We start from the raw sequence: 47,957 nt of genomic DNA, 5'->3' as shown, positions 1-47,957 counted from the left end.
CACAGTCCTCCGATGTTAGTCATTTCATCAGTTTAATCTGTGTCTACTATTAAGTCTAGCATCAACATTCCAACGGATTGTATTGTTGAATCCAGCCGGTTGAATATCGAAAAGCTCCTCCGGGATCGACTGCACCTGATGCAGAACCACTTGGCGTGCGGTTTTTGCCGTGTTGATAATCATTTCAGACATGGTCCATTCCTCCTTTGTCATGAGAAGCGCTTGAACTATTTCTAATATAGGTCCCATGGAACTTTCCATCAATGCAGCGGGCATTACCGAAACGTTAAGTATAAATTAACGAGAATGCATTGACAGAAAATGGAGAGGGCATCACAATAAACATTGAACATCCATTCAGCGAGGCAATTGAAAGCAGGTGTGCGTTTTGGAGTTAAAACAACTACAGTATTTTATGGCCATATGCGAAGAGCTTCACTTCACAAGAGCAGCTGAAAAAATGGGAGTCAGTGCACCCAACATCAGTCAGCAGATAAGGAGATTGGAAGAAGAACTAGGGGTTCTGTTGTTTGATCGTGTGGGGAAGACCATTGTTCTTACGGAGGCTGGAGCAATTCTTCGTGAACATGGCGCTGCCGTGTTCGGACATCTGCAACAAGCGAGCGATGCCATTGCCGATCTGAAAAGGATGCAAGGAGGATCGCTGTCGATCGGCGTCTTACCTGGCGACGCGGATCTGATGTTTAATGCCTTGCTGCTGGAATTCCATCGAACCTATCCCACCATCTCGCTGTCCCTTCTGGAAACCACGAAAGTAACGGAACAAGTTTTGGACCGGAGCATCGATGTCGGCGTAACCATTGGACCTGTTATCGATGAACGTCTCACGTCAATTCCCCTGTTTCACGAGGAGTTCTCATTGGCGGTAAGCAGGAATGATCCTCTTGCGGCAGAGAGTTTCATTTCCTTGAACAAACTACATTCCTTGAAGATGGTCATGTTTCCACCCGACCATCAATGCCGCAAGCTGATCGACCGCTTTTGCATGAACAACGGGTTTACGCTGCAGCCGCATATGGTGACGACAACATTATCTTCCCTCCTCCAGATGGTACAAAGCGGAGTTGGCGCTTGTGTTCTGCCGCGGCTTCTTCTGGATAATCTGAACAATGCAAACATCAAAGTCGTTCAACTGAGGAATCCTACGCCTACTCAGGACATTTGTCTGATCTACCGCAGCGACAGATATGTCGGTTACGCTATGCGAACCTTCATCAAGATGTTAAGATCCTACATCGAAGCGGCTATCAGTCATTCGAAGTCTTCGTAGACCGGGGAAAGTGCTTGTAGGGTAAAGGCAATAAGGAAAAGTACTTTAAATCGTTCAACACAGCGATGTCGAGCCCAAGAAGGCGTGCCCGGTCGGCAATCATGCATACGCGTACGCCACGGCTAAATTCGTGCTGCGGTAAAGAAGTACTCGACGAAATAGGATCAAACCACCTTTGCAGACTTTGAGAGTCGGTAAAAGTGGTTTTTTATTCCATTCCCGAAACTATGACTGCATAACGTTTTCGCCGATACACCGTTAAGCTGAACCGTACCACAAATAAAGGCAAGGCTTTTCGGGAATCGTCCACATAATCATCCATCCGTAGCTTGCGAGCATAGCTCCTGAAGGTGGCGGGTGACGATCTGCTCAACGGTCTCCGGTGTGTAGAGCTCCGGGCGGAGTAAAGTGAGGATCGTCAAGCCTTCAACAAGCGCGGCCAATCTCAATGTTTCGAGTTGAATGTCCACCGAAGAGGGGAGAAGCTTCGCTTTAGCTAGAATTTCGAGGACGGCTTTAGCCAGGTAGTGGAGTCCGTCCGTAAGCTCGTCTTTTTTGGCTTGTAATGCCAAACTCGTAAGGGATCGGATGGCGAAGTTCCACCAGACGCCGACGGCCGTTCGTTTTTCGTCATCCATAGGGAGCAGTTGTAACAGAATTTCCCTCGCAGCCTTCATCGGAGTAGAACTTATTTCCAGGCGCTCTTCTGCTTTCGCAACTCCTCTTGTCAAATAATAATCCACGATAAATAGCAAAAGCTCGTCCTGTGTTGAAAAATAATGCCGCAATGCGCCGGGCGACAACCCTGCCGCAGCTGCAACGGCGCGGATTGACGCATGTTCGATCCCTTTTTCTTCAATAATATTCCAAGCTGATTCGGCGATCAGTTTCCTTTTTTGTTCGTGGTCCACGACTTTCGGCAACGGTAAACGCCCCCTTGTCTTATTTAGCACGATGTATTAAGATAAATAACACAGTGTGTTATTTAGAATAATTCAGTTATATCGCGTCGCAGTTATCGCGTCAATAGTACTGGACTTTGCCGTGATGGATGGGAGGGGATGCAATGCAAGAGCAAATCGATGGATTTTTTCGTTTTCGCTGCACCTGTTATAGTTGCAGAAGAGAGTTTTATGTCATTGAGGGAACTCAAGCTTACGAGCGTATAAAACGAAATTTCAAAGGAATGCATTGCTGCGAAGATTGCAAAAACAGGATCGAGCTTGAAGCGCGACTGCAGTTAGGAAGACTGTTGACCGGCAGAGATTAGGTTTCAAGATAGAAGGGGCCATCCTGAAAAGGATGGCCCTCATACCTTACGACATGGTTTCATTCTCTATAAAACCCTCAGGAACGCTACAAAGGCGCCCTGAGGGTTTTTGCGTAAATTTAAGGTTGCTGTAAGGTTCGGATTAATCCCGTGTAAGATTCGGTCTTTAAAATTGGATTTACATTCATGAAATTCAACGTTATAGGTCAGCGTCGAAAAGAAAGGCGATATGGCCCGGATCGTCGTGGAGGATCACGGCAAAGGTATCAAGAAAGAAGAGCTGGAACGAATTTTCGATCGTTATTATCGCGGAACTAACACAGGCGAGCGGCATAAAGGCTCAGGACTCGGTATGGCCATCGCACACGATATTGTGAAGGCTCATGGAGGGGAAATCCATGTGGAAAGCGAGCTCCATAGCGGAACTAGAATCGAAATGTTGCTCCAAGCGAATAGTGGTTCAATGTAGACGAATATGAATTTCTATACAAGCACATGGTCCCGGGAAAGCACGCGTTGAGCTAACGAACAGTTTAATGGAGTAAATAAGAGGGATTTTCTCGGTAGAAATCGAAAGGAGAAGTGTGAAATATTATTTTGAAACAAAGGAGACTATGCATGCCATCAAAGCTAATGAGAGTAGGTACTATATTTACCGGTAACAAATCCCAAAGGTTCTGCTGAATGGTTTTGTACTCATTTAGGGGCTGAATTGACTTATATGGATGAAGGAAATAACCATGTAATTGTTAATCTGGCTCAACAAAGTTTTATTTTGATACAAAGTGAGAAAGGTACTCTTGCAAATTTTAATACAATAAACTGGGAACGTTAGCTCAATACAGACAGCAGCAGCCAGCCATGAGACCGGCTGCTTTTCATTACGAGAGGGACGTTAGTTCGATCGGAGTTGCCGGCGCGACCCGGCAGCCTTTGTTGCATATGGGTAATGGGTAACGATATATTCTTGTCAAACAACGATACAATTTCTTGTCATCTTGTCAGAGAACAAGAACATATATCCTTAGCCGATTATGAGAGGACATCATGCTTTTTAAATAACCGAATAAATCGTCAGCATTAAGGCTTGACTGAAAAATAAAGTGTTTGACTGCCGGTACTTTGTTAAGCTAACGGGCAGTAGAGCGTAACTAGCCGAGCTATTGTAACGTATAACAAACAGGTAGATTTGTTGTTAAGCGAAAATTAGATCAAACAAGCCGGAAATTCCGTACGCTAAGGAATCCGGCTTATGTGCATTGTAAGATGTGAAATCAACTTTTAGGGTACCGGCGAAGTCGATAATACTATCGGTTTGACAGTCAACCGAATTGACAATCTTGACATTAATACGAATTCGTACTAAACTGAACACAACCATTTACTATGATTTCGTACTAAAAGGAGAATTGGCATGCAGCAACTGTACGAACTCTTTCTCAAGAGCGGTTTGCGTCCTTTCGCTTTTATGTCCGATACGCTGCAGCTCGAACAAAAACTGACGCGCTCGGATTTATCAACTCTGCTTATTTTGCTCTTCAAGGGAGATATGACGATGTCGGAACTGGCATCCGTGATGGGGGCCCCTCTAAGTACGATGACCAGCATCGCAAAACGGCTTGAACAAAAAGGTTACATCGCCAGGGCTGCATCTGCGCAAGATCAGCGTGTTAAACTCGTGACACTGACGCAGGTAGGTCGGAACCTTGCGAAAGAATCGGAACAAATCATGTTAGCGACGTTCGGCAGGCTGGAGGCGGCTTTTACTCCGGAAGAAATGGAGCAATTCATGACTCTCCTGTTCAAAGCAGCCAAAGTTTTTCACGACAAGGGTCCGATAATGCCCCAAGAAAAAAAGAACGTTCCGAAGAAAATTATAATTGAAGAATGACCGGTTCGAACCGGATTCATTTTTACATATTTACTACGGATTCGTACTAAAAGGAGCGAGCAAGCATGAGGATTATTATTTTCACAGGCAAAGGCGGCGTAGGCAAAACAAGTGTGGCGGCTGCGACGGCAGTGAAACTGGCAAAACAAGGAAAGCGGACGCTTGTTCTCAGCACCGATGCGGCGCATAGTTTGGCGGATTCTCTGGCCGTACCGATTGGACCGGATCCGGTCCGGATCGGCGAAAATTTGTGGGGACAAGAAGTGAACAGTCTCTGGGAAACGGAGCGCAATTGGGGAACAGTTCAAGGTTGGCTGACGAAACTGCTTGACAAAGCGCATCTGAAAGACTTAACAACCGATGAGATGCTGGTGTTTCCCGGCATGGAGGAGCTTTTCAGTTTATTGCAGATCAAGGAACACGCTCAAAACGGACATTTCGATGTGTTAGTGGTGGATTGCGCTCCGACGGGAGAAACGCTGCGGCTGCTCAGCTTTTGAATTGGTGGTTGGAAAAAATATTTCCGGCATGAAAGCGGAGCATTTGATTTAATTATAGAACATATGTACAAAATACGAGTTTTGTGAAAAAGCATAAGAGCATTTTTGGAAATCTTTGGCCAACTCCTATCTCCAGCAATGCTGCATTAAATAACAATGAACGAACGTTCCTCCGGAAACGTCCGTTCGAGCATTACGGTTAATCAATCATCTCGATCGATCAGCGCCATGAGCTTATTGACCGTTTTCCAATTTCGAACCGTCGCCGACACGCCCAGCTTTGTCAGCTGGTTCGGAAGCTTCGAATTCCGGAAGCCGCCGTTGCGGAACAGCATATACAGATTGCGGCCGACAATGCGATAATCTTCGGTATCGCTCCTAAACGACTCAAGCAACGCGATCCGATCGGCTTCGGGTACGTCCTGCAGTAATGCGACATGCAGACACTCGATATCGGAGGTTGCGGCTGCATCCGCAATTTCCCGCTCCGTATATGGACAATCGACGAGGAGCCCTCTCCATTCCGCGTCAGTCCGAATGATCATGCTGGAGAAGAAACCAAACGTTTTCTCAAACGACTCCTCCAGCATTTGGCGGAGCGAGAGTTCGGATTCGCCCGATTCAAACAGAACATTGCCGCTTTGAATATACGTTTGCACTTGCGTGCAGCCTAAACGTTCAAACATGCTCTTTAATTCCGCCATCTTGACGATATGCTTGCCGCCTACATTGATCCCGCGCTGCAGGGCTATATAATTCTTCAACTTTATCACTTCTCCCGATAAAGATGTTTGCTGGGACTTCTATGCTTCTCAACAATTGGACTGGTTCCAGAATCCATTATTTAGCGAATATGAGCTGACCGTTGCATTATCCGTTCTAAAACAAGGAAATATTCCAATCCTGACGGTCGGAACTGTTGAAGGTCCGAACAAGGGTGAATCCGATCTGGTATGTTTGCCGGATTATAAGATTCAAAAAGTAGATTTGGCGGCAATTGGCTCCCTTTTGCCCATGAACCTTACAAAGGTATACCTTTCTGATACTCTTCTATCCATGCTCTTAGCTTATCGGCATAATAGGGCCGCTCTTCCGGATCGGATGGACTTCCTGCCGTCAAATAAAGACGGTCGTTCTCATACCTCGGGTATACATGCAAATGATAATGCCACACATCCTGATTACCGGCAGGTTCGTTATGTTGCCGGGTAGATATTCCATCGCAGCCATAATTCCCTTTCATCGCCAATGCAACCAGCTGAGCAGCCCGGTGAATTTCGGCCGCGTATTCGGCCGGAAGATCGAATAGGTTCTCATAATGATTGTTTGGAACGACAAGCACGTGGCCTTTATTGTTGGGCCACCACTTGCTTGCGATAAAAGCCGTGACAAGCTCGTTCCGGTAAACGACGTCGCGTTGCTTCGTTCCGTTATTCGGCCTTTCATCCCCTGCGATCACTCGGCAGAACGGGCACTCGTACCCTTCCGGCATATGGGAATAAGAAGGTTTGATAGACATAGCGTCCCTCCGCTTTCGGATCTGCTTATGCTAGTAACTCAGTAACTCCGAGGTAACTCCGAGCCCCGCTCGAAAACATCCGATCACTTGCGCGCAATATTGGGCTGGATCAGCCCTTTGCGAATCGCATTGGCGGATACCGGCGCAAGGCCGATTTCCCTCGCCCATACGGACAGCTGTCCGATATGGTGAATCTCATGGGCGATGACATGACGCATGATCGTTCCCCATGCCTCGATCTCGACGCTGCCGTCCGGCCTCGTAAGATAGAGTGGGCGGGTTTCCATGCTTTCCTCCCATGCGTTGACGAACGACTCCACCTCCGCCCGGAAAGCGGCGTCGAGCTTTCGGACCTTGTCCAGGCTGGCATAGCTTTCGAACGGCTCCTCGAAGTCCGGCTGCCCTTTCAAAATTCGAATCCAGCTCCATTCCACGTCCGCGATATGAAAGAGCGTCTTCAATACGCTTCCCACACCTCCCGTTCGCGCCCGGAGCAATTCCTCTTCCGGAACCTGCTCGCACCAGCGGTACCACTCTTCGCGAATTTGCCAATTGTAACGAAACATGATTTTCATCCAATTCCTCCGTAAATTCAGATTTATTCTAAAACAGCTTACGGTTTCTAACACAAAGTTCTATGTAACAAACCGATATAACGAAACAATATGAGATTCCGGGAAACGAAGCGAAGCCGACTTGCCTCTCCTATCCTAGCATCTCTCCAAAATTATACAGTCGTTCTCTATCCTCCGTAAACAAAGTATAAGCTTTGAAAATAATACTTCTTATATTTCAAAAAAAAGCCGTCGCTCCCGCAGGAACGACGGCATCGCTGACAATTTTTAATTTTCCATCGGGTATCGAAGACCCCACTGCTGCCGGACGGCATCCATCAGCTTCATGATCGCAAGCGACTCGTCAAGAGGAATACCTCCGCTTTCCGTCCGCCCGTTATTCAAGCAGCGCGCAACCTCGTCCGCTTCGAAGTTGTAGCCCAGGCTTTTGCGTTCATCCTTGTATTGATCGACGACCTGGCCGTGACGCAGCAAAGTCACCGTCTTGGCGTTAAAGAAGGACGGCAAATGAATATAACCTTCCGTGCCGAATATGTACGCTTCATTCGCCAGCTCGACCCGGATTGCGCTGCTGAGCGCGGCCGTCTTGCCGGAGCCGTATTCGAGGATAATGGAATTCTGTTCGTCTACGCCCGTCTCCCCGATATGCGCCGTAGAGATCACCTTCTCCGGCTCCGCGCCGAATATCATTGACGCAAACGACACGACGTAAATTCCTACATCGAGCAGCGCGCCGCCGCCTAACGCCGGGTTCAGCATTCTTCCCTCCGGGTTGCCCGTCGTACGGAAACCGAAATCGGCTTTCACGTGCAGCACTTCGCCGATCCGACCGTCGCGGATCCATTCCTTCGCGCGAATGACGGCCGGCAGGAAGCGGGTCCACATGCCCTCCATCAGAAACAGCCCGTTTTCTTTGGCGTACGAAGTCAGCTCTTCCAGATCGCCGCTGTTGATCGTAAACGGTTTTTCGCATAAAACCGCTTTGCCGGCTTTGAGGCAGGTCAACACATTTTCCTTGTGAAAAGGATGGGGCGTCGCGATATAGATCGCATCGATATCCGGATCGTTCGCCAGCTCCTCATAGCTCCCGTGCGCTTGCGGAATGCCGAACTTGTCGGCAAAGCGCTTCGCGCTCTCCAGCGTCCTTGAGCCAACGGCCGCAGCCTCCCCGTAGGTGGCGTAAGCCAAATCCGACGTAAACTTTTCGGCAATGCCGCCGGTTCCGAGAATTCCCCATTTAATGGACTTTGTCATGCCTGATCATCCTCTCCCCATATTAGATTACGCTTTGGAATGCGACGGTTGCACCCGTTCGCCGGACTGCGCAACCCGCTCCCAGCGGTAGGCAACGGCCATGATCGCCAACAACCCCGCGCTAAAAACGGCAAGCATCCAGATCGATAGATTGACGGTCATGTGGTCCAAGCTCCAGCCGGTGACAAGCGGCAGTACGGCTCCGCCTACGCCGCCCGAAGCGATCATAAGGCTGGGCGTCGTTTCCTCCGAGCCCGGTATGAGCTTGCTTACAAAAACAAGCGCAATCGAAAAAATGCCCGACATCGCAAGTCCCAGCAGGAGCACGACGGCGAAGGACGACCACACTTGACCGGCTAACGGAAGCACCGCGAACAAAATAACCGTCGCGAAGCAGCTATAAAGCAAATACACCTTGTACCGGAACTTCTCGGCGATATACCCGGCGAACAGACGGGCGAACGACATCGCAATCCAGAAGCAGGTTACGCTTAGGGCCGCAGAAGCTTCGTTCATTCCAAGCTTCGAGATAAACATGGCCGGCATAAAGTTCGCCAGGCTCATCTCCGTGCCGACGTAAATGAAGAAGAAGACGATAAACAAGACAAGGGCGACCCGGTCTTTGCCTCTGTAAACAAACGAACGGACTTGCGCCTCGCCCGCAGTGGTCTTCGCTTCCTTCTCGTCCAGCACTCTGCTGAGCTCCCCGAACGATCCGCGCTGCCATAAGACGAAAGCAACCGCCGCAAACACCGCAATGACCGCAAAGGAAAAGCGCCAATAGCCGGCAGAAATAAGCAAGCTGGCGACAAGCGGCATCAGCATTGCGCCGACGCCGAACAGAACCTCCAGCCGGCTCATCGCGATGGCCGATTTCTCTTTGATCGCCGAGATGATAATCGTCCCGATTACCGCTTCGATGACGCCGAATCCAAAGCCGGCCGCCGGCGCGATCGCGTACAGGAAGCCCCAAGGCGGAAGCGCGGCGTACAGAAGCTCGGCTGCAAGCAGCACGGCGATGGAAAGCAGCAGCGTGTTCCGTTTTCCCATACGGCGGTTTATGGCGGGCGACAAGAGCACCCCGACCAGAAAACCGGCGAATTGGGCGAAAATGAGCGTTCCTCCTTCGCTGTATTCCTTCCCGTAATGCTGCAGCAGCACAGGCAGGACCGATCCCAGCACGACATGCGCGAGACCGATCAGAAAGTAAGACAAACAACCAATCCAAATGATTTTTTTCATATCTCGTTCCTCTCATGTTGCAACGCTTCCTACTCGATTATAAGCGACCGGAGCAAGAATAACTAGCGGCAAAGGACAACTCGACAAGATTACGGATATTGATGTCAATATCGCGTAATACCGCTTACACCTGCGAGGAACGCCCGGGCGTAACAAACGCAGAGCCGTCATAGCTCCGCGTCGGAGTTGTATAATTATTGTTTTCGCGGTTTCGTCTCCCGAACGGACTACAATACCGGTCTTGCCGTTCAGAGGGGGCACAGTTCGGCTACCGCCGACATCTTGTCAGGTCCATAAAAAGGGGGCTGCCCCTCTGTCATTTAGGATGACTTTTGGGATAGCCCCTCTCTCTCATAATCCAAAACCGCGATGCTGCATTCAAGCTTCTCCTAGAGCGCCTTCAATTGATCGATGATTTCCTGAGGCTCCATCCGGCTCATGAAGTCCGGATTGACGTTCGCTCGGCGAATTATCCCTTCTTTATCTAGAATAAACGTCGCCGTAAGCGGCAAAATCCAGCGATCGGTTAATGTGCCGGAAAACCTGCGATTGCACCTCTTCAGGCGCTTTGGCGATAAATCCTTCCTTCGCTTGATCCAATAATTTTTTAAACGCCATTGCACAACACTCCTTTTCCGATTTTGCACATATAACAACTTCAGGCTCTGATGTGTGATATCGGAAACGGACAAACAATCTTGCAAGAACCAGCCCGTTTATCGAGAAATTCTGGTTCGGGACACGCTGCAAACTGCCCTATACCGCAGTCCCGTTTATATTATTCCGAAGGAGTCGGAAGTTCAGATTCTAAAGGACGAAGAACATAACCTTAATCGCGGTCGACCGTTCTCGTAAGACTTCGATAGATGCTTTTATCCGTTCCTTGCCGGGGCTTATGCTCCGGCTCCAAAGCGCTTGCGGTAACCGCATTTGCGGCACAGCTCCTCCACCGCCTCGCGGCGCGAAAATCCGTCGTATAACCGGGATGCCCGCTCCCCCTCCAGAATCTCGGAGAACGGTCGATCGTTAATGTTGCCCAGGTTGATGACGCCTTCGCCGTCCAGGCAGCATGGCACGACCGTGCCGTCTACCAGAATGCCCGCTTGATTGCGCAGCGCATAACAGAAGCCTTTGCCGTCGTCCTCCTCGGCGGCCAGATCCGGCCATTCGAATTCATAATCCTGATTCAAATAGACCCGGTCAGCCAGCTTAACCCCTTTGCCCGGCGACACCCGCTCCTCGATGCGGTAATCCAGTCCGAACTCCTTCTCGATGAGGGCAAGAAGCTCGCGGTTGCGCTGCTTCTCCGCGTTCGTCGCGTTGTCCTGGTCCAAATTCCACAGTCTGAGCGAAATGATCATGTCCGTGCGGCTGACGGCTTCCCGGACGAACGAAAGGACGCTCCCGATGTAACCCTCTTTGTCCGTCGACCCCGCATGCCCGTCGAAGCTATGGAGCGAGAAATTCATTTGCCGGACCGCCGGCTTCTCCAGCAACAGCTCCCGCACTTTATAGAGCAGCGTACCGTTGGTCGTAATATTGACCTTGAAGCCTTTCTCGTGGCTAATATCGAGCAGCTCTCCGATTTTGGGATGCATGAGCGGTTCGCCTTTTAAATGAAAATAGATCGAGTCGGTGTAACCTTTGATCTGATCCAGCCGTTTCTTGAAATCTTCGATTTGAAGAAAACCTTTCGCCCGCTTCGTTTGCGGACAGAAGCTGCATGCCAAGTTGCAGATGCTCGTAATTTCGATATAAAACTTTTTTAACCTTCTGGTCATGACGGCAAACTCCAATCTATTCTCTGCTGATTGCTATACGCTATTATAGCACGGATAAATTTGCCCCGTTTGATTTATGATTGCGCAAGGCAGAAAAAAAGAGCTCCCGAAGGAACTCCTCTTCTCCGTTTTCGCCCGATAATTAATCCGATTTAACATTAACCCGTTTAATAAAGAACGCAAGCACGAAACCGATAACCGCGACGATCATGCCGAATACGAACGCGTCCTGTACGCCTGCCGTAAGAGCATCGACCGGATTCGGATTGGCGGCCGTCTTCAAGTAAGACGAGGTGCCGGACGACATGATGCTTACGGCAAGCGCCGTGCCGATCGCTCCGGCCACTTGCTGGAGCGTGTTCATAATCGCCGTGCCGTCCGGATAAAATTCGCGGGGCAGCTGGTTCAAGCCGTTCGTTTGAGCCGGCATCATAATCATGGAAATGCCGATCATCAGGCAGCTGTGCAGCACGATAATCAAGGCGGATGCCGAAGCCGCCGTTATGCCGGAGAAGAACCAGAGCGTCGCGCCGGCAACCAGGAAGCCCGGAATAACGAGCCATTTGGGACCGTATTTATCGAACAGGCGACCCATGACCGGCGACAGCAGGCCGTTAATGATACCGCCCGGAAGCATCAGAAGACCAGCCGAAAAGGCCGACAATCCCATCCCTTGCTGCAAATAAATCGGAAGCACGAGCATGGAGGACAATATAATCATCATACAGATGAGAACGGTAATCAGGCCGATCACGAACATCGGATATTTGAAGGCGCGCAGGTTGAGCATCGGCTTCTTCATCGAAAGCTGACGCAGCGAGAACAGAATAAGCGCGACAACGCCTACGGCGATCGCCGCGATCACCTTCGTGCTCGCGAAGCCGTGCTCTCCCTCACCGGCGCTGCTGAAGCCAAAGACGATGCCGCCGAAGCCCAGCGTCGACAGAACCATCGACAAGATGTCGATTTTCGGCTTCGTAATCGTCGATACGTTCTGCATAAACAGAATGCCGCAAATCAGCGATACGATCAGAAACGGAAGCGACAGCCAGAATATCCAGTGCCAGCTCAAGTTTTGGATGAGCAGGCCTGCAATGGTCGGGCCGACGGCCGGAGCAACCATGATGACCAGACCGATAATGCCCATCGCCGCTCCGCGCTTCTCAGCCGGGAAGACGACAAGAATCGTATTGAACATGAGCGGCAGCATAATGCCGGTGCCGATCGCTTGAATGACGCGGGCCACGAGAAGAACTTCGAAATTCGGCGCAAGCGCCGCCGTTAAAGTGCCCAGAATGGAAAAGACAAGTGCGACGACAAATAGCTGCCTTGTCGTAAACCATTGCAGCAAGAGGCCGGATACCGGCACTAGAATTCCCAGCGTTAACAGATAAGCCGTTGTCAGCCACTGCGCGGTTGCCGGCGTTATGCTGAGCAGCTCCATCAAGTCGCTTAACGCGACGTTAAGCGCCGTTTCGCTGAACATGCCGATAAAGCCGCTTATAAGCAGCGCGAGCATGATCGGAACGGCTTTGAACGTTTTGCCCTGTGTCTCTATAGCGGGCTGTTGTACGGTTGCTTCCACTTTATCCTACCTCCGTCGGTTCAATCAAAGTTATTAATGTTGTTAAATAAAAGCCGGACGTACTTCGCCGCATTCCGTATCGGCTGCGAGTCCCGGTTAGTTTGAGCCAGCAGCAGCGCCCCTTCCGTCAACGAAATAACGACCATGGCGATTTCGTCGGCTTTGGACCGGGCTACGCCGGAAGCCTGAAGATGGCCGGATACGATCCGCTGCCACGAGTCCAATACTTGCTGGCATGCCTGACGCAGCTTCCCGCTGACGGACGACGCCTCCGGCGCCATCCAGAAGCTGAACGGAATAAAACAATCGAATCCCGAAGCTTCCGCTTCTTTCGCCATCCCTTCGATAAACGACTCGATGGCGTCGGCAGGCTGTTCCGCTTTCGCGAACAGCTCCTCCCATTTGTCCGCGACTTCCCGGCGAATTCGGTGCATGCATTCGACGGCAAGCTCTTCCTTGCCTTCCGGGAAATAATAGTACAGCGACCCCTTCGGGCAACGGCTCTCCTTGATGATCTGGTTTAGTCCGGTGCCGTGGTACCCTTGCTTGGCGAACAGCTCGGCTGCCGTTTCCACGATCGTATCGCGAGAATTCGTTTTTTCCCGCAAATTTGCGCACCCCCTTGCCTTTATGATGAAATTATAACGATCGGTCTACATAATTATAGCCGATAGAGAGCCCATAAAGTCAATGATGGATTTGTAAACTTTTTTCCGAGCGCTTCCAAACCGTAGCGGCAATAGGCTTCAGGGGCAGATGAGTAATGGTTTCATGATTGGGGGACTGGATAAATGAGAAAGGCGGCGCTGGGAAAGTCCCTGCGCCGCCGCGGCGGTTCATAATCTGCATCCAATGAAGCCATCCGCCCCTCTGACTGTCAGGACCAGGACGCATCGCGCGAAGCCTGCTCCTCGTCCTGAAGCTCGACGAGCTCCTGATATAACAGCAGCAGCTCCGCTTCCTTCACTTGAATAAGCATCCTTAAATCGTGAATTCTTGGATTCGCATAATCCGGCTGCTGTTCATCGTCGGGCGGCTGAACATGAATCCGGCTTGAACCGAACGTATCCTCGGCCCAATCTTCCGCCCACTCTTTGCCGGATGTCCGGTAAAGATCCACGAATCGGTCGAATATCGCATTGAGCGCTTTCCGGCAATTCCATCCGAGGATGACCAAGCGTTCCTTCGCCCGCGAGACGGCCAGCATCAACTGAAAGTCGTTCAGCTTGCCGCGTTCGGCTTCCACGCGCTCAATCTCGTCTATAAAATACGGATAAGCCCGATTAAACAAGGCAACCGCCTGATGCCATTCCTCTTCCGTAATCATAATCTCTTGGGATTCGTTTGCTTCTTGCTCCATCGGCACTCCTTCCTCTCTTGCTTGATCCTCCTTACAGCATTCGGGAGAAAGAGCTGTTATCGGTACATCGGCCTTACTTAAGCTAGCCATGAGGTATGTAATTAACGGCGATCCTTTCCTTCACGCACAGCCCTCCCTATCTATTTAACCACATTAAATGATAAAAATCGAATCGTTCCCTTTAAGCTAGAATCGGCTCCATCATATAAGCGATCAGAAGCGCCGCCGTGTTCACGATCGCGTCGGCATGCGTCCGCTCCATGCCGTGCGAAGCGTGCACCCCGGGTCCTATAAGGGCCGCCCGGATGTTGCTGCCTCCGCGTAAAGCGGCCGACGCGTCGGAGCCGTAATGCGGGTATATGTCGACCGCATAGGGAAGCGACTCGCGCTTCGCCAGCTCGATCAGCTTCGACGTCATCCCGTAATCGTACGGGCCGGACGAGTCTTTGGCGCATATCGATACGTCCCGTTCGGTCGCGGACAAGTCGTCGCCGAGCGCTCCCATGTCCACCGCGATCAATTCGGTGATGTCCGGCGGAATATGCGCCGTTCCGTGGCCGACCTCTTCATAGGTGGACAAGATGATTTTCACCGTGTTAGCCGGCTGCTTCCCTTCCCGCTTCAGCCACTCCAGGACGCCGAACAAAGCGGCGACGCTCGCCTTGTCGTCCAGATGACGGGATTTGATCCAGCCGTTCGGCAGCAGACGGGCACGCGGATCCCAGGAAATAAAATCTCCCGGCGCGATGCCGAGCTTTTCCGTATCTTCCTTGGAGGTGACCGTCTCGTCGATGCGAATTTCCATGTTCGCTTCTTCCCGCTTCCAATCCCGTGCGTCGGAATAAACATGGACGGAAGGCTTCGTGGACAAGACCGTTCCTTCGTATTCGCGTCCGTCACGGGTATGGATACGGCAGTATTCCCCTTCCACAGTCTGCATCGCGTAGCCGCCGATCGGCGTAAAGCGGAGCATTCCGTTCGGCTTGACGGATCGCACCATCGCGCCAAGCGTATCCACGTGGCCCGACAATGCGAGCACATGATTCGGATTCCGCCCGGGAACCGTAATAATGCCGTTGCCTTTAGGGGTCAGCTCCAGCTCGTAGCCGAGCCGCGTTGCCTCTTCGGCCGCCATTTTCATAATATGCATGCAGTAACCGCTTGGGCTTGGCGTCAGCAGAAGCTTCTCCAGTATCGATAATATGTAGTCCCGGTTCAATTGGGGCTGCACGGGCGCTGTCATTTCATCATCACTCTCCGTTTAAGTTTGGAACACTCTTCATTATACACTTGCGCCGCAGCGTTGTCCCGTTCGCCGAAGCGGACGCTTAATCGAAAATTGTTACGCTTACAAAATCATATTTACAACTTCGGTCGAAGGAGATATGATAGACAAGGTAAGTTGTATACAAGTGTACACGTATGTCAGTCGACACGTATAAGGGTTTGCAAATCATGTCTTGAAAAGGAATAGGAGAGAATTCGGATGACAATGATAAGGCAATATCCCGCTTCTTGGCTGTCCGGCGCATCTCTTGGCGAAGCGGTGGCTTGCGAGCTGCGTCTGCAAATTATTCGCGGGACGATTCCGCAAGACGAAGTCTTGTCGGAGAACCGGATCGCCGCCGATTTCGGCATCAGCCGTTCGCCGGTGCGCGAGGCGTTAAGAACGCTTGCGGCCGAAGGGCTGCTGGAGCTCGAACGGATGGGCGCAATCGTCAGAGGTCTTGATGCCCGCGACCGGAAGGAGCTTTACGATGTCCGGTATTTGATCGAAAGCTTCGTGCAGCAGCAGCTGGCCGGCCAGTCGAACGAAGGCTTGCTTTTGCGCCTTGGCCATATCATCGACCGGATGGAGCTCGCATCGAAGCATATGGACAGCGTGGAGTTTACGTTTCAGGACCTGTCGTTTCACGAAGCGATTATTACGGAAGCAAGGCATAACCGCATTCTGCATTTATGGAAGAGCATTCGCCAACTGGTGTTGACCGTTATGTTGATTACAACCGAGAACGTTTTCAACGAAGGCGAGCAACGGATTTCGTACGTTATCGAGAAGCACCGCACGCTGCTAGAATGCTTGCGAACCGGAGATGCCCATGTCATCGAGGAGGCCGTCCGCGCCTATTTTGCCGATTCGCGTAATACGCTCGATCGAAGCATCCCGAATTAACGGCTGAAGACTCGCATTCCTGTACCCCAAATTACAACTACACGACAATTTAACGGGAGGCAACTATGGCTACGATTTTTGGATTGAATCATGACGCTACTCTGCTCGTATGGACGGCAGTAGCCATTGCGTTTCTGATTGTGTTCATTTCCACCTTCAAATGGCATCCATTCGTCGTTTTGCTGATGGCGTCCATGCTGCTTGGACTGCTGGCGGGCATGCAAGCGCTGGATGTCGTAACATCGATTACAAAGGGCCTCGGCGGAACGTTAGGCACGATCGCAATCGTTATCGGTCTCGGAACGATGCTTGGCAAAATGATGGCCGAATCCGGCGGCGCCGAGCGGATTGCGACGACCCTTATCGACAGATTCGGCGAGAAACGTGTACACTGGGCTATGGTGCTCGTCGGCTTCCTTGTCGGCATTCCGGTCTTTTTCGAGGTCGGGCTTATCCTGCTCATCCCGATCGTCTTCACGGTCGCACGCAAAACGAACATGTCGCTGCTGCAGATCGGCATCCCGATGCTGGCCGGCTTGTCCGTCGTGCACGGGCTGGTGCCTCCGCATCCGGCTCCGATGATCGCCATCGACGCTTACGGGGCTAATCTCGGCCTTACGATCCTGTACTCGCTTATTATCGCGATCCCGACGGCGATCATCTCGGGTCCGATTTTCGGCAAATTTATCGGCAAGCGGATTATCGCTACGCCTCCCGAAGATCTGGCCGAGCAATTCTCGCTGAAGTCGGAACGCAAGCTGCCGGGCTTCTGGATTACGATGCTGACGATTCTGATGCCGGTCATTCTGATGCTGATCGGCGCGGCGGCCAGCATTATCGACCCTGACGCAACTAGCCCGTTCACCGTATTCTGCGAATTTATCGGGCATGAAATCGTGGCTTTGCTTATCTCGGTTGTGTTCGCCTTCTTCTCTCTCGGCTTTGCGAGAGGCTTCACGAAAGAAGAAATCAACCGTTTCGCTTCGGACAGCTTGCCGGCCGTTGCGGGCATTATTCTGATCATCGGCGGCGGCGGCGCGTTCAAGCAAGTTCTGATCGACAGCGGCGTCGGCAACGCGATCGCCACGATCGCGACGAACGCGAACGTCAACGTCATCATTTTCGCATGGCTGGTCGCGGCTTTGATCCGCGTCGCTACCGGCTCGGCGACCGTCGCCATGACGACCGCTGCGGGTATCGTTGCGCCGGTCCTCGCTTTGACGCCGGGCGCCAACGTCGAACTTGTGGTGCTTGCTACGGGAGCAGGCTCGCTTATTTTGTCACACGTCAATGACGCGGGTTTCTGGATGGTGAAGGAGTTCTTCAACCTGTCCGTTCCGCAAACGTTAAAATCCTGGACAATGATGGAAACGTTGTTGTCCGTGCTGGGACTCGTGTTCATTCTCGTTCTGAGCGCTTTCGTCTAATCTAAACGAGAAGGGAAGTAATGAAGTATGGATGCTTTAAACTACATGATCGGTATCGATATGGGAACGACTAGCACGAAGGCGGTGCTGTTCGAGGAGAACGGCAAAGTCGTAGCGAAGGCGAACGAGGAATATCCGCTGTTCACGCCGACTCCCGCCATCGCCGAGCAAGATCCGGATCAAATTTTCAATGCCGTTCTTCATACGATTAATCAAGTGATGACCGAGAGCATGGTCGATCCGGAGCGGGTTCTGTTCGTTTCGTTCAGCTCGGCCATGCACAGCGTCATTCCGGTCGATTCGGCCGGCAAGCCGCTGATGCGCTGTATCACATGGGCCGACAACCGGAGCGCGGCCATGTCGGAGCTGCTGAAGAAAGAGTTGAACGGGCACGAAATTTACCGGAGAACGGGCACTCCCATTCACCCGATGTCGCCGCTGACGAAGCTCATGTGGTTGAAACGCGAGCATCCGTCTATCTTCGACCGGACGCATAAATTCATTTCGATTAAAGAGTATGTTTTTTATAAACTGTTCGGGGAATTCGTGGTCGATCATTCGATCGCTTCCGCAACCGGCATGATGAACCTGGAGCGTCTGGAATGGGACGCGGAGGCGCTGTCCGTGGCGGGAATCGCGGCCGATCGTCTGTCCAGGCTCGTGCCGACGACGCATACGATGACCGGGCTGAACGGCGAATACGCTTCTCAGATGAAGCTGTCCCCCTCCACCCCGTTCGTCGTCGGGGCAAGCGACGGCGTACTGTCCAATCTCGGCGTCAATGCGATCGAGCCGGGCGTCGTTGCCGTTACGATCGGCACAAGCGGCGCCATTCGCGCCGTCGTCGACAAGCCGATCACCGATCCGAAAGGACGTTATTTCTGCTACGCGCTGACGGATAAGCTGTGGGTGATCGGCGGAGCGGTCAATAACGGCGGCGTCATTTTCCGTTGGGCGCGGGACGAATTCGCCGCATCCGAAGTGGAAACCGCCAAACGCATCGGCATGAGCCCTTACGACATGATGTCCGCGATTGCGGAACGGGTAAGCCCGGGGGCGGAAGGACTGCTGTTCCATCCGTATTTTACGGGCGAAAGGGCTCCTCTTTGGAACCCGTACGCGCGCGGCTCCTTCTTCGGGCTTTCGCTGCATCATAAGAAGGAACATATGATCCGCGCGGTTATGGAGGGCATAATTTTCAATTTATATTCCGTGCTTCTTGCGCTGGAAGAGGCGATCGGCCGCCCGACCCAGATCAAGGCAACCGGCGGCTTCGCGCGGTCGCAGCTGTGGCGCCAGATGATGGCGGATATATTCGACCAGAACGTCGTCGTGCCCGAAAGCTTCGAAAGCTCCGCGCTGGGCGCCGTCGTTTTGGGTCTTAACGCGACCGGCCGGGCCGACAGCCTGAACATCGTGGCGGGCATGGTCGGAAGCACGCACGAGCATGAGACGAACAAAGCGAATGCGGCCGTTTATCACCGGCTTATGAGCATCTACATCAGCTTGGCGCGCAAGCTGGAGGACGAATACGAAACGATCGCCAAATTCCAAGCTTCGCTGCTGGAAGGGTAATCGGCGAAATATTGAACAAAGGACGGCACCCGCGGTTACGGGGAGCCGTCCTTCTTTTTCGCTGCAGGAAGCCAGAAGGCTTGCATTCCTTGGAAACGTCGTTTAGCCTCCGTCAGACGGGAAAGCCGTTCTTCATCGCGTAGCTCCCCCAATCCGGAGAGCGGCCGTCCTTGTCGGTGAAGCCGTAACGCTTGGCAAGCTCCCAGCTGGGCAATACTTGACCGCTTAAGCCGAGTACCTCCGGATCCGCCGCAAGCGCCGCGACTCCCCGGCCAAGGAAGTAAGGCGTCTCCGATTCGCCGAAATGCTCTGCGTTCGGAAGCCCGCCCGTAATCGCGTCGCGCCAATTATGTTCCTTCACGCCGTAATAATCCAGCATCTCCTCGGAGCGCAGAAAACCCGGCGTCACCGCTATCGCCGCAATCCGATGAGGAGCAAAATCGGCCGCCATCGCTTGAGCGAGATGAATGACCGATATTTTCGCCAAGCTGTAGTACAGGTTGCCCCGATAGCGGTACCCTGTGCCGTCCGTCACTTCGACGATTAGCCCGCTTCCGCAGCCGACCATGAGCGGCGCCGCATAATAGCTGTTCAGCATATGCGTGCGGACTGCCCGATCTTGGACCAGCAACCCGTTCGCCAGCGAATGCTCCCAGAAAGGCGCGTTCCAATCGATATACTTCTCCCCTCCCCATATATCGTTGACCAGAATGTCCAGCTTGCCGCCTTGTTCGCCGGCTACCCGGCGGAACAGCCGCTTGACCTGCTCCTCGTCCGTATGATCCACCTGAACGGCAATGCCTCTCCCTCCGTTTGCCGTCACAAGCTCGGCCGTTTCTTCGATGGTCTCCGGACGTCCCAGATCCGACGCTTGTCCCCGGACGCTTCTTCCCGTACAATATACCGTTGCCCCCGCCGCTCCGAGTTCAACCGCGATAGCTCTTCCGGCCCCGCGCGTCGCGCCGGCGACGACCGCCGTCTTCCCTTCCAATGGCTTCATTTGCTTTTCCCCTTCCTGAATAACGAAGAATTCGAGATGTCGTCTTTATCGTACCTCTGCTTAGATGACAACGGCTGTCATCATTTTTTGATACAATAAGAACAATAGTACGATTCAGGCGCAAACGGCTCGTTTTCATGTCATCCTTATCCATGGACAATCCGTTTCGCGCCGGAAAGGGAGTATCGGCGATGAAAGGAGATCGGCTGCTTGCGATTGTGCTGCTTCTGCAAAACCGGGGCAAACTGTCGGCTCAGGAGCTTGCCGACCGTCTTGAAGTGTCCAAACGAACGATTCTGCGCGATATGGAGTCGTTAAGCGCGGCAGGCGTACCGGTCTACGCCGAACGCGGCCCGAACGGCGGCTGGCTGCTGTTAAACGACTATTCTACCGACCTTACCGGCATGAAGAAGGAAGAACTCCTCTCCTTGCTGTTCGGCACAGGCGTCCATCATCGGGCGCTCCGGGATATCGGGTATGACCGGCATTTCGAGCTGGCGATCGAGAAACTGCTTGCCGCTTCGCCGGAGTCTGTCAGGCGGGATGCGCAATCGGTAAGGGAACGGCTTCATATCGACGGGGCGGGCTGGCATGAATCCAGAGAGGAATATCCATTTCTCGAAATCGTTCAGGAAGCGGTATGGAGCGAGCGGAAGCTTCGGCTCGCATACAATAATACGCCCGAGCGCATCGTCGAGCCGCTTGGGCTCGTCGCCAAGCAGAACGCCTGGTATGTCGTCGCCCGCTCGGAAGACGGGCTTCGAAGCTTTCGGGTCTCGCGGGTAAACGATGCCGAGATGCTCGACGAAGGCTTCGAGCGGCCTGCAGATTTCGATTTAGCCGCCTATTGGCGGCAGTCTACCCGGCAGTTCATCGAAAGGCTGCCCCGTTATCCCGCGACCGTGCGCCTGCAAGAGCAGGCGTTCGAGTCGTTTCGCAAGCGGAGGTACGTAACCGTTCTCCGTATCTCGAACGCCGGAAACGGGTATGTCGAAGCTGAAGTGGAATTTAATACGGAAGATTCCGCTTGCGAGATCATGCTCGGCTTCGGCTCCAGCGGACAAGTGTTAAAGCCGGAAGCATTGGTCGGCAAAATAAAAGAAGAGCTTGCGGCTATGCGGCTCCTTTATTCCGAACCGTCCTAGCTTCTGCTCTTCCCGTCCTGTTTCCTTATTCTTTTACGGCGTTAACGATCGGCCGCCATATATTCCACCGCCGAATATGAAATCATTTGGCGGTCCCGATAGGTGGCCGGAATGACGTCGCTTTTGGTACTCAGTATGCCGTCCTGCAATATAACGGCTCTGAAGCCGCGTTCTCTCGCGCCGTTATACGTAAACAGGACGCAGTACTCCGCCGCAAAACCGGCGACGATAACAAAGCCGACGCCGTGATTTTTCAGCTGCTCCTCCAGATCCGTGTACCAAAAAGCGTTGGAGTACATTTTCGTTACGTGAAGGTCGGTCTCTTCGACTTTAATCTCCGGAATGACATCGAATTTGTCGCTCGTTTCCTCCGTCCATTCCTCCACGTCGCGGATATGGACGACCACATGGTTGCTTGCGCGCAGCGAATCCGCGATCAGATTAATATATTCGGAAGCTCTTGTAACGGCCGAGAACGGAATTTGGCCGTCGTAAACAAACTGGTTTTGCATATCAACGATTAGCAATCCGATCTTCATAACTAGTAACCTCTCCCGATCCGAATTAGAGTATAAGTTGATGCAGTCGAAAAGTTTGTTTGCTGCGTCCGCCTTCCGTTGCGGCTATTGCCGATCTCCCAGCCCGTCAAGAACCATATTCCGAAAATGGTCGGCGCCATAAGCGCATAAGCCGCTTCGAATGCCGCTCCTAGTAAGTCATCGTATCAAAATTCCTGTAAGCTACATTACCATAAAATCACTTATTTGCCAAAGAAAAAAAGACCAAATTCTGAAATATTACACTTTATCCTTTTTCCTTCAACGAGTTAGGTCATCGCATTCAGCCCATGCGATGACCTTTACTCTGTGCTCATACCCGTTTTAATCGTTAAACGCCAGACTTGGCGTGACCGTCAATCCGGCATTCAGCTCTTCCATCTCTCGACCGTGATGCTTATGCGCTGGGCTCCGCCGGCCGTTGTGACGGACCTGTTCGATATATCTCCGCCGCTGCCGTTCACTTCGACCGTTTCCCAGGAGCCGCGGGTCAATTTGTATTGAAAGGTTGTTCCTGCCGCAACCTCCAGCTTGATGGAATAGGTGCCGTCCGAATTGGCGGCGAGCTTATAATTGGCGTCCCCGGCATTCCATTCGTTCAGGCTGGATGCCAGATACAAATCCCCCGTCGTCCCGCCGGGTACGGTTACGGTTAATGTTAAGCTGTCGGGCTGCGGGGTTCCCGGCGTAATCGTTCCGCTTACAAAGGTTGAAGAACCCGCTTCAAAAACATAATTTGCACCGCGGTTGTTATCCCATGTGCCCTTTCCGTCGTTGAACGCTGCGGTCAGTCCGCCGGCGGTTCCAAGCGGAATCGTTATTTTGCTGTATCCGGCATATTCCGTATCCTCTGTCATGGCTATGCCGGGCGCCGTCGTCCAATTCCCTCCATCCGGCTTGTAATGGATATAAGGCGTCGCATAACCGCGTTTATAGTAAATGATAGCCGTGTTGCCCTCTTCGGTTGTTACGCTAATCGAATCGCTGGGGGCGGATACGTTGCCGGCTGCATCATAAGCCTCTACGGTAAACTGGTACGTTGTCGAAGCGCTTAAGCCGGAAGCTGTGTACGACGTCCCGCTTGCCGTGCCGATTTTAGAGCCATCCCGGTAAATGGTATAACCGGCCACTTCAACGTTATCCGTCGCGGCGGCCCATTCCAGACTGACGCTGTCCGCCGAAACCGATGTTTGAACAAGACCTTCCGGCGCCGACGGCGCCGACGTATCCGGTGTTTCCGGATTGTAATCGTACAATCGGTCCGAGTACCACACATCTCCCGCGACCTGAAGACCAGCTTGGTTAGCGCCCGGAATTTGATGGCCGCTGCTGTCTTTGAATATGATTCTCGCGCTGTCTACGCCGACAAGCGAGTAGACATACCAGTCCCCGCCCTCCGGTGTCATCGCCGGTGAAGTCGCCCAAGTAGGCTGAGAGATCGCCGGCGATGTTTCATAATAATAAAGCTGCGGCGCGCTCCAGTCGTAAGGCTTCTTGAAACGGATCTGAATAGCTGGGTTCGGGTCTTTTTTTGTAAAAACGTATTCGCGAGACACGCTGCCGTATTCGTTTTCGGCATAAAGTTTAAGCATACGGGTTTCGTTAAATGCCATATCCCCCCCGATCGTGATGACATCCCCTGATGAAAAGGAGGTGCCGTTCCGAGGATCGCTCCCATCCAACGTGTATTTGCCGGAATCGGCGCGTTCAACCGAAAGCGTAACCGTCTGAGTATCCGTTTTAAACGCGCCTCCCGCCGGAGAAGCCGAAACAGAAGGTTTGCCGGACACGGATACAAGCTCAATTAGGATTATCCCGTTTGCATGGGCCGTAAACGCCGCTTTTCCGTTGTCTACGACAACGGTGTTGCCCGTATACGCATCCCGTACAGTTGAACCGTCATCAAAGACGGACGAAACGTCCACAGCCACGGTCCCGCTTGCTCCCGTTACGATCACGACGTTGTCTTCGGCATCGCTGCCGGCGTACGATCTGCTAAAGGTGTACGGACTCGATGAGATTAAGGCGTGACTGCCTGCCCCTACGGCGATATGGTTGTTACGGAATTGCCCCAGCTTCTGCCAGTGGGACAGGACATCGGCATTTATCCTCCCCCAATTCATGAACGAACGCGTTCCTTGCGTGCTGTCCGATCCGGTCTCGCCGAACGGCCTTGCCGTCTCGTCGCCGTAAAAGATTTGAACGCCGCCCGGAGCAAGCAGCAGCGCGGTTCCTGCCTTTAGCAGACTGCTGCGGTCATATAGCTTCGTATCGTGGGACGAAATATAGCTCAATACGTTAAAATCCGGATCGGTGTTAAGTGCCCCCGCATATTGCGAATAGATGCTTTCCAACGAATCAAAATTGGCGTTCTGGAAGGCAAAGTTAATGACCGAATCAAAGCCGTTGCTAAAATATTCGCTTTTGCCGACACCGTGCCCCCATACCTCCGCCGTCATCCAAAAGTCGTCGGTCCAGCTTGCGCCGGGTTTCGACGGGTTGTTCTGACGCCATTGCTGAAGCGCCGCGTTTGCCTCCCTTTTTAATAGAGCCCAGCGGGACAGCTCGACGTGTTTGGCCGTATCGACCCGGAAACCGTCAATGCCGAACTCCCTCACCCATGCGGACAACCATTTCGCGATGTAATCCGCAGGAGCAATGTTCAAATCTTGCCGCAGTGATGCCGCTGCCGGAACGATCCATGGGCTGTAGCCGGAGGTTTCCTGCGCCCATTTCGCGGCTAACACGGGAGGGAGTCCCACGCTGGAAGTCAAATCCGTGCGGAAATCGGGCAGATTGGAGAGACATTGCGTCTTTTCATCTCCTCCGCAGGCCGTGTAGCCCGAAATGCCCGTCCGTACCCAGCTTCCCCACCATTTCGCCCATGCCCCGGCATTGGTATAATCGATGTAGTTATGGTGGGAGTGCCAGTTCTGACCCGAACCCGGCGTCCAGCTGCTCGTAATGCCGTTCATGGCGCCAAATCCGTATTGCTCCATATCCTTTAGCGTATTGTAACCGGCATGGTTCATCACCACGTCCATGACGATACGAATGCCATGCGAATGGGCAAGATCGACGAATTCGCGCATTTCCTCGACCGTTCCCATATTGCGGTCCATCATGGTGTAATCAAGCGGATAGTATCCATGATAAGCATAATGCGAGAAATCGCCGCTGTCTCCTCCTCCTACCCAGCCGTGGATCTGCTCGTAAGGCGCCGTTATCCAGATGACATTAACGCCCAAATCTGCGAAGTAGCCCTCCTGCAGCTTGGCTGTCAGCCCTTTAATATCCCCGCCGTGAAAGGTGCCGATTTTTTTGCCCGTCGCGTCAACCGTCGCTCTGCCGTAAGAGTTGTTATTGCTTGGATCTCCGTCGTAAAATCGGTCGGTCATGACAAAATAAACGGTCGCGTTATCCCAAGAGAACAAAGAATTTTCCGTCGAATCGGCTGCCTCAGCCTGCTGCGGCGGCAACGATAGCAATGGCGCGATGAGAAGTAAAAAGACAAGCCATACATGTAAAGCCTTTTTATTGACCATTCGTGACTCTCCTTTTATCGTTTACTTTTGTACAACCGATTGCACATTTACCATGAGGCAATACACTGAAAAACGTAATGAAAGATAAGCAATACCGGCAAACCGAGCTATGTTCTTTAGACGATCGACGCTCCTTTCCGTTCGATTTGTGCAAACGTTTTCACAATCGAACAAAAAATAAGGCTTACAACCGGCTTTTAACCAATGCGTAAAGCTTCAAGAGGCGAAAAAATCACCTCATTGTTCGCATGCGGCTGTTTGAACCAAAGAAGAGATGAGAAAACACTTGGGAAAAGATCGGAGATGTTAGCCGTGTAAGCGCTTTATAAGTACTTCGAGAACATAATAATCTAGAATAATGTTCGGTTCAAACGTTTGCATATCTCAATTTTCCAATTCTCTCGCTTATTTACTTTCTTTTTCTTCCAACTGCTCGCTCAAGCTCCGTTTTCGATTGATTTTGCAGGAGGGGGCATGCCCCCCTTTGCTGCTAGCAAAAATCGGAGTCATGCCTTAAGTTTAATTAATGTCATGAATAATTAATCCTATAAAAAAACACTGGGGGGTGTCTTCTTCTCCGACTGCCACGACTGCTACGATCAATAAGTTAACATAACTAATATTATGTTGATTTTATACTTCCCATACCGGAATTTTATCCGCGATATTGCCCATTGCCTTTTTCAGCTGCCGATTGTCGATATGCGCGTAAATTTGCGTCGTTTCGATGCTTGTATGCCCAAGCAGCTCCTGGAGCGTCCGGATATCGGTGCCGCTTCGGATCTGCATCGTGGCGAACGAATGCCGCAGCTTATGGCACGATAGCTTCTGGACGGCCAGATCGGGCATGCGCTCTTTCAACCGGGCGAACGTCTGCTCGGCGATCGTCTGGATCATGCGAACGGACAGCCTGCGCCCGAACTGGGAGACGAACAGCGGCTGCTCCCTTCCTCCCCGCGGCTGCAGCCGCTGCTCCAGCGATAACGCCAGCGCTTGATGAAGCGCCGCCGGAAGCGGGATTACGCGCCATTTGCGCCCTTTGCCGAGCACGTGGATCGATCCGTCGCGCTGCACATCGTCCACGTTGAGACGGTGAACCTCGCCGACACGCAAGCCGGCGTACGTCATGAGCAGCAAGATCGCCAAGTTGCGGTAGCGGTATTTGCCTCCGACGCAGCGAAGCATCTCTTCCAGCTCGTCTTCCTCGAGATAAATCGGGAGACGATTTTTTTGCATTTTAGATTTTGAAGTGAGCGCAGCGGGGTTGCCGGTTGCAAGATCCATTTCGTTAAGCGATTTATAGAACGCTCGCAGCGCGGACAACTTGCGGTTTCGGGCTTCGTCGCCCGCCCCCCGCTCTCTCGCCTCGGACAAGTACTTCATAATATGGATTTTGCCTGTCTTGCCGACCGGTTCGGGGTAAATGAGACGAAGAAACCGCCGAGTGTCGCTTAAATACGCGCGCTGCGTCTCGAAGGTCATCCCGTTGTTTTTGAGCCAAATGCCGAACGCTTCCAATTCCGTTCCGTATGCTTCCGTCAATTCATGCTGCGATATTGTCAAAACGATAAAGCCCCCTGCCATGAGATCGATAGCTCTATTGTAAAACTTTCCTCCCCTTGGGCACAATACGGGAGCCCGATTTCTCGCCTTCCTCGTTTGGCTTTATAAACAGCCAAGTCAGCAATCCCGAGAGCAGCCCCGCTCCGGCCAGCGTCCAGAACATGACGCCGTTCCCTTTACCGGATAACAGCGAGGCGACAGGCGGCCCAGCCGCGACCCCGGCAAAACGAAGACTGTTGTAAAGGGATGTGACGGTTCCTCTTTCATTTTTGTCGATGCCCTCCGTGATTAACGCGTCAAGGCAAGGCAAAGCGGTTCCGATGCCGATGCCGGCGACGCTTAATAACGCTAGGCGCATAACGAGACCGTCGGCAATGACGTTAGCGGTCATAGACGCCGCGGCGAGCATAAAGCCGCATGTCGCCAATAGTTTCATCCGTTTTTTGCTTTCGCCGATGATTTTGCCGGTCAAAAAAGAAGCGGTGCACAAAGCCGCCAGCGGAACGGCGAGCGTAAAGCCTTTCCAGATGCCTTTTATCTTGTAAAAGTCTTCGAGCTTATCCGAAAACCATACGAGAAACGAAAACAAAATAAACATGGCCGTTCCGCCGACCGCAAATAATACGTATAGCCAGCGCCCTTCCTTGCGGAATAACCGCCTCAGCTCCGAAACGAACCGGCGGAAAGGAACGGGTTGTTCTTTTTTGTTCGGCGCTTTGACAAAGACGGCTACAAGCACAATCGACACCGCACAAAAAACGGGAATGGAAACAAAAGGCGCGTACCATGAGATCCAGGCGATTAACGAGCCTAAAATCGGACTTAGCACTTTGCCGAACGTATTGGACGTTTCAATCAGCCCAAGCCCGCTGCTCACTTCTTTTTCGCTGTCGAACAGATCCCCCACCAGGGGCATGACGATCGGGGCCGCGCCTGCCGCGCCGATACCCTGCAGGATACGCCCGGCGAGCAGCATGCCGTAAGGATTGTCCATCAGAATGGATGCTGCAGCGGAAAGGCCGCCGCCCGCACCCGCGATGATCAGGCTCGGTACGATCACTTTTTTGCGGCCGATCCGGTCGGACAAATAGCCGGCAAGCGGAATAAGCAAGATCGCCATAACCGAATATACCGTTATAAGGAGGCTCGTCTGTAGAGGCGTAATCGACAATTCCCGCCGAATGACAGGCAATACGGGAATGAGCATCGAATTGCCGAGCGTCATAATCAGCGGAATGGAACTTAACGAAAGCAGCGCGGCTTTACCGGATTGACCATTCAAGCAAGTTAACCTCATTTCATGAACGTTTTTTCATATCGGCCTTGCGCCGTTCGCATTACGGACTTAGTATTCGCTAATATCCTACCTTCATTCTTGGATTTTGTGTGTAAAGAAGACGGGATAAACTTGTCCTAGTCTCCCCCTCTGGCTGATTAGATTCATTAATTTTGTCTTCAGCTCGAAATTGCGTGAAATATGTATTTCACGCAATTTTTTCGAGGCATAGCTTTCGACTTTTTTCCCCGTTCTACGCGGCTTTAAACGAAAAAAAGAGGCATTGCGCATCATGCGCTATGCCTCTTCTTCCCTTTATAATGGTCTAGCCCAATAGCTAGCCTTAACGTTTGTTAAAGATGTCGGTCAATACCGGTACGATTTGCGATTTGCGGGATACGACGCCCTTCAGAACCGCTTTATTGTTCTCAAGCTTGACGCCATAAGCTTCTTCGACGGCGTCGGCAGCGCGTCCGAGCGCAACGCCAACCGAATCGTTGTTCAGAATGTCCGTCACGACGAACAGGAACAGGTCAAGGCCTTTTTGGTTGACGATGCCCGTGAGCGCATCTTCCAGCTCGGCTTGGCGGGACAATACGTCGTTCACGTCCACCGCGTTCACTTGCGCGATTTCGACCTTCGCGCTGCCCATCGAAAACTCCTTCGAGTCGAGGGAAATGAGCTCGCCGATCGACTTGTCGCTCAAGTTCGCGCCTGCTTTCAGCATTTCCAGACCGTACTCTTCCGCATTGACGCCCGCGATTTCGGCAAGCTCGCGCGCTGCGGCAACGTCTTGCTCGGTGCAGGTCGGCGATTTGAACAGCAGCGAATCCGATACGATGGCCGACAGCATCAAGCCCGCGATTTGCGGAGTGATCGCAACGCCATTTTCTTTGTACAGCTTGTTCAGAATCGTCGCCGTGCAGCCGACCGGCTCGGCACGGTAGTACAGCGGACCGCTCGTTTCGAAGTTGGCGATCCGGTGATGGTCGATAACTTCGGCAACGCGCACTTGATCGATGTCGGAAGCGCTTTGCTGGCGCTCGTTATGGTCGACGAGGATGACCGTCTTCGTCTCGTTCGCTACCGTCTCCACTTGGCGCGGAGCGGCAACCTTAAAGGTGTCGAGGGCGTATTGCGTTTCGGCGTTTACGCTGCCAAGGCGAACGGCTTCAACGTTTTGTCCCAGCTTCGTTTTCAAATCGGCATAAGCGATTGCAGAGCAAATTGTGTCCGTATCCGGGTTCTTGTGACCAAAAATAAGTACTTTTTCCATCATCATGCTCCTTATACAATGGATTAAACAATTTTAATTAGCAATTGCACCGAGAAAAGTATACCGTACATTACATAACACAATCAATATTCCGAGCATAAAAATCTCTTAAACCGACCTTATTAATTGGTTATTTCAGACGGGATTGATTTCCTGCGGCCGCATCGATTAAACTTGGAATGTTGTCTTTCCTAAAGCATAGTTGATCGGTAATGTCAATTCGTAGAGGAAGAAAGAAGGATTTATGATCATGTTTCGTTCGGACAGTTCTAGAGTCAGTGCAGGGTCTATTTTGTTTTTTACCGTAAGCATGCTGTTGAAATGTTATCTAGCCTGGTTCATTTTATTCGAAGACGGTCCCACTTGGGCGACGGTACTGAAGGAAATTCCGATTATCCTGCTTATCTTCTGCGCCATCGAATGGTTCGCAACCCGCAGGAAACTGCTTTATTATCTTATCGTAAATCTGGGCCTTACAATCTTGTATATGTCGATCATGATGTACTACGAGCATTACGGCATTATCGCGACCTTCCATGTACTGGAGCAGGTGGATCAAGCGCATGCGGTTAAAAAAAGCATCTTCTCGCTTGTTCACCCGATGTACCTTCTGTTGTATCTGGATTTCATCGTGATCGCGTTTCTGTTCCTGAAGCGGCAGAAGTCCCGCAAGTGGCTGCAGGCGCTCAGCGCTCCCGCCAGCCGCAAGCTCGTCATCGGTCTGGCCTGCGTTTCCTTGCTTTTATGCTCGCTTAACATTTTTCCGAACCGGGCTAGCATCAACGAAACCGTCAAGGCCGAGCAAATGGGCATTCTCAGCTACGAAGCCTATACGCTTCTGGCGGATCAAAATCCCGATCCCGTCCCCTTCGAGATCATTACGCAGGAAGGGATCGACAAGCTGAAAGGAACGAAGGAAGCCGCGAGTCCCGTCATGAAAGGCGCGGCGAAAGGCAAAAATCTGATCGTCGTGCAGATGGAATCGTTCCAAAACTTTCTCATCAACTTAAACGTTGACGGACAAGAGATTACGCCGAATTTGAACCGTTTGGCGAACGAGAGCTTCTATTTCTCGAACTTTTACCAGCAGGTCGGCCAAGGCAACACGTCCGACGCCGAATTCGTCGTCAACACTTCCTTTTATATTCCGCCTGCCGGCGCGGCTTCCCAAGTGTACGGCGGGAAAGAGCTCCCGAGCATGCCGAAGCTGCTGGAGGCGAACGGGTACGATACCGCCACCTTCCATACGAACGAAGTCGGCTTCTGGAACCGGAAGGATCTGTACGAGGCGCTCGGCTTTAACCGTTATTACGACAAGTCGTTTTTCGGCGACGAGCATTCGCTTTATTTCGGTTCGACGGACGATATTTTGTACGCCAAAACGACGGAAGAACTGAAGAAGATGGATCAAAGCGACAATCCGTTTTATGCGCAACTGATTTCGATGAGCGGCCACCATCCGTTTACGATTCCGGAGGAGCTTCAAAAGATCAAGCTGCCGGAAAGATATGAAGGCACGTATGTGGGCAACTACCTGGTGGCGCAAAACTATGCCGATTACTGCTTCGGCCTCCTGATCGACGAGCTGAAAGCGAGCGGCTTGTGGGAAGACAGTCTGCTTGTCGTATACGGCGACCATCGCGGACTCCCGCTCTTCTCGCTGCAAGAAGACGATATGGAGCTGCTGCTGGAAATTTTCGGGAAGGCCTATACCGACAAGGAGATGATGAACATCCCGCTCATTATCTCTTCGCCGGGCGTCACTTACCCGTCCGAAATGAAGATGCTTGGCGGTCAATCCGATATTTTCCCGACTGTGGCCAATTTGCTTGGCGTTTCCATGAAAGACCATATTCACTTCGGCCAAGACTTATTGAACGAAAACGGCCGCAACATGCTGCCGATCAGCTACTATTTGCCGACGGGCTCCTATTTCAACCCGAACGGGCTGTTTATTCCCGGAACCGGTTATGAAGACGGCGAGCATCATCCGTTCGGCACCGACGAAGCGTCCGATACGCCGATTACGACAGAGGAAGAATTTAACCGGGTTAACGATTTGCGGCTTCTGTCGGACAGCTACGTCAGCCAACTGCCCGATCGGGAAAAACCCGAAAACGGAAAATAATCGTTTACGAAACGAATCCCTCCAGACCGTCCTTCGCGGATCCGGAGGGATTCGTTTTTGATTTCCAGTGAATCTTATAAGTTTACATAACTAAATTTATGTAAATTACTCCTCATAAATCATTTTGCGCGTCATGCCGCCGTCGACAACCAAATTAATTCCGGTCACGAAGTCGTTGTCCGGATCCGTTAAGTAGAAACACGCCCTCGCAATATCCGAAGGCTTCCCTACCCGCCCCGACGGGTGCTGCTCGTGATCAAGCGGCTTCAACGCCTCGTAGTTCCCCGTTTCGATCCACCCGGGACTGATCGCATTGACCGTAATCCGGTAAGGCGATAGCGATACGGCAAGCGCATGCGTCAGCGCGACGATCCCGCCTTTGGAAGCCGCATAGGCTTCCGAATTCGGCTCCGACATGAGCGCCCGGGTTGAAGCGATGTTTACAATAGAGCCTCCGCCATGCTGTTTCATCATCTTAGCGGCTTCCCTCGCGCAGAGGAACGTCCCGCGCAAATTCGTATGGATGACCGAATCCCATTCCTCGATCGTCAGATCAAGCGGGGACACCCATTTGCCGATTCCCGCATTGTTGATGATCACGTCCACCCTTCCGTAATGCTCGTTCACTTCCTGGAAGGCTGCGACAATCGCTTCCGGATTTTTCAAATCTACGGTTCGGCACCAAGCTTTATGCCCGCGGGCTTCGATAAGGCGTTTGGTCTCCATCAGACCTTGCTCGTTCAGATCCAGCAATACGACCTTTGCGTTCCGCTCGGCATAGGCCGCGGCCACCTCACGGCCGATTCCGCCGCCCGCTCCCGTAACGACTGCGATTTTTCCTGCGAACATTCTCAATTGCCCCTTTCTTGCCCCGGCCGCAATAAGCTGAAACCGGTCTCGTCTTATCGTTTCCTACTTATTGTAATGCATCGGCCGCCCGGCGCAAAAGAAAACGAAGGATATATGCCTATTTATCGCGACCATAGACATCGGTACAAGTCCGCAAACCGCTAGAGACATATGGTGTGGGGAGGTGATCGCAAGGTGCCGAAGACCAGATATCTCAAAACTTATGCAAGCCGCAATATACGCGGAAAGCGGAAAGTATGCCGGTACTTGGAACAAAACGAGATTACCCGTCTCTTTGTGCCTCCCACCGCCATGCTGAGCAAAAAACGTTTGCTGGCGATGTTATCCGATCACGGAACCGTTTACGTCAAGCCCGATATCGGCTCGCAGGGCATCGGAGTCGGCCGGGTCAAGCAATCCGAGCATGGCTACTCTCTTGACACAACCGCCAACAAAAAACAAGTTCATAAAACTTTCGGTACGGCAGAAGAGCTAATCGCTTATTTGAACCGTAATAACCGCCATAAAGTGATCGTTCAAGCCGCGATCGAGCTTGATACGGTAGGTCCGAACGAACGTCCTTACGATATCAGGAGCATGGTGCAGCGCAAGCCCGGCGGCAAATGGACGTGCACGGGCTTTCTCGTTAAAGTCGGATCGCCGAACAAAATCGTAACCAATTATTATCAAGGCGGGAAAATATGGCCGATCGACAAGCTGTGGATGAGAAAGCAGCTCCCCGAGTCCGAGCGGCAGGATCGCATCAACGAGCTAAGGTTAGCTTCCCTTCGCATCGCCCGCACCTTGAGCCGCAAAAGATCGGGCATGCATGAGATGGGGATCGATTTCGCATACGACAAAAATAACCGGCTGTGGGTTCTGGAAGTCAACTCCAACCATCCGCAATTTCATCCGCTAAAAAAAATAAAGCCCGACGAATACAAAAAGATGGTCCGGTTCGCTCGAAGCTACGGACGCTTCGACGATTGAACGGCCAAAAAAAAGGAGCCGACACGAAGATGCCAAGCTACCGGATTATCGTGGATTTATCCGACCGGATGTTGTACTTGCTGGACGGGAATACCGTCGTTCGCGGCTATCCCGTCGGAATCGGAAGAATGGTGACTCAAACGCCGCAAGGCGAATTTACGATCGTGAACAAACAGGTAAATCCGGGAGGTCCATTCGGAGCGTTATGGATGGGCTTGTCCAAGCCGCATTACGGCATACACGGAACGAACGATCCATCGTCGATCGGACGCGAAGTGTCGCGCGGCTGCATTCGGATGCACAATGCCGACGTTAAGCAGCTGTCTTCCCTCGTGCCTGTGGGGACCCGCGTTACGATCAGGCCGTAGCGGATCTCTCATATGGAAGCTTACCGCTCCTCCTCCAGAAAACGATTTCTTACCTCCGGCGTCGGAAGCAAGCAGGCATCCTTTCTGCCAAACAGCCGATAACGATTTTTCGCAACGATCCGATAAACGGCATCGCGCAAGGCGGAAGGGATGACGGTCAAGCCGTACAGCAGCGGCCACCCGCCGTCAAGCTTCCGCACGATGCGCAGCGCAGCGGCCGACCTCGTATACAGACGGCCGCTCTCGACAAGGACAAACGTATCGAAATCCGATACGTTCATTCCGCCTTCGCGCAGCACCCTCTGGCCGACGGGCGACTGAAGCGGCGCGAATCGAAAGCGTCCCGCTTTATCCCGCTTGATAATAAATTGGACAAGTCCGTTGCATAGATTGCATTCGCCGTCTATCAGCACTAAGCTATTCGGTTCTTCTCTTTTCGCCATATTCGCTCGCCTCGGTTTATTTTTTGTCGTCGTAAAAAATATGCTTAGCCTGCAACCGGCCGCCGTTTGCCTGCAGAATACCGAACGAATACCGGGGCTGCTTGCGCTTCGCCGTCGGAGATCCCGGATTAAACAGCAGAACGCCGCCGCGCTTTTCCATATAAGGCACATGCGAATGGCCGAAAACGATGGCGTCGACCTCCTCGCCCGCAAAGGCGTCCCACGCGTTCTGCAGCGCGGTGCGGCTTTTGACCGGCCAATGTCCGTGAACAAGCCCGATCCTGCATCCCCCCGCCTTTACAGTCCGCTTCAGGCCCAGCTTATCGGTGAGCGTTTCCCCGTCGTTGTTGCCGGCAACGCCTTCCACCTGTGCGTATTCCGCCAGCAGGCGGTAAACGACGGAGGAGGTCCAGTCGCCCGCATGCAGAATCAAATCCGCGCCTTCCAGCTCTTTCTTAAGGGCGGAAGGCAGCTCCCCGGCCATCCGGGGCATATGCGTATCCGATACGACAACGATCTTCATCTTCTTCCTCTCCTTTTCCCTGCTCTCATTTCCAAACCCTCCGCTTATCGCCGTTTAACCGAATGAGCCTAAGGACACAATGGTGCTAATGCCGCTTCCGATGCCCGCTGCCGGAAAGCGCAAATAACTGTTGCAGCGGACAGGAATGGATGATAAGATGTATGTCGATTTATGGCTGAATTTGCCCATTATACATAAGGAGTGAGCCAAAGGTTGCAGCATGAAATTCAAGTTCAACAGAAAGTCCCGTTTGGGCCCGGCTTATTGTTAAGCCTTCAGCACCTGTTCGCCATGTTCGGCAGCACGGTGCTTGTTCCGAATTTGTTCGGGGTCGACCCGAGCATGATTCTGTTTATGAACGGAATCGGAACGTTGCTTTACATTTGGATATGCAAAGGCAAAATTCCGGCATACCTCGGATCGAGCTTCGCTTTCATCGCGCCGGTAACGCTGGTGTTGGCCGAGCATCCCGACGGCGGTTATTCGCTTGCCCTTGGAGCATTTATTATCACCGGAATCGTATTCGTCCTCGTCGGCCTGCTGGTCAAATTTATCGGGACGAAATGGATCGACGTGCTGTTCCCGCCTGCCGTCATGGGGTCCGTCGTGGCTTTGATCGGCCTTGAGCTCGTGCCGGTCGCGGCGCAAATGGCCGGCCTGATCAATTCCGACCCGACGAAGGAATGGTCGATGGATCCGAAAACCGTTACGCTGTCGATGATTACGCTGGCGGTTACCGTTTTCGGGGCCGTTCTGTTTCGGGGGTTCCTGAAAATCGTTCACATTCTCGTCGGCATCGTCGTTGGTTATATCATAGCTTACTTTATGGGGATGGTCGATACGGAAGCGATCCGAAATGCCAGCTTGATCGGCGCGCCGACCGTTACGTTCCCGAGCCTGGATTGGTCTGTCGTACTGACGATCCTTCCCGTTGCGCTCGTCGTGATCGTCGAGCATATCGGCCATCTTCTCGTCACGAGCAGCATCGTCGGGAAAGATTTGTCGAAGGATCCGGGTCTTGACCGTTCGCTGCTCAGCAACGGCATATCGACGATTTTGTCCGGATTTTTCGGATCGACGCCCAATACGACCTATGGAGAAAACATCGGCGTCATGGCGCTCACTAAAGTATATTCGGTGTTCGTCATCGGCGGTGCGGCAATCATCGCGATTTTGCTCTCGTTCTCGGGAACGTTCTCGGCGATCGTCGCCAATATTCCGACTCCCGTCATGGGCGGCGTTTCGCTGCTGCTCTTTGGCGTTATCGCTTCCTCCGGCTTGCGGATATTCGTCGAGCGCAAAGTGGACTTCTCCCGACCGACCAACATGCTGCTGGCAACCGTCGTGCTCGTGACGGGGATTAGCGGCGTACAAATCACGTTCGGAAACGTCGTGCTGAAGGGCATGGCCCTCGCGACGATCGTCGGCATCGTGCTTAGCTTGCTCTTCAAGCTGTTCGAAGCGCTCCGCCTCTCGAACGACCGCGAGGAACTGACGGAGAAGACGCCGGATTAACGGCTCACGCTTGGCAATGCAGAAACGGCCCGCCTTTCCAAAGCACGAGCTAAAAATAAACGCCATCGTCCTTTCGCAAGGATGATGGCGTTTTTGTTATGCGGCTTTATCGTTCAAGTCTGTGGGCGGCATGGAGCGTCGGACCGACGAAGCGGTTCAGCGGGAAACCGCCAGCGATGGCCTTCGTAATAAACGATTTGCCTTCCCGAACCGCCTCTTTGACCGACAGTCCTTTGGCCAGACCGGCCGTTACGGCCGCCGAAGTCGTGCAGCCGGCTCCATGCGTATAATTCGTTTGCACGGCGGGCGCTTCATGCCATTCGAAGTCCGTACCGTCGTAAAGCAAGTCGATTGCGCGTCCCGGCTCGATGACGCCGCGGTCTTTGATCAAGACGTTTTTCGCGCCTTGCTCGCGGATGATCGCCGCGGCCTGCTGCATCTGCTCGCGCGAGCGGATCGGGCCGGTCTTCGCCAGCTGGGACGCCTCGAACAGGTTCGGCGTTACGAGATCGGCTCCCGGGATCAAATATTTGATCATCGCATCCGTATTTTCCGGCTGCAGCACTTCGTCGGTGCCTTTGCAGACCATTACCGGATCGATTACGATCCGCTTTCTGTCGGCCTTCTTCAAGCGGGAGGCTACCAGCTCGATGATGTCGACCGAGCCGAGCATCCCCGTCTTCATCGCGTCGAAACCGATCCCGTCCAGCACCGTGTTCAGCTGCGCTTCCACGATAGAGAGCTCGACCGGGTAGACCAGATGGTTCCAGGTCTCCGGCTCCATCGCCACGATCGTCGTCAATACGGTCATGCCGTATACGCCAAGCTCCTGGAACGTTTTGAGATCGGCTTGAATGCCCGCGCCGCCGCTTGTGTCGGAGCCGGCAATCGTTAATGTTTTTGGAATGGCCATTGTCGTGATTCTCCTTTATTGTTATCAGTCTCATGACCGGGATTATTTGAATTCCCGCCAATTCTGCTTGCTGTTGTTAAGCAAATACTCGAAATCGTTGTCGAGCCGCTTCTGTTCGGCTTTGCGCGCTTCTTCGCGGGCGATGCGTTTCTCTTCCTCGCGCTTCGCTTCCTCCGCCTTCAGCTCAGCGGTCTGCCGCTTCAGCTTCTCGAGCACGTCCGCCCCCAGCAAATCTTTCAGCGTCGTCGGCTTGTCTTGCTCCTGCGGTTTGGCGGAACCGCGCCGCTTGTCGTTATTCGCCATCTTGCACTCACCTCTCTTGCCCCCATGTTACAGCTCATGAATCGTAATTTCGCTCCGAATGAACAGGCGCGCGTTCGGGTCGGTCTGCCCCATGCCGGCGGATATATAAATCAGGCGTCCCCGTTCCCGGTGCAGCCCTTGAACGATTCCCCGCTTCGCGACGGCACCCTTGTCGATAAACCGGAACAGAAACGGAATGTAGAACTGCATGCCGTGGAAATGCCCCGCCATCAAATAATCGTATTCCCGGTCGATGGCATCGATCACGTTCGGATCGTGCGTAAGCACGATAACCGGCAGCGACGAATCGACGTTTCGGAACGCTTCGCCCACCTTGCTGTGCCGCGTGCCGAAATCGTCGATGCCGACAAGCTGGAACCCGTCCAGCTTCACCGAACGGTTAAGAAGCAGCTCGGCTCCCGCGTTACGGATGACGGCGCTCAGCTTTTTGATGCCTTCGGAATCAAGCCGATAATCGTGGTTGCCGTATACGGCGTAAGCGGGGATGCCCGGTACAAGCGCCCGAGCAAGATAACGCTCGATTCTCGGGAGCATGTGTTCCTTCTGGGTAAAATCGCCGCTTATGAAAATATAATCCGGCTTCTCCCGCTCGATCAGCTTGCGTATCCGCCCTGCGGGCACGCGCAGGTTCTCGATATGGATATCGCTGATCTGAATCACCTTCGCGCCGATCCCAAGGGGCTGCTTCACTCGTACGACCTTAAGCCATTGCGTAGGAAAAATAAAAAAAACATAAAAGACCGCGGCCAACAACAAAATGACAATCGCATAAACCATCCTTGTACCTTCCTCTTCCCGGCCGCCTGCTGTCCGGCTTAATGAGAAAGCAGCCGCTCCCGTAGCGGAGAGCGGCTGCATCGCGAGCCGCGCGGCTTCCGCCCGCCCCAACGGGGAGAGTCGGCCGCTGCCGGCCTCTTGTTCAAAAGATAAGACTTTATAAATCGGCCCTTTATAAAAGAGCTTATCTTTCGACACGGGGCTCGAAGCTTCCCGCTTCGTTTCGCTCTTGGCGAATCCCTTCCGAGCAATGAATTGTCCGTATCCATCGGCTCCGTGCTCCGTCCGGCTCAACGCGCCAAGCCCGATCGTCCCGCTGACCCGTAATCGCCCGGATAAAACGGAGATGACATAATCCTTACCAACAGGATATCACAGCCAATAACCGGCCGCAACCGGCGCCCCGCCGCAGAAACCGGTCGTGCCGTAAACAACTTCGCGTCGCACCGGCCGGTATATGCAATCCATTATACCAGCCTCCTCCTGTCTCGAGAATAGCCGGGACGACATAAGCCCAGGTTCCCTTGTCGGCATGCTCTATTTCCGGCTTATGCCGGCAAGCGCGGCTTGAGAACGGCTAAGAGCCGGTCGAGCGGTAATGGCGGACCCCGATCTGCCAGACGAGCAGGCACGGCACGATGAACAAGGAGCCTGCCGCCGGAAGCAGCATCGAATACGGGCTGCTTCCCGGCTTATCCAGAATAAACAACAAAGGCAAATAATTGACGCAGACGAACGGAATGACGAACGTGAAGAAGCGCATGACGCCTTTCGGATAAATATTAAGCGGATACTGCGCCATCTCCCTGCCGCCGTCCGTAAAGATGTTGGCAAGCTCCATCGTCTGGACCGTCCAGAAGCACATCGTCGCGGCCAATATGAATATGCCCGCAAAGATGAACGTGCCGCTTGCGATCATGAGAAGGAGAGTGAACGCCTTCAAGATCGTCCATTCCGTCTCCAGCCCGCTGAGCGCCGCAATCAGGACGGCGACCCCTTGGGCAAGCCTGCCCGCCCTCGTAAACTCAAACTTGGAACCGAGCACCTGCACGACCGTGCCGCGCGGACGGACAAGCAGCCGGTCGAAATCCCCCGAAACGACAAGCGAGGAGAAGCCGTCAAACCCCCGGGCGAAACACTCGCTTATGGCAAAAGCCATATGGATAACCCCGAAGCATAACGCCGTCTCGTAGAACGACCATCCTTTCAGCTCTCCGAATCTTCCGAACAACATCGTTAACCCGGCAAATACGGTAAACGGCACAAAAAACTGTCCGAAGGACAGCAGCAGGAAGCTGGTCCGGTATTGCATCTGCGATTTGAACAAAATGCGGACATATTTCAAGTAAAGCGTCATAACGCGGGTCACCCTCCTTGGACGACGACTCTGGCCAGAACCTTGTCGAACGCCAACTTGCCCAGAACCGCCAGCCCGATCAGCCAGACTGCCTGGATTCCGATGCCTGCGAGAGCCTCCGAAGGCGGAATATGGCCGCTGTACACCCGGAACGGAAAGTCGGCCGTATACCGGAACGGCAGCGCGTTCACGATGCTTTGCAGCCAATCCGGCATGAGCGGCACGGGAATGATTAGCCCCGAGAAAAATTCCCCGAAAACGCCGATCAGGAGAATCGAGCCGGTCGGGTTCATCGTGATGAAAACGGAAATGTAAATGAACATCGTGATGGCGACAATGACAAGCAGCCCAAGCAGCAGCGAAACGGCGAACAACAGCGCGGAGAGCATATCGGGCGGCAGCGTCAGGTTGTACGGCGCGGGAAGAAACAACGCGACAAGCAAAATCGGGAAGCAGCGAAGCAGCGCGTTGGCTATCCGCTGCCCAAGAAGCTTCGCATACCAGAAGCCGTAAAGATCGGCCGGCCTGCATAGCTCGTATGCGATATTGCCGGTTGTGATCAGCTGAAACAGCTCCTGATCGCGAAGCCACAGCACGATGAGGGAAAGGAACGCCTGCTGGAGCCACAAATAGGATACCAGCTCGCCCAGCTCCATCGGCTGCTCCTGCGCGGCCGAGCTGTAGAACGCTTCATAGATCATAATGTACATAAATCCCCAGAAAAACTGCGTGGCGAGGCCGGCGAGCGCCGCGGCCCGGTATTGCAGGCCGTTCAGCAGCCGAAGCCTCCATACGGCGCAATAAGCTCTCATAACCGATACTCCTTATACAGCTCTACGATCATATCGTCCACCGGCTGCGCTTCCACGGACACGTCGATCAACTCGACTTGAGAAGACAGCTGCGAGATGACGCCGGAAACCGCCGTCTCGGCGGCGTTGACCTCCAGCACGGCCCGCTCCGGCGTCCAGGAGATTAGCTTCGTCCCCGGAACGGAGACGGGCCCGTCCGAATAACGGTAATCGGCGACGACCGTTTTTTTCTGGCCGAACCTCCCGCGCAAATCCTGCAAAGTCCCGTCGTACAGCAGACTCCCTTTGCCGATAAGAAGCAGCCGGTCCGCCAGCGCTTCGATATCGCTCATATCGTGAGTCGTCAGAATGACCGTAACGCCCTTCTCGCGGTTGATCGTTTGAATAAATCTTCGAACGGCAAGCTTCGATACGGCGTCGAGTCCGATCGTCGGCTCGTCCAGAAACAATATTTGCGGATCGTGAAGCAGAGAGGCGGCGATTTCGCAGCGCATGCGCTGGCCTAAGCTGAGTTGTCGAACGGGCGTATGAAGCAGTTCCTGGAGCTGAAGCGTTTCGGTGAGCAGCTGTTTGTTGCTGTTGTAAAGCGGAGTCGGGATTTTGTAAATGTCTTTGAGGAGGTCGAACGAATCGATAACGGGGACATCCCACCAAAGCTGGGAGCGCTGGCCGAATACGACGCCGATATGCTTGACGAAAGCTTTTCGGTCCTTCCAGGGGGTATACCCCATGATTTCGCATGTTCCGCCGTCCGGCACCAATATGCCGCTCATCACTTTGATCGAGGTGGACTTGCCGGCCCCGTTGGGCCCGATGTAGCCGACGATTTCGCCCGGCTTGATCGTGAAGCTGACATCCTGCAGCGCCTGAACGACCGTGTGCTCCCTGCTGAACAGCGATTTGAACGCATGCTTCAGGCCGGGCGGCCGCTTGGCGACTTTAAACGACTTGCTTAACCCTTCTACGGCGATCATGGTTAGCTCCTTTTCGTTCATTAGAATTCATGAGAAAACCCCTTTAAACCCCTTTAAGTCCCGCATACGCCGCCCGGGAGCGTCGGACAACCCATATTGGGAAAAAGAGGCAGGGAAAAGATTATATCAGCCCGCCGAAGATAGATGCAAGCGTTTTTTTAGAAAGCGAATTTCTCCTGGACGAACCGCACCCATTCCCTGGCCGCGAACGACATATATTTCTCCTTGCTCCATATCATCGCCAGCCTCCATCTGAGCGTCGTATGATCCAGATCGATAATGGCGAACCGGGCCGGATCCAGCGACCGGCACACCGTCTCCGGCAGCAGCGTAATGCCGAACCGCGCCGCCACCATCTCCGTCATGAAGTCCCATTGCGAGCTTTCGAACACGACTTTCGGCTGATATCCCGTCTCCAAGCAAGCATCCTTGATCAGATGATGCAGCCGAAAATCCGGGATGAATAAAATAAACGACTCGTCGGCCAAATCGGTTAACGTGACTTGCTTGTTCCCGGCAAGCCGATGTCCGGTATCGGTCACGACCATCAGCTTCTCTTCAAGCAGCGGCTGCAGATGAAACAGGTTCGCCGACTCTACCGGCAATATGATAATGCCCGCGTCCAGCAGCCCGCTTTCGACATCGGCTTCGATCGGCTTTCCGCCTACCTCTACGACTTTAATTTCGACCTTCGGATACCGGGCATGGAACTTCTCGATAATCGATGCGAAGAACTTCCCGCCGATCATCGGCGGCAAGCCAAGCCGGATCGTGCCCCGCTCCAGCTTGAACACCTCCTGCAGCTCCATCGTCATATTGTCCATCGCATGAATAATTTGCAGCGAAGAGCGCAATATGGTCCGGCCGGCATCGGTCAGCTCGATCCGCTTGCCGGAGCGGTCGAACAGCTCCGCATCCAGCTCCTGCTCCAGCAGCTTGACCATCTTGGACAACGTCGGCTGCGTAATGTGAAGCTCCTCGGCGGCTTTCGTAAAGCTGCCGTGCTCCGCGACGGCGGCGAAATATTTTAAATGGCGAATATCCATGTTCGTTTGTAACCCCTTCCGCTTCACTTATAGAGAAAATGAATGTAAATCATTCGATATATGTATTTTACCTATCCGTCAAAAGCGTGTAAATTAAAGCTTGGCCCATTTACGTATGAAATTAGTTTCAAGAGAGAAGGAATATTATTATGGATAGTTTAAACTTTAAACGCTCCGCCAAACCGGCAAGCGAATCTTATACAATCAAAGCTTCGATCGTATTGCCGCCGGATACGAATCATCACGGCACAATGTTCGGCGGCAAGCTGATGTCCTATATCGACGATGTCGCAACGATCGCGGCCACGCGTCATGCGCGCCGTCCGGTCGTCACCGCGTCGACCGATTCGGTGGACTTTCTCCATCCGGTACGCAAAGGCGACGCCATCTGCCTGTCCGCTTTCGTGACCTGGACCCATAAGACGTCGATGGAAGTATTCGTTCGCGTCATTACGGAGGATCTGCTGTCCGGCGAGCGCAAAGTATGCGCCACCTCCTTCCTGACCTTTGTCGCGCTGGGCGAGGACGAGAAGCCGACCGACGTGCCCGCCGTCATTCCGGAGACGCCCGAAGAAATCAAGCTGTTCGAAACGGCGCCGGAGCGGAAGGAAGCGCGCAAGATCAGAAGGCAGGAAAGCAAGATGTTCGCTCAATATTTAGGCACCGAGTACAAGCTCAGCCGGCACGAAGCTTCGGTCAGCAGTCCGTCCAAAGAAACGGCCGACCTCGCCTTCGCGTCCGCTTGGGATACTTCTTGGTAAGTTGCCCTCCAAAAACCTAAAAAACGCTCCTCTTTCAGCCTAATAGCTGAAGGGAGCGTTTTTCATTTTCACTTTTCCGGCTTATGGTGAGCCAAATGCTGAAGCGTCAGCTTGAAGATGTCGCTGACATGCTCGTCATCGAGCGAATAATAAACGGTTTTGCCGGCTTTCCGCCGTTTTACGATTTTTACGTTGCGCAAGTAACGAAGCTGATGGGAAACGGCCGATTGGCCCATATTAAGCACGACGCACAAATCATGCACGCACAGCTCTTCATGGAGCAAGGCGTAAATGATTTTCACCCGCGTCGGATCGCCCAGCGCCTTAAACAGCTCCGCCAGTTCCGAAGCCGTCTGCTCGCCGGCCTGGAGACCGGCGGCCCGTTCCGGCGTCAAGCCGTTGCCCGCGCATACTTCGTCGCATTGCTCGTCGATCGCTTTTGCCACCTTGATCCTCCCTATCGTCAAGCTGCAGCCGGCGGGATTACCCGATTATGGCTTCTCCGAAAAACGTCTGCAGCAGCAAAATGACATTCAATACTATAATAATAGCCGCAATTGTCCATGCCGTCACCTTCAACCACGCCGGATTCGCAAATTCCCCCATCAGCTTGCGGCTGCTCGTGAACGTAATGAGCGGCACGACGGCGAAGGAGAGCTGGAACGAAAGGATGACCTGGCTCAAAATAAGCAGATCGTTTGTCCCTTTATCCCCGTAAAGCGCGGTTACGATAACGGCGGGAATGACGGCGATCAGCCGGGTGACCAGCCTTCTGAGCCATTGCGGAAGCCGAATGTTCAGAAACCCTTCCATTACGATCTGCCCGGCAAGCGTCCCGGTCAGCGTCGAGTTCTGGCCCGACGCAAGCAAAGCGACGCCGAACAGAATCGAAGCGAGCGTCGTTCCCAGCATCGGCGCAAGCAAATGATAAGCGTCCCCGATCTCGGCGACGTCGGTCAGCCCCGCTTTATGGAATGTCGCGGCGGCAATGATCAGAATCGAAGCGTTGATCAGCAGCGCGAAAAACAAGGCGATCGTCGAATCCAAAGTCGCGTAGCGGATCGCCTGTCTTTTGCCGGCGGGAGTTTGCTCATATTGTCTCGTCTGGACGATGGACGAATGCAAATATAGATTGTGCGGCATGACCGTCGCGCCTAAAATGCCGATGGCAATGTACAAGCTGGCCGAATCGGTTACCGTCTCCGCCCTCGGCACAAAACCGCTTAGGACGGCGCCGATCTCCGGATTGGACCAGATGAGCTCGAGCCCGAAGCAAACGCCGATCGTCCCGATTAACGTAATGACGAACGCTTCGATGTAACGAAATCCTTTATGCTGAAGCAGCAATATAATAAAAACGTCAATGACTGTAATAATAACACCATAGAGAACCGGTATGCCAAAAAGCAGGTTTAACGCGATCGCCGTTCCGATCACTTCGGCAAGGTCGCATGCCGCGATAGCCAGCTCGCAAAGCAGCCATAACGCGACGGTTACGGGCTTGCTGTAATGGGCGCGGCAAGCCTGGGCCAAATCCATGCCCGTCGCGATGCCGAGCTTTCCGGAAAGCGCCTGAAGCACGATCGCCATTAAATTGGATAATAATATGACGGATACCAGCGAATATCCGAACATCGAGCCGCCGGCGATATCGGTCGCCCAGTTGCCCGGGTCCATATACCCGACCGCGACCAAATATCCGGGACCGGCAAAAGCGAGAAATTTGCGGAATATCGATCCGTTTTTCGGAACCTTCATGGAACGGTGTACTTCCGGCAAGCTTCCGGACGGCGACGGATTGCGCCAGCCGTTGTTGCTTGCCGCCAACGATTTGTCAGTCATGGCTTTTCCCTCCGCCAACGAAGTTGCACGGCAAACATTATTTTGCATGCAACCAACTTTTATTTATAACTTTACTATATGCCCATTTTTCGAAAATGTAAATGTCCCGCTTCGGCGGATTGACAAATCCACGTATAATTGAATAATATATGAGCAAGCATTCATATATTTTACGATCCGAAACGAGGCCTGATCCTATGAACGAATATCGCGTAAAAGGATTGTCTTGCGGCAATTGCGCCCGGGAGCTGGAACAACAAATCCGGCAGCTGGAATATGGCGAAACCGCCGTTCTTAGCTACAATTCCGGCAAGCTGAAGGCCGATTCGCGCATCCCCGTCGATAAGCTTCAGCGCATTCTCAAAAGCGACGGCGCCTACATCGACAATGCGGATGCGCCGCCGGAAGCCGCTTGCGGCCATAACGCCGACGGCGCCATTCACGCGCCGAGCCATGACGATGCCGCCTCTTACGAAGGAGGGAAGCAATTCGGCCACGATCACGGCCATTCCCATGCCCGCGGCGGCGGGAAGACGTTGAAGCTGGTGATCGCGTCGGCCGTGCTGTATGCGGCCGCTCTGCTTCTGGAGCAATGGTTCAGCGAACCGGTTCTTATCATCATTTTTATCCTTGCCGCCGGTTTAAGCGGCTACAACACGTTTGTGAAAGGCTTCAAAAACCTTCTTCGCCTGCGCTTTAACATCGATACGCTAATGACGGTAGCGCTGATCGGAGCGGCGGCGATCGGAGAGTGGAAGGAAGCTTCCCTTGTCGCGATTTTGTTCGGGGTTAACGAGCTGCTGGAAGGCTATGGGATGGAGAAGACGCGGCGCTCGGTGGAATCGCTGCTGAAGAACGCGCCGAGCACGGCCTTAAGGCTGGAAGCGGGCGGCGGTTACGCCTCCGTGCCGGTTCAGGCGCTTGCCGCCGGCGATAAAGTATGGATCAAGCCCGGTTCGAAAATCCCTTCCGACGGAACCGTCTACGACGGGGAAAGCTCCGTTAACGAAGCCGCGATTACGGGAGAGCCCCTCCCTGTCGACAAGCGTGCGGGAGACCGCGTATTCGGCGGCAGCCTTAACAACGAAGGCTCGCTTCATGTCCGGATCGACAAAGCGTACGAGGATTCGTCCCTTTCGAAAATTTTGCATCTCGTGGAAGAAGCTCAGGATACGAAAACGCCGACAGAGCTGTTTATCAACCGGTTCGCCAACTATTATACGCCGTTTATTATGGTCGTCGCCTTGCTTGTCATGCTGATGCCTCCCCTGCTCTTCGGCGGCGAGTGGCACCGCTGGCTGTACCAAGGGTTGTCTGTTCTGATCGTCGGCTGTCCTTGCGCGCTTATACTTGCATCCCCCATCGCAATCGTCTCCGGCATCGCCCGCAATGCGCGGAACGGCGTGCTCGTCAAAGGCGGAACCCATCTGGAACAGCTTGGCAAGATTGAGGTTCTCGCATTCGACAAAACCGGAACGCTCACGAAAGGCGAACCTCATGTACGGTTGACCGAGGTTTACGACGAGGAACGGTTCTACCGCGCAGCAGGAGCCATCGAGGAAGCTTCCTCCCACCCGCTGGCCAAAGCCGTCATGAAGGAAATCGGCGCAAGAGGCGTCCGTTATCCGAAAGCCGAACGCGTGACGACGCTGCCCGGAAGCGGGATCGAAGCAGTCGTCGAAGGCCGGCTTTACCGGCTGGGCAGCGAAGCCGCCATCCGAAAGCATGGGATTGTGGTTGACGGCTCCGCGGAGCAGACGATCGGGCAATGGAAACGGCAAGGGCTAACGCTCGTATTGGTTGCGGACGAGGAGCGGATTCTCGGCATGTTCGGCATAGCCGACGAAATCCGGGAGGAAAGCCGCGAGACGGTCGCCGCCCTTCATCGCTGCGGCGTCCGCCGGACCGTTATGCTGACGGGAGACCATGCCGCGACCGCACAGCTTGTCTCCGATGCCGTTGGCGTAACCGAATTTTACGCAGGCTTGCTTCCCGAGCAGAAGGCGGAGAAGATTCGGGAGCTCTCCAAGCAAGGAACGACCGCGATGGTCGGAGACGGCATCAACGACGCGCCCGCCCTCGCTTCCGCGACGCTAGGCATCGCGATGGGCAAAGGGACCGACAGCGCCATCGAGACGGCGGACATTGTCCTGATGCAGGACCATCTTGGCAAGCTGCCGGGCGCGATCAAGCTGTCCAAGCGGATTAACCGGTTGATCCGATTCAATATCGGCATTGCGTTAGGCTTGAAGCTGATTGCGCTATTGCTCACGATTCCGGGCTGGCTTACGCTATGGATCGCCATCCTGTCCGATATGGGCGCAACCGTGCTCGTCACTTTGGCAAGCTTGACGGTCTTAATCGAATTCAACAAGCGAAGCCGCTTTAGCGGTAACAAACGAAAGGCGAATGAATAGGGGTAGTGCCAGCGAAGCTGACACCACCTCCGAAGTAGATGACCTTAATTAGGGCTTGCTGAATAATCAAAAAATCCTTATCTCACAAGGGTTTAGAGACACTTTTGTCGAAT

42 protein-coding genes and 3 pseudogenes are annotated in these 47,957 nt (G+C 53.2%); 14 read left to right on the top strand and 31 right to left on the bottom strand.

Annotation, left to right across the window (positions count from 1 at the left end; all coding sequences use genetic code 11):
• Positions 1 to 63: 63 nt before the first annotated feature.
• Positions 64 to 192: pseudogene (locus tag ACFSW5_RS10520) on the bottom strand (DinB family protein); the annotation flags it as partial.
• 196 nt (positions 193 to 388) lie between these two features.
• Between ACFSW5_RS10520 and ACFSW5_RS10515 the strand changes: the two are divergent.
• The gene (locus tag ACFSW5_RS10515; protein WP_379272417.1) at positions 389 to 1,291 is read left to right on the top strand and encodes a LysR family transcriptional regulator; all 903 of its coding nucleotides are present in this window, start codon (positions 389 to 391) and stop codon (positions 1,289 to 1,291) included.
• 314 nt (positions 1,292 to 1,605) lie between these two features.
• Here the strand turns inward: ACFSW5_RS10515 and ACFSW5_RS10510 are convergent, their stop codons facing one another.
• Complete coding sequence (locus tag ACFSW5_RS10510; protein ID WP_379272414.1) at positions 1,606 to 2,214, bottom strand: TetR/AcrR family transcriptional regulator; 609 nt, start codon at positions 2,212 to 2,214, stop codon at positions 1,606 to 1,608.
• Positions 2,215 to 2,766: 552 nt separating this feature from the next.
• On the opposite strand from ACFSW5_RS10510, the pseudogene ACFSW5_RS10505 reads away from it, so the two are divergent.
• From ACFSW5_RS10505 to ACFSW5_RS10495, 3 genes and pseudogenes are all read left to right on the top strand, one after another.
• Positions 2,767 to 3,030: pseudogene (locus ACFSW5_RS10505) on the top strand (sensor histidine kinase); the annotation flags it as partial.
• Positions 3,031 to 3,975: 945 nt separating this feature from the next.
• Positions 3,976 to 4,452, top strand: a complete 477-nt coding sequence (locus ACFSW5_RS10500; RefSeq protein WP_379272412.1) for a MarR family winged helix-turn-helix transcriptional regulator — start codon at positions 3,976 to 3,978, stop codon at positions 4,450 to 4,452.
• A gap of 65 nt (positions 4,453 to 4,517) precedes the next feature.
• Positions 4,518 to 4,978 (top strand): annotated as a pseudogene (locus tag ACFSW5_RS10495) (ArsA family ATPase); the annotation flags it as partial.
• 177 nt (positions 4,979 to 5,155) lie between these two features.
• Here the strand turns inward: ACFSW5_RS10495 and ACFSW5_RS10490 are convergent.
• The 11 genes from ACFSW5_RS10490 to ACFSW5_RS10440 all read right to left on the bottom strand — a co-directional run bounded on the left by ACFSW5_RS10490 (position 5,156) and on the right by ACFSW5_RS10440 (position 15,511).
• Entirely contained in the window at positions 5,156 to 5,716 is a 561-nt protein-coding gene (locus ACFSW5_RS10490) for a DUF1697 domain-containing protein (RefSeq protein ID WP_379272409.1), read from the bottom strand.
• A 257-nt stretch (positions 5,717 to 5,973) separates the two neighbouring features.
• Entirely contained in the window at positions 5,974 to 6,471 is a 498-nt protein-coding gene (locus tag ACFSW5_RS10485; protein WP_379272407.1) for an HIT family protein, read from the bottom strand.
• A gap of 83 nt (positions 6,472 to 6,554) precedes the next feature.
• Positions 6,555 to 7,046 carry a DinB family protein gene (locus ACFSW5_RS10480; RefSeq protein ID WP_379272405.1) on the bottom strand — a complete coding sequence of 164 codons (492 nt, stop codon included), beginning with the start codon at positions 7,044 to 7,046 and terminating at the stop codon, positions 6,555 to 6,557.
• A 267-nt stretch (positions 7,047 to 7,313) separates the two neighbouring features.
• Positions 7,314 to 8,300: a Gfo/Idh/MocA family protein gene (locus ACFSW5_RS10475; RefSeq protein WP_379272403.1), complete on the bottom strand. Its 987-nt coding sequence runs from the start codon at positions 8,298 to 8,300 to the stop codon at positions 7,314 to 7,316.
• A 27-nt stretch (positions 8,301 to 8,327) separates the two neighbouring features.
• Entirely contained in the window at positions 8,328 to 9,542 is a 1,215-nt protein-coding gene (locus ACFSW5_RS10470; protein ID WP_379272400.1) for an MFS transporter, read from the bottom strand.
• Positions 9,543 to 10,022: 480 nt separating this feature from the next.
• Positions 10,023 to 10,160 carry a hypothetical protein gene (locus tag ACFSW5_RS10465; RefSeq protein ID WP_379272398.1) on the bottom strand — a complete coding sequence of 46 codons (138 nt, stop codon included), beginning with the start codon at positions 10,158 to 10,160 and terminating at the stop codon, positions 10,023 to 10,025.
• Between the two features lie 275 nt (positions 10,161 to 10,435).
• The gene (locus ACFSW5_RS10460; protein ID WP_379272393.1) at positions 10,436 to 11,323 is read right to left on the bottom strand and encodes a radical SAM/SPASM domain-containing protein; all 888 of its coding nucleotides are present in this window, start codon (positions 11,321 to 11,323) and stop codon (positions 10,436 to 10,438) included.
• A gap of 142 nt (positions 11,324 to 11,465) precedes the next feature.
• The gene (locus ACFSW5_RS10455; RefSeq protein ID WP_379272419.1) at positions 11,466 to 12,842 is read right to left on the bottom strand and encodes a DHA2 family efflux MFS transporter permease subunit; all 1,377 of its coding nucleotides are present in this window, start codon (positions 12,840 to 12,842) and stop codon (positions 11,466 to 11,468) included.
• An 86-nt stretch (positions 12,843 to 12,928) separates the two neighbouring features.
• The gene (locus tag ACFSW5_RS10450) at positions 12,929 to 13,516 is read right to left on the bottom strand and encodes a TetR/AcrR family transcriptional regulator (RefSeq protein WP_379272389.1); all 588 of its coding nucleotides are present in this window, start codon (positions 13,514 to 13,516) and stop codon (positions 12,929 to 12,931) included.
• A 269-nt stretch (positions 13,517 to 13,785) separates the two neighbouring features.
• A complete protein-coding gene (locus ACFSW5_RS10445; protein ID WP_379272386.1) occupies positions 13,786 to 14,268 on the bottom strand; it encodes a hypothetical protein in 483 nt (160 codons plus the stop codon).
• A 181-nt stretch (positions 14,269 to 14,449) separates the two neighbouring features.
• The gene (locus ACFSW5_RS10440) at positions 14,450 to 15,511 is read right to left on the bottom strand and encodes a M42 family metallopeptidase (RefSeq protein WP_379272384.1); all 1,062 of its coding nucleotides are present in this window, start codon (positions 15,509 to 15,511) and stop codon (positions 14,450 to 14,452) included.
• Positions 15,512 to 15,754: 243 nt separating this feature from the next.
• Between ACFSW5_RS10440 and ACFSW5_RS10435 the strand changes: the two genes are divergently transcribed.
• From ACFSW5_RS10435 to gntK, 3 genes are all read left to right on the top strand, one after another.
• Positions 15,755 to 16,441 (top strand): GntR family transcriptional regulator, encoded by a 687-nt coding sequence (locus ACFSW5_RS10435; protein WP_379272382.1) that lies wholly within the window; start codon positions 15,755 to 15,757, stop codon positions 16,439 to 16,441.
• A gap of 65 nt (positions 16,442 to 16,506) precedes the next feature.
• Entirely contained in the window at positions 16,507 to 17,868 is a 1,362-nt protein-coding gene (locus ACFSW5_RS10430; RefSeq protein ID WP_379272379.1) for a GntP family permease, read from the top strand.
• Between the two features lie 27 nt (positions 17,869 to 17,895).
• A complete protein-coding gene (gene gntK, locus ACFSW5_RS10425; RefSeq protein ID WP_379272377.1) occupies positions 17,896 to 19,443 on the top strand; it encodes a gluconokinase in 1,548 nt (515 codons plus the stop codon).
• A gap of 112 nt (positions 19,444 to 19,555) precedes the next feature.
• Here the strand turns inward: gntK and ACFSW5_RS10420 are convergent, their stop codons facing one another.
• Positions 19,556 to 20,443 (bottom strand): SDR family oxidoreductase, encoded by an 888-nt coding sequence (locus ACFSW5_RS10420; RefSeq protein WP_379272375.1) that lies wholly within the window; start codon positions 20,441 to 20,443, stop codon positions 19,556 to 19,558.
• 191 nt (positions 20,444 to 20,634) lie between these two features.
• On the opposite strand from ACFSW5_RS10420, the gene ACFSW5_RS10415 reads away from it, so the two are divergent.
• The gene (locus tag ACFSW5_RS10415) at positions 20,635 to 21,588 is read left to right on the top strand and encodes a helix-turn-helix transcriptional regulator (RefSeq protein WP_379272372.1); all 954 of its coding nucleotides are present in this window, start codon (positions 20,635 to 20,637) and stop codon (positions 21,586 to 21,588) included.
• A gap of 41 nt (positions 21,589 to 21,629) precedes the next feature.
• Here ACFSW5_RS10415 and ACFSW5_RS10410 read toward each other — a convergent pair whose 3' ends face one another.
• The 5 genes from ACFSW5_RS10410 to ACFSW5_RS10390 all read right to left on the bottom strand — a co-directional run bounded on the left by ACFSW5_RS10410 (position 21,630) and on the right by ACFSW5_RS10390 (position 29,805).
• Positions 21,630 to 22,127, bottom strand: coding sequence for a cysteine hydrolase family protein (locus ACFSW5_RS10410; protein ID WP_379272370.1), 498 nt, complete (start codon positions 22,125 to 22,127; stop codon positions 21,630 to 21,632).
• A 386-nt stretch (positions 22,128 to 22,513) separates the two neighbouring features.
• Entirely contained in the window at positions 22,514 to 25,690 is a 3,177-nt protein-coding gene (locus ACFSW5_RS10405) for a carbohydrate binding domain-containing protein (protein WP_379272368.1), read from the bottom strand.
• Positions 25,691 to 26,323: 633 nt separating this feature from the next.
• Complete coding sequence (locus ACFSW5_RS10400; protein WP_379272365.1) at positions 26,324 to 27,253, bottom strand: tyrosine-type recombinase/integrase; 930 nt, start codon at positions 27,251 to 27,253, stop codon at positions 26,324 to 26,326.
• A gap of 34 nt (positions 27,254 to 27,287) precedes the next feature.
• Positions 27,288 to 28,535: an MFS transporter gene (locus ACFSW5_RS10395; protein ID WP_379272363.1), complete on the bottom strand. Its 1,248-nt coding sequence runs from the start codon at positions 28,533 to 28,535 to the stop codon at positions 27,288 to 27,290.
• A 337-nt stretch (positions 28,536 to 28,872) separates the two neighbouring features.
• On the bottom strand, positions 28,873 to 29,805 hold the full coding sequence (locus tag ACFSW5_RS10390) for a manganese-dependent inorganic pyrophosphatase (protein WP_379272361.1): 933 nt from the start codon (positions 29,803 to 29,805) through the stop codon (positions 28,873 to 28,875).
• Between the two features lie 244 nt (positions 29,806 to 30,049).
• Here ACFSW5_RS10390 and ACFSW5_RS10385 point away from each other — a divergent pair, with 244 nt between their 5' ends.
• Complete coding sequence (locus ACFSW5_RS10385; RefSeq protein ID WP_379272358.1) at positions 30,050 to 31,933, top strand: LTA synthase family protein; 1,884 nt, start codon at positions 30,050 to 30,052, stop codon at positions 31,931 to 31,933.
• A 105-nt stretch (positions 31,934 to 32,038) separates the two neighbouring features.
• Here the strand turns inward: ACFSW5_RS10385 and ACFSW5_RS10380 are convergent, their stop codons facing one another.
• Entirely contained in the window at positions 32,039 to 32,782 is a 744-nt protein-coding gene (locus tag ACFSW5_RS10380) for an SDR family NAD(P)-dependent oxidoreductase (RefSeq protein ID WP_379272354.1), read from the bottom strand.
• Between the two features lie 195 nt (positions 32,783 to 32,977).
• Between ACFSW5_RS10380 and ACFSW5_RS10375 the strand changes: the two genes are divergently transcribed.
• Positions 32,978 to 33,772 carry a YheC/YheD family protein gene (locus tag ACFSW5_RS10375; protein ID WP_379272351.1) on the top strand — a complete coding sequence of 265 codons (795 nt, stop codon included), beginning with the start codon at positions 32,978 to 32,980 and terminating at the stop codon, positions 33,770 to 33,772.
• A 29-nt stretch (positions 33,773 to 33,801) separates the two neighbouring features.
• The gene (locus ACFSW5_RS10370) at positions 33,802 to 34,140 is read left to right on the top strand and encodes a L,D-transpeptidase (protein ID WP_379272348.1); all 339 of its coding nucleotides are present in this window, start codon (positions 33,802 to 33,804) and stop codon (positions 34,138 to 34,140) included.
• 20 nt (positions 34,141 to 34,160) lie between these two features.
• On the opposite strand, the gene ACFSW5_RS10365 is transcribed toward ACFSW5_RS10370, so the two are convergent.
• Positions 34,161 to 34,583 (bottom strand): thiol-disulfide oxidoreductase DCC family protein, encoded by a 423-nt coding sequence (locus ACFSW5_RS10365; protein WP_379272346.1) that lies wholly within the window; start codon positions 34,581 to 34,583, stop codon positions 34,161 to 34,163.
• Positions 34,584 to 34,599: 16 nt separating this feature from the next.
• Complete coding sequence (locus tag ACFSW5_RS10360) at positions 34,600 to 35,106, bottom strand: metallophosphoesterase family protein (protein WP_379272344.1); 507 nt, start codon at positions 35,104 to 35,106, stop codon at positions 34,600 to 34,602.
• Positions 35,107 to 35,319: 213 nt separating this feature from the next.
• On the opposite strand from ACFSW5_RS10360, the gene uraA reads away from it, so the two are divergent.
• Positions 35,320 to 36,621: a uracil permease gene (gene uraA, locus ACFSW5_RS10355; RefSeq protein WP_379272342.1), complete on the top strand. Its 1,302-nt coding sequence runs from the start codon at positions 35,320 to 35,322 to the stop codon at positions 36,619 to 36,621.
• A gap of 106 nt (positions 36,622 to 36,727) precedes the next feature.
• Here uraA and thiD read toward each other — a convergent pair whose 3' ends face one another.
• From thiD to ACFSW5_RS10320, 7 genes are all read right to left on the bottom strand, one after another.
• Positions 36,728 to 37,534 (bottom strand): bifunctional hydroxymethylpyrimidine kinase/phosphomethylpyrimidine kinase, encoded by an 807-nt coding sequence (thiD, locus tag ACFSW5_RS10350; RefSeq protein ID WP_379272339.1) that lies wholly within the window; start codon positions 37,532 to 37,534, stop codon positions 36,728 to 36,730.
• A gap of 42 nt (positions 37,535 to 37,576) precedes the next feature.
• Positions 37,577 to 37,837 (bottom strand): YqkE family protein, encoded by a 261-nt coding sequence (locus ACFSW5_RS10345; protein ID WP_379272337.1) that lies wholly within the window; start codon positions 37,835 to 37,837, stop codon positions 37,577 to 37,579.
• A gap of 27 nt (positions 37,838 to 37,864) precedes the next feature.
• Entirely contained in the window at positions 37,865 to 38,635 is a 771-nt protein-coding gene (locus ACFSW5_RS10340; protein ID WP_379272335.1) for a metallophosphoesterase, read from the bottom strand.
• Between the two features lie 577 nt (positions 38,636 to 39,212).
• Positions 39,213 to 39,992, bottom strand: a complete 780-nt coding sequence (locus ACFSW5_RS10335; RefSeq protein WP_379272333.1) for an ABC transporter permease — start codon at positions 39,990 to 39,992, stop codon at positions 39,213 to 39,215.
• An 8-nt stretch (positions 39,993 to 40,000) separates the two neighbouring features.
• Positions 40,001 to 40,804 carry an ABC transporter permease gene (locus ACFSW5_RS10330; protein WP_379272331.1) on the bottom strand — a complete coding sequence of 268 codons (804 nt, stop codon included), beginning with the start codon at positions 40,802 to 40,804 and terminating at the stop codon, positions 40,001 to 40,003.
• Positions 40,801 to 41,778, bottom strand: coding sequence for an ABC transporter ATP-binding protein (locus tag ACFSW5_RS10325; RefSeq protein WP_379272329.1), 978 nt, complete (start codon positions 41,776 to 41,778; stop codon positions 40,801 to 40,803). The genes ACFSW5_RS10330 and ACFSW5_RS10325 overlap by 4 nt, the downstream gene beginning before the upstream one ends.
• A 158-nt stretch (positions 41,779 to 41,936) precedes the next feature.
• Complete coding sequence (locus ACFSW5_RS10320) at positions 41,937 to 42,824, bottom strand: LysR family transcriptional regulator (protein WP_379272327.1); 888 nt, start codon at positions 42,822 to 42,824, stop codon at positions 41,937 to 41,939.
• Positions 42,825 to 42,973: 149 nt separating this feature from the next.
• On the opposite strand from ACFSW5_RS10320, the gene ACFSW5_RS10315 reads away from it, so the two are divergent.
• Positions 42,974 to 43,585 carry an acyl-CoA thioesterase gene (locus tag ACFSW5_RS10315; protein WP_379272324.1) on the top strand — a complete coding sequence of 204 codons (612 nt, stop codon included), beginning with the start codon at positions 42,974 to 42,976 and terminating at the stop codon, positions 43,583 to 43,585.
• A gap of 68 nt (positions 43,586 to 43,653) precedes the next feature.
• Here ACFSW5_RS10315 and ACFSW5_RS10310 read toward each other — a convergent pair whose 3' ends face one another.
• Both ACFSW5_RS10310 and ACFSW5_RS10305 read right to left on the bottom strand, forming a co-directional pair.
• On the bottom strand, positions 43,654 to 44,031 hold the full coding sequence (locus tag ACFSW5_RS10310; RefSeq protein ID WP_379272322.1) for an ArsR/SmtB family transcription factor: 378 nt from the start codon (positions 44,029 to 44,031) through the stop codon (positions 43,654 to 43,656).
• 37 nt (positions 44,032 to 44,068) lie between these two features.
• A complete protein-coding gene (locus ACFSW5_RS10305; protein ID WP_379272319.1) occupies positions 44,069 to 45,427 on the bottom strand; it encodes an Nramp family divalent metal transporter in 1,359 nt (452 codons plus the stop codon).
• 197 nt (positions 45,428 to 45,624) lie between these two features.
• On the opposite strand from ACFSW5_RS10305, the gene ACFSW5_RS10300 reads away from it, so the two are divergent.
• On the top strand, positions 45,625 to 47,844 hold the full coding sequence (locus ACFSW5_RS10300; RefSeq protein ID WP_379272317.1) for a heavy metal translocating P-type ATPase: 2,220 nt from the start codon (positions 45,625 to 45,627) through the stop codon (positions 47,842 to 47,844).
• The last annotated feature ends 113 nt before the right edge of the window (positions 47,845 to 47,957 follow it).

It is taken from the genome of Paenibacillus thailandensis, from assembly GCF_042685365.1.
In the GTDB taxonomy this organism is placed as follows: domain Bacteria; phylum Bacillota; class Bacilli; order Paenibacillales; family Paenibacillaceae; genus Paenibacillus_AP; species Paenibacillus_AP thailandensis.
Note: the sequence above shows the minus strand (reverse complement) of the source record. Positions and strands in the feature narration are given on the sequence as shown.

Coding starts and splice junctions, on each gene's coding strand:
- ACFSW5_RS10370 (WP_379272348.1), top strand. CDS start 33,802: ATGCCAAGCTACCGGATTATCGTGGATTTATCCGACCGGATGTTGTAC.
- ACFSW5_RS10420 (WP_379272375.1), bottom strand. CDS start 20,443: ATGAAGCCATTGGAAGGGAAGACGGCGGTCGTCGCCGGCGCGACGCGC.
- gntK (WP_379272377.1), top strand. CDS start 17,896: ATGGATGCTTTAAACTACATGATCGGTATCGATATGGGAACGACTAGC.
- ACFSW5_RS10415 (WP_379272372.1), top strand. CDS start 20,635: ATGAAAGGAGATCGGCTGCTTGCGATTGTGCTGCTTCTGCAAAACCGG.
- ACFSW5_RS10455 (WP_379272419.1), bottom strand. CDS start 12,842: ATGCTCGCGCTGCTTATAAGCGGCTTTATCGGCATGTTCAGCGAAACG.
- ACFSW5_RS10405 (WP_379272368.1), bottom strand. CDS start 25,690: ATGGTCAATAAAAAGGCTTTACATGTATGGCTTGTCTTTTTACTTCTC.
- ACFSW5_RS10385 (WP_379272358.1), top strand. CDS start 30,050: ATGATCATGTTTCGTTCGGACAGTTCTAGAGTCAGTGCAGGGTCTATT.
- thiD (WP_379272339.1), bottom strand. CDS start 37,534: ATGGCCATTCCAAAAACATTAACGATTGCCGGCTCCGACACAAGCGGC.
- ACFSW5_RS10470 (WP_379272400.1), bottom strand. CDS start 9,542: ATGAAAAAAATCATTTGGATTGGTTGTTTGTCTTACTTTCTGATCGGT.
- ACFSW5_RS10435 (WP_379272382.1), top strand. CDS start 15,755: ATGACAATGATAAGGCAATATCCCGCTTCTTGGCTGTCCGGCGCATCT.
- ACFSW5_RS10330 (WP_379272331.1), bottom strand. CDS start 40,804: ATGAGAGCTTATTGCGCCGTATGGAGGCTTCGGCTGCTGAACGGCCTG.
- ACFSW5_RS10360 (WP_379272344.1), bottom strand. CDS start 35,106: ATGAAGATCGTTGTCGTATCGGATACGCATATGCCCCGGATGGCCGGG.
- ACFSW5_RS10340 (WP_379272335.1), bottom strand. CDS start 38,635: ATGGTTTATGCGATTGTCATTTTGTTGTTGGCCGCGGTCTTTTATGTT.
- ACFSW5_RS10465 (WP_379272398.1), bottom strand. CDS start 10,160: ATGGCGTTTAAAAAATTATTGGATCAAGCGAAGGAAGGATTTATCGCC.
- ACFSW5_RS10335 (WP_379272333.1), bottom strand. CDS start 39,992: ATGACGCTTTACTTGAAATATGTCCGCATTTTGTTCAAATCGCAGATG.
- ACFSW5_RS10410 (WP_379272370.1), bottom strand. CDS start 22,127: ATGAAGATCGGATTGCTAATCGTTGATATGCAAAACCAGTTTGTTTAC.
- ACFSW5_RS10440 (WP_379272384.1), bottom strand. CDS start 15,511: ATGACAGCGCCCGTGCAGCCCCAATTGAACCGGGACTACATATTATCG.
- ACFSW5_RS10380 (WP_379272354.1), bottom strand. CDS start 32,782: ATGTTCGCAGGAAAAATCGCAGTCGTTACGGGAGCGGGCGGCGGAATC.
- ACFSW5_RS10345 (WP_379272337.1), bottom strand. CDS start 37,837: ATGGCGAATAACGACAAGCGGCGCGGTTCCGCCAAACCGCAGGAGCAA.
- ACFSW5_RS10305 (WP_379272319.1), bottom strand. CDS start 45,427: ATGACTGACAAATCGTTGGCGGCAAGCAACAACGGCTGGCGCAATCCG.
- ACFSW5_RS10445 (WP_379272386.1), bottom strand. CDS start 14,268: ATGGAGCAAGAAGCAAACGAATCCCAAGAGATTATGATTACGGAAGAG.
- ACFSW5_RS10300 (WP_379272317.1), top strand. CDS start 45,625: ATGAACGAATATCGCGTAAAAGGATTGTCTTGCGGCAATTGCGCCCGG.
- ACFSW5_RS10475 (WP_379272403.1), bottom strand. CDS start 8,300: ATGACAAAGTCCATTAAATGGGGAATTCTCGGAACCGGCGGCATTGCC.
- ACFSW5_RS10320 (WP_379272327.1), bottom strand. CDS start 42,824: ATGGATATTCGCCATTTAAAATATTTCGCCGCCGTCGCGGAGCACGGC.
- ACFSW5_RS10365 (WP_379272346.1), bottom strand. CDS start 34,583: ATGGCGAAAAGAGAAGAACCGAATAGCTTAGTGCTGATAGACGGCGAA.
- ACFSW5_RS10315 (WP_379272324.1), top strand. CDS start 42,974: ATGGATAGTTTAAACTTTAAACGCTCCGCCAAACCGGCAAGCGAATCT.
- ACFSW5_RS10480 (WP_379272405.1), bottom strand. CDS start 7,046: ATGAAAATCATGTTTCGTTACAATTGGCAAATTCGCGAAGAGTGGTAC.
- ACFSW5_RS10325 (WP_379272329.1), bottom strand. CDS start 41,778: ATGATCGCCGTAGAAGGGTTAAGCAAGTCGTTTAAAGTCGCCAAGCGG.
- ACFSW5_RS10390 (WP_379272361.1), bottom strand. CDS start 29,805: ATGGAAAAAGTACTTATTTTTGGTCACAAGAACCCGGATACGGACACA.
- ACFSW5_RS10485 (WP_379272407.1), bottom strand. CDS start 6,471: ATGTCTATCAAACCTTCTTATTCCCATATGCCGGAAGGGTACGAGTGC.
- ACFSW5_RS10500 (WP_379272412.1), top strand. CDS start 3,976: ATGCAGCAACTGTACGAACTCTTTCTCAAGAGCGGTTTGCGTCCTTTC.
- ACFSW5_RS10430 (WP_379272379.1), top strand. CDS start 16,507: ATGGCTACGATTTTTGGATTGAATCATGACGCTACTCTGCTCGTATGG.
- ACFSW5_RS10460 (WP_379272393.1), bottom strand. CDS start 11,323: ATGACCAGAAGGTTAAAAAAGTTTTATATCGAAATTACGAGCATCTGC.